Annotated in this window: 42 protein-coding genes and 1 pseudogene (1 of these 43 running past the window's edge); 17 read left to right on the top strand and 26 right to left on the bottom strand. The window is 35.9% G+C overall.

The annotated features are described in order from the left end of the window. The 4 genes from rrtA to xthA form a co-directional block, all read right to left on the bottom strand. Positions 1-369 carry the 5' portion of a rhombosortase gene (rrtA, locus tag CF67_RS02960; RefSeq protein WP_242633202.1) on the bottom strand. It extends 111 nt beyond the left edge of the window, so only the first 369 of its 480 coding nucleotides appear in the window; it begins with the start codon at positions 367-369; its stop codon lies beyond the left edge, outside the window. A 150-nt stretch (positions 370-519) separates the two neighbouring features. Continuing rightward, complete coding sequence (locus CF67_RS02955; RefSeq protein ID WP_034414208.1) at positions 520-999, bottom strand: outer membrane beta-barrel protein; 480 nt, start codon at positions 997-999, stop codon at positions 520-522. Between the two features lie 48 nt (positions 1,000-1,047). Further along, entirely contained in the window at positions 1,048-4,824 is a 3,777-nt protein-coding gene (gene hrpA, locus CF67_RS02950; RefSeq protein WP_278184771.1) for an ATP-dependent RNA helicase HrpA, read from the bottom strand. 540 nt (positions 4,825-5,364) lie between these two features. Continuing rightward, positions 5,365-6,171, bottom strand: a complete 807-nt coding sequence (gene xthA, locus CF67_RS02945) for an exodeoxyribonuclease III (RefSeq protein ID WP_034414202.1) — start codon at positions 6,169-6,171, stop codon at positions 5,365-5,367. A 302-nt stretch (positions 6,172-6,473) separates the two neighbouring features. Between xthA and alaS the strand changes: the two genes are divergently transcribed. From alaS to CF67_RS02930, 3 genes are all read left to right on the top strand, one after another. After that, positions 6,474-9,053 (top strand): alanine--tRNA ligase, encoded by a 2,580-nt coding sequence (gene alaS, locus CF67_RS02940; protein WP_034414261.1) that lies wholly within the window; start codon positions 6,474-6,476, stop codon positions 9,051-9,053. 847 nt (positions 9,054-9,900) lie between these two features. Next, complete coding sequence (locus tag CF67_RS02935) at positions 9,901-10,851, top strand: porin (protein WP_034414201.1); 951 nt, start codon at positions 9,901-9,903, stop codon at positions 10,849-10,851. 254 nt (positions 10,852-11,105) lie between these two features. Further along, the gene (locus CF67_RS02930) at positions 11,106-12,320 is read left to right on the top strand and encodes a pyridoxal phosphate-dependent aminotransferase (RefSeq protein WP_034414200.1); all 1,215 of its coding nucleotides are present in this window, start codon (positions 11,106-11,108) and stop codon (positions 12,318-12,320) included. 77 nt (positions 12,321-12,397) lie between these two features. Here CF67_RS02930 and pfkA read toward each other — a convergent pair whose 3' ends face one another. From pfkA to priA, 4 genes are all read right to left on the bottom strand, one after another. Continuing rightward, the gene (gene pfkA, locus CF67_RS02925; protein WP_034414260.1) at positions 12,398-13,360 is read right to left on the bottom strand and encodes a 6-phosphofructokinase; all 963 of its coding nucleotides are present in this window, start codon (positions 13,358-13,360) and stop codon (positions 12,398-12,400) included. Positions 13,361-14,387: 1,027 nt separating this feature from the next. After that, the gene (locus CF67_RS02920; RefSeq protein WP_034414198.1) at positions 14,388-15,326 is read right to left on the bottom strand and encodes an endonuclease/exonuclease/phosphatase family protein; all 939 of its coding nucleotides are present in this window, start codon (positions 15,324-15,326) and stop codon (positions 14,388-14,390) included. A gap of 140 nt (positions 15,327-15,466) precedes the next feature. Beyond that, positions 15,467-17,638: a DNA helicase II gene (gene uvrD / locus CF67_RS02915; protein ID WP_034414196.1), complete on the bottom strand. Its 2,172-nt coding sequence runs from the start codon at positions 17,636-17,638 to the stop codon at positions 15,467-15,469. Between the two features lie 450 nt (positions 17,639-18,088). Continuing rightward, the gene (priA, locus tag CF67_RS02910) at positions 18,089-20,296 is read right to left on the bottom strand and encodes a primosomal protein N' (protein ID WP_034414194.1); all 2,208 of its coding nucleotides are present in this window, start codon (positions 20,294-20,296) and stop codon (positions 18,089-18,091) included. Between the two features lie 227 nt (positions 20,297-20,523). Between priA and rpmE the strand changes: the two genes are divergently transcribed. The 3 genes and pseudogenes from rpmE to CF67_RS02895 all read left to right on the top strand — a co-directional run. After that, the gene (rpmE, locus tag CF67_RS02905) at positions 20,524-20,739 is read left to right on the top strand and encodes a 50S ribosomal protein L31 (RefSeq protein ID WP_081847426.1); all 216 of its coding nucleotides are present in this window, start codon (positions 20,524-20,526) and stop codon (positions 20,737-20,739) included. A 234-nt stretch (positions 20,740-20,973) separates the two neighbouring features. Next, on the top strand, positions 20,974-21,135 hold the full coding sequence (locus tag CF67_RS02900) for a hypothetical protein (RefSeq protein WP_155994550.1): 162 nt from the start codon (positions 20,974-20,976) through the stop codon (positions 21,133-21,135). 21 nt (positions 21,136-21,156) lie between these two features. Beyond that, positions 21,157-22,521 (top strand): annotated as a pseudogene (locus CF67_RS02895) (aspartate kinase); the annotation flags it as partial. A gap of 162 nt (positions 22,522-22,683) precedes the next feature. Here the strand turns inward: CF67_RS02895 and tdh are convergent. Further along, entirely contained in the window at positions 22,684-23,715 is a 1,032-nt protein-coding gene (tdh, locus tag CF67_RS02890) for an L-threonine 3-dehydrogenase (protein WP_034414189.1), read from the bottom strand. Then, complete coding sequence (locus CF67_RS02885) at positions 23,705-24,910, bottom strand: glycine C-acetyltransferase (protein ID WP_155994548.1); 1,206 nt, start codon at positions 24,908-24,910, stop codon at positions 23,705-23,707. The genes tdh and CF67_RS02885 overlap by 11 nt, the downstream gene beginning before the upstream one ends. 465 nt (positions 24,911-25,375) lie before the next feature. Between CF67_RS02885 and ileS the strand changes: the two genes are divergently transcribed. Next, positions 25,376-28,516: an isoleucine--tRNA ligase gene (ileS, locus tag CF67_RS02880; RefSeq protein ID WP_207232752.1), complete on the top strand. Its 3,141-nt coding sequence runs from the start codon at positions 25,376-25,378 to the stop codon at positions 28,514-28,516. A gap of 108 nt (positions 28,517-28,624) precedes the next feature. On the opposite strand, the gene pyrE is transcribed toward ileS, so the two are convergent. The 12 genes from pyrE to luxC all read right to left on the bottom strand — a co-directional run bounded on the left by pyrE (position 28,625) and on the right by luxC (position 41,254). After that, positions 28,625-29,266, bottom strand: a complete 642-nt coding sequence (pyrE, locus tag CF67_RS02875) for an orotate phosphoribosyltransferase (RefSeq protein WP_034414185.1) — start codon at positions 29,264-29,266, stop codon at positions 28,625-28,627. 451 nt (positions 29,267-29,717) lie between these two features. Continuing rightward, a complete protein-coding gene (locus CF67_RS02870; protein WP_052538076.1) occupies positions 29,718-30,233 on the bottom strand; it encodes a glutathione peroxidase in 516 nt (171 codons plus the stop codon). An 85-nt stretch (positions 30,234-30,318) separates the two neighbouring features. Beyond that, complete coding sequence (locus CF67_RS02865) at positions 30,319-30,819, bottom strand: hypothetical protein (protein WP_034414183.1); 501 nt, start codon at positions 30,817-30,819, stop codon at positions 30,319-30,321. A 186-nt stretch (positions 30,820-31,005) separates the two neighbouring features. Beyond that, positions 31,006-32,034 (bottom strand): ABC transporter ATP-binding protein, encoded by a 1,029-nt coding sequence (locus CF67_RS02860; RefSeq protein ID WP_034414181.1) that lies wholly within the window; start codon positions 32,032-32,034, stop codon positions 31,006-31,008. Further along, positions 31,997-33,667, bottom strand: a complete 1,671-nt coding sequence (locus tag CF67_RS02855) for an ABC transporter permease (protein WP_052538074.1) — start codon at positions 33,665-33,667, stop codon at positions 31,997-31,999. The genes CF67_RS02860 and CF67_RS02855 overlap by 38 nt, the downstream gene beginning before the upstream one ends. A 27-nt stretch (positions 33,668-33,694) precedes the next feature. Further along, complete coding sequence (locus CF67_RS02850; RefSeq protein WP_242633203.1) at positions 33,695-34,693, bottom strand: Fe(3+) ABC transporter substrate-binding protein; 999 nt, start codon at positions 34,691-34,693, stop codon at positions 33,695-33,697. 132 nt (positions 34,694-34,825) lie between these two features. Continuing rightward, positions 34,826-35,527, bottom strand: a complete 702-nt coding sequence (gene fre, locus CF67_RS02845) for an NAD(P)H-flavin reductase (protein WP_034414176.1) — start codon at positions 35,525-35,527, stop codon at positions 34,826-34,828. Positions 35,528-35,543: 16 nt separating this feature from the next. Continuing rightward, positions 35,544-36,665 carry a long-chain-fatty-acid--protein ligase LuxE gene (luxE, locus tag CF67_RS02840; RefSeq protein WP_034414174.1) on the bottom strand — a complete coding sequence of 374 codons (1,122 nt, stop codon included), beginning with the start codon at positions 36,663-36,665 and terminating at the stop codon, positions 35,544-35,546. A gap of 92 nt (positions 36,666-36,757) precedes the next feature. Next, on the bottom strand, positions 36,758-37,732 hold the full coding sequence (luxB, locus tag CF67_RS02835; RefSeq protein ID WP_034414172.1) for a luciferase subunit beta: 975 nt from the start codon (positions 37,730-37,732) through the stop codon (positions 36,758-36,760). Positions 37,733-37,757: 25 nt separating this feature from the next. Beyond that, positions 37,758-38,831: a luciferase subunit alpha gene (gene luxA / locus CF67_RS02830; RefSeq protein WP_034414168.1), complete on the bottom strand. Its 1,074-nt coding sequence runs from the start codon at positions 38,829-38,831 to the stop codon at positions 37,758-37,760. Positions 38,832-38,877: 46 nt separating this feature from the next. Next, positions 38,878-39,795 (bottom strand): fatty acid reductase transferase subunit LuxD, encoded by a 918-nt coding sequence (gene luxD, locus CF67_RS02825; protein ID WP_034414244.1) that lies wholly within the window; start codon positions 39,793-39,795, stop codon positions 38,878-38,880. Between the two features lie 16 nt (positions 39,796-39,811). Next, positions 39,812-41,254 carry a long-chain-fatty-acyl-CoA reductase LuxC gene (gene luxC / locus CF67_RS02820; protein WP_034414166.1) on the bottom strand — a complete coding sequence of 481 codons (1,443 nt, stop codon included), beginning with the start codon at positions 41,252-41,254 and terminating at the stop codon, positions 39,812-39,814. A 587-nt stretch (positions 41,255-41,841) separates the two neighbouring features. On the opposite strand from luxC, the gene pyrB reads away from it, so the two are divergent. The 3 genes from pyrB to CF67_RS02805 all read left to right on the top strand — a co-directional run bounded on the left by pyrB (position 41,842) and on the right by CF67_RS02805 (position 45,131). Beyond that, complete coding sequence (gene pyrB / locus CF67_RS02815) at positions 41,842-42,771, top strand: aspartate carbamoyltransferase (protein ID WP_034414164.1); 930 nt, start codon at positions 41,842-41,844, stop codon at positions 42,769-42,771. Positions 42,772-42,787: 16 nt separating this feature from the next. After that, positions 42,788-43,252, top strand: coding sequence for an aspartate carbamoyltransferase regulatory subunit (gene pyrI / locus CF67_RS02810; RefSeq protein ID WP_034414163.1), 465 nt, complete (start codon positions 42,788-42,790; stop codon positions 43,250-43,252). 112 nt (positions 43,253-43,364) lie between these two features. Then, entirely contained in the window at positions 43,365-45,131 is a 1,767-nt protein-coding gene (locus CF67_RS02805) for a protein-disulfide reductase DsbD (RefSeq protein ID WP_034414161.1), read from the top strand. Between the two features lie 71 nt (positions 45,132-45,202). Here the strand turns inward: CF67_RS02805 and accC are convergent, their stop codons facing one another. Genes accC through aroQ form a run of 3 tightly spaced genes read right to left on the bottom strand, consistent with a single transcriptional unit; the run spans position 45,203 to position 47,475 of the window. Further along, a complete protein-coding gene (gene accC / locus CF67_RS02800; protein WP_034414159.1) occupies positions 45,203-46,543 on the bottom strand; it encodes an acetyl-CoA carboxylase biotin carboxylase subunit in 1,341 nt (446 codons plus the stop codon). An 18-nt stretch (positions 46,544-46,561) separates the two neighbouring features. Continuing rightward, the gene (gene accB, locus CF67_RS02795; protein WP_034414157.1) at positions 46,562-46,975 is read right to left on the bottom strand and encodes an acetyl-CoA carboxylase biotin carboxyl carrier protein; all 414 of its coding nucleotides are present in this window, start codon (positions 46,973-46,975) and stop codon (positions 46,562-46,564) included. A gap of 50 nt (positions 46,976-47,025) precedes the next feature. Beyond that, positions 47,026-47,475 carry a type II 3-dehydroquinate dehydratase gene (gene aroQ / locus CF67_RS02790; protein WP_034414156.1) on the bottom strand — a complete coding sequence of 150 codons (450 nt, stop codon included), beginning with the start codon at positions 47,473-47,475 and terminating at the stop codon, positions 47,026-47,028. A gap of 467 nt (positions 47,476-47,942) precedes the next feature. On the opposite strand from aroQ, the gene purH reads away from it, so the two are divergent. Then, on the top strand, positions 47,943-49,532 hold the full coding sequence (purH, locus tag CF67_RS02785) for a bifunctional phosphoribosylaminoimidazolecarboxamide formyltransferase/IMP cyclohydrolase (RefSeq protein WP_034414154.1): 1,590 nt from the start codon (positions 47,943-47,945) through the stop codon (positions 49,530-49,532). Between the two features lie 202 nt (positions 49,533-49,734). Here the strand turns inward: purH and CF67_RS02780 are convergent, their stop codons facing one another. Continuing rightward, a complete protein-coding gene (locus CF67_RS02780) occupies positions 49,735-50,208 on the bottom strand; it encodes a DUF494 family protein (RefSeq protein ID WP_034414144.1) in 474 nt (157 codons plus the stop codon). A gap of 511 nt (positions 50,209-50,719) precedes the next feature. Here CF67_RS02780 and def point away from each other — a divergent pair. The 6 genes from def (at position 50,720) to CF67_RS02750 (ending at position 57,606) form a co-directional block, all read left to right on the top strand. Then, positions 50,720-51,235 (top strand): peptide deformylase, encoded by a 516-nt coding sequence (gene def / locus CF67_RS02775; protein WP_034414138.1) that lies wholly within the window; start codon positions 50,720-50,722, stop codon positions 51,233-51,235. A gap of 65 nt (positions 51,236-51,300) precedes the next feature. After that, positions 51,301-52,248 carry a methionyl-tRNA formyltransferase gene (gene fmt / locus CF67_RS02770; protein WP_034414135.1) on the top strand — a complete coding sequence of 316 codons (948 nt, stop codon included), beginning with the start codon at positions 51,301-51,303 and terminating at the stop codon, positions 52,246-52,248. A gap of 44 nt (positions 52,249-52,292) precedes the next feature. Next, on the top strand, positions 52,293-53,576 hold the full coding sequence (gene rsmB / locus CF67_RS02765) for a 16S rRNA (cytosine(967)-C(5))-methyltransferase RsmB (RefSeq protein WP_034414132.1): 1,284 nt from the start codon (positions 52,293-52,295) through the stop codon (positions 53,574-53,576). A gap of 12 nt (positions 53,577-53,588) precedes the next feature. Next, entirely contained in the window at positions 53,589-54,971 is a 1,383-nt protein-coding gene (trkA, locus tag CF67_RS02760) for a Trk system potassium transporter TrkA (protein WP_034414130.1), read from the top strand. A gap of 6 nt (positions 54,972-54,977) precedes the next feature. Beyond that, positions 54,978-56,423 (top strand): TrkH family potassium uptake protein, encoded by a 1,446-nt coding sequence (locus CF67_RS02755; protein ID WP_034414127.1) that lies wholly within the window; start codon positions 54,978-54,980, stop codon positions 56,421-56,423. A 124-nt stretch (positions 56,424-56,547) separates the two neighbouring features. Next, positions 56,548-57,606 carry a DUF2066 domain-containing protein gene (locus CF67_RS02750; RefSeq protein WP_052538073.1) on the top strand — a complete coding sequence of 353 codons (1,059 nt, stop codon included), beginning with the start codon at positions 56,548-56,550 and terminating at the stop codon, positions 57,604-57,606. The last annotated feature ends 65 nt before the right edge of the window (positions 57,607-57,671 follow it).

The raw sequence follows: 57,671 nt of genomic DNA, 5'->3' as shown, positions 1-57,671 counted from the left end.
ATCACCTAAAGTATGCTCCCAAACAATTTTGCAAAACAATCCAAGAACCAAGAATGCACTGATCTTAAAAGGTAAAAAGGATTTTTGAAAAAGCAGATACCCAAACACACCATATAAAACACCAGAAAGACCAGAATAATTCGTTATATCAGTAAAAAAAAGTCCAACACCAATAAGCGTCGCTAAGAAAATTATCAGCAGAATTAGTAATCTAGGAGAAGGTCTAAAGATATTTGCGATGAACCACAACCCAACTAAGTTCATACATAGATGAATAAAATTAGCATGAGTGAAACTTCCTGTTAAAATCCGCCACCATTCTCCTGAGATGATACTATGGCGATTCCAAACAAAAAAAGGCCTCAACAATTCAAATTGCAAACTCAAACATAGCAAGCTAACAGCTGATAATAAAAAGATTAACTTCACTGCACAAGCATTAAGTCAAGGAGAAACACTTTATTACTCATCAAAAAACTTTTAGTTAATTCTACTCAATACTAACAATACATTAAATAATTATAGAAAATGGAATGAAGCAGTAAACGAAAACGTACTTACATCCTCTTTTCCTTTATCTAGTTGGTAACTCATGTAATTAGCGCCTAGAGAAAAAAGACCATATACCGCATATTCCGCACCAAAACCATACATTATGTTGTAGCCATTTACTAAATTTATTGAAGATAAACTCCAAGAGTGGATACCACCTTTAGCATATATCTCTAACGGACCAATATTAAGACTTGGTTTAAGTGCAAAATAAACGGAAGAAATTTCCATATCACTATCTATTAATTTAAATTTTCCATGATTTGCATAGCCTGCTTCTACACCAATTAAAGGCAAAATACCAGTACCAGCATGAACACTATAAGATAACGTGCTTACACCTCCATAATCTGATTGACCAGTCGCAACACCTCCATAAATCCAGGAATCCGCAAAAACTGAAGCAGGCACAAGACTAAAAATTAGTGCTAGCAAAATATTTTTCACGATAAACCTCCTTTTAAATGACGAAAACTTATACACAATACAAAAAAGTTATTTCAGCAACCCACATGCTTCAATCGCACTCCTCACTTTTTTATCTGATACAGTGTAAGATGTACCTAATTGTTGCGCGAAATAACTAACACGTAATTCCTCAATCATCCAACGTATTACCTTCACATTCTCGGGAACAATTACACCTTTAGGTATGTTATGTAACAACTTTTTGTAGTCATTGTTTAAGGACTCTATCTTTAGCATATGTAAACGATCTTTATGTGAATCAATTGATAATTTTTCTATTCTTTTTTGAATCGCTCTCATATAACGTAAAATATCCGGTAAACGTCTCCATCCGTATTCAGATACAAACCCGCTGAAAACTAGGCTGCCAACCTGAGTTTTTATATCTAAAAAAGCAGATTTTGTAGTGAAATCAATTTCATCTTTCAATGTTTTATTAATGGCAGAAGCTATCATGAGAATTTTTTCCACTTGTTGAGTAACATCAACAACCGTATGACTAAGTTCAATTGCAACGTGCTCTCTTAGTAATTCAAAATTATCTAAGTCCCAACTCTCTCCACCTTTTTCTTCGATCAACTTTCCTACGCTACAAAAAACACAATCATCAATGAGATCTAAAACTTTACCATAAGGATTAAAATACAAACTTAATTTAGATTTATTTGATAAAATTTTATGTAAATATCTAACTGGAGACGGGACATTTAGTAAAATCAAACGGCAATGACCAGAATGCATCGCTGAAATCTGCTCTTCCTCTGTCGCAAACAGTTTTATTGCAACACTATCTCCATCATCCACCAGCGCTGGATAAGCTTTTAACTCAAAATCGCCGCGTTTTCTCCAATACACTTTAGGCAACTTACCAAAACTCCAAGTCTTCAATCCCTGTTGTTCAATACCATCATCATCTACTTTAGATAAAGTTCTTTTAATCTGATCCTTTAAATCTCTCTTCAAATAATTTAAGTCTTTGCTCTCTCTTAATTTACATCCCTGATGATCAATCACACAAAATTTCATCTTCAAGTGCTCTGGTACCCGATTGGAATTCCAATCTCTACGCAACACTTTAACACCAGTCATGCGTTGCAATTCTTTTTCTAAAACATCTAATAACGGTCGGTTTGTTGAAGTTACAGACGATAGAAAAGTATCAGCATAATTCTGTGCTGAAATAAAATTTTTACGTAAAGTTTTAGGTAAAGCCTTAATTAAGCTTACCACTAGCTCACGTCGCAATCCTGGAACGTGCCAATCAAAACCTACTGGTTCAATCTGATTTAAAACCGATATAGGTATGTGCACTGTAACACCGTCGCCCTGACTTCCAGGTTCGAAGCGATAACTTAACTTGAGTTTGAAATCGTTCTGATACCAAAAGTTCGGATAATTGGAAATAGTAATGTAATCTGCATCACTCTTAAACAACATTTCTTTTTCAAAATTCAGTAATTTGCTATCATGTTTTGATACTCGTCCCCACCACTCATCAAAATGACGACCAGACACCACTTCCTTAGCCAGTCGCCGATCATAAAAATCGAACAGTTGATCATCGTCAACCAAAATATTTCGGCAACGCGATTTATGCTCAAGCTCCTCGACTTCTCGTAAAAGTTTGCGGTTTTTATCGAGGAACGCATGCTCACTTTTCCAATCACCGTCTAGAAGTGCACTGCGGATAAAAACTTTACGACTTAATGCCGCATTTATGCTACCATAGTTGACTAAACTTTTAGGACAAATAATCAATCCATAGAGCATCACTCTTTCGTAAGCAAAAACCGCAGCATACTTCTTCAACCAATGAGGTTCGCTGTAACTGCGTTTGAGCAAATGCTCCGCCACTACCTTAATCCAGTCAGGTTGAATTTGGGCAACAATATGTCCCCAAAGTTTTGAGGTTTCTAGCAATTCAGCAGATACAATCCACTTGGGCTGTTTTTTAAATAAACCAGATGTAGGAAAAATACAAAACTTTATATTGCGAACACCTTTATATTCATTTTTTCTTTGATCTTTTATACCAACATAAGATAATGCACCAGATAAAATAGAAATATGCACGCTTGAGTAGCTACCCTCTTGCTCATTTAGTCTAAAATTCATTAGATTCATAGCTTGAGAAATCTGTAAATAAACATCCTGCCACTCACATACACGCGAGCAATTGAGAAAATCTCGTTTGCATTGTTTACGAAACTGATTGCCCGTCAAAATTTTTTTTTGTTTATGGATATACCTCCATAAATTCACAAAAGTCAAAAAATCTGACTGTGCATGAAAAAAGCGACGATGTCTCTCATCAGATAATTTTTTCTTATCTGACGGCCACTCACGTGGGTCTTGGATTGACAACGCAGAAACAATGATCATCAACTCTTTTAAACAACTATGTTTGGAGGCTTCTAGCACCATGCGTGCGAAACGAAGATCGATTGGCAAACAAGCTAGCTGACGACCAATTAAAGTAAGATTTGCATCTACGTTATAGCCATGAAGATTATTGCTTCCGGATACGAATTTAATTGCACCTAATTCTTCGAGCAATCGAACACCATCTTGGATATTGCGTTTATTTGGAGCTTCAATAAATGGAAACTTCTGAATATCGCCTAACCCTAAAGTTGCCATTTTCAAGATAACTTCTGCTAAATTAGTGCGCAAAATTTCAGGAATAGTAAACTCTGGACGTGAATCAAAATCCTTTTCAGAGTACAAACGAATACAAACCCCCTTCGCAGTACGACCACAACGACCCCTACGTTGATTTGCACTTGCTTGAGATATTGGTTCGATCGGCAAACGCTGTATTTTAGCACGATAACTATAATAGCTGATACGCGCTGTACCCGGATCAATCACATATTTAATACCTGGTACAGTTAAAGAAGTTTCAGCAATATTAGTAGCTAAGACAATACGACGAACTGAGTGCAATTGAAAAATCTTATTTTGTTCATCTGAAGATAAACGTGCATACAAGGAAACAATTTCAACATCAAGCAAATTACGTTTTCGGAGTGCATCTGCAGTATCATGAATCTCACGTTCACCATTCATAAAAATAAGAATGTCGCCCTCTCCTTCATGGCAAAGCTCATCTATTGATTCAAAAAGCCCTTCAAGCTGATTTTTAGTGGAAGAATGCTCATCACAAATCGGGCGATAACGTGTTTCTACTGGATAAGTAGAACTGGATACTTTAATTATCGGTGCACCGTCAAAGTATTGAGAAAAACGTTCAAGGTCAATTGTCGCTGAGGTGATAATGACTTTTAGATCTGGACGACGTGGTATTATAGTCTTCAGGTAACCTAAAATAAAATCAATATTAAGGCTACGCTCATGTGCTTCATCAATGATTATTGTATCATAGCGCTTTAAAAAACGATCATGCTGTATTTCAGCTAACAGAACACCATCTGTCATCAATTTTATTTTTGTTTTTCCAGAAACTTGCTCATCAAATCGAACTTTATAGCCAACATATTCACCCAATTGACTTCCCATCTCTTTTGCAATACGACTCGCCACAGAACGCGCAGCAAGGCGACGTGGTTGAGTATGACCAATTAAACCAAATTTTCCACAACTAGACTCCAAGCAAATTTTAGGCAACTGAGTCGTTTTACCAGAACCAGTATCACCCGCAACAATAACGACCTGATGCTCTTTAATTGCTGTGCTAATATTACTTTTTATCTTACTAATTGGTAAAATTTCAGGGTAATTAATTTGTAGCATCAAGGAAACCTTGGCTTCGATTGCAACCTTTTTTACTGAAGGCGATTTGATCGGATTCTACGTCATACAGTATTTTCTTTTTCTTACCTTCTTCATCTAACACTCTAACTGAAACGAAACTGATCACACAACATATACTCAATGCTTTACATAATGAAGCTGCGCTATTCATCCTTTCAACTCACTTAATGCTTTCTTGTTTTTATGCTTTCCGAATTGTATTTAAATTAACCAAACCCACCTTAACTTAACACTATCAAGTTGCAGCTAGCCAAAATACTAATAAAACCTCTTTCCCTTGGCTAAAATCAAATCAACAGTCATTAATGCAATCATCTGTACACGTTCTCATATATGACTACACGACTGTTCCTTAAAACTGATCAGAAATTTATTTCTAAATACTACTAAGTCATTGAAAACGTAAGTTGCCATATAATTATAGACACCTGCATTCAAAACTCGTTCCAAAATATAGTATTATTACGCATAGGGTAATACACCTCTAGGTTAAGAGATATCATCAACTATATCATAACAAAAAAATCAAACGCGTTGTTACCACATCATTAGGATTCAACAATTTAAATATTACTCGAATACAGACCAAATAGGCGCATGGTCAGATGACTTCTCCATACCTCTAAGCTCATAATCAATACCCACTTCAATACATTTCTTTGCAAGTGACGGAGTCGCCAGAATAAGATCTATACGTAACCCTCGATTATCCTCAAAACCACGAGAACGGTAATCAAACCACGAGTATTGATTCTCTACTTTAGGATATAGATTACGAAACGTATCTTGAAAACCCCAATCAAACAATCTCTTTAACCAATTCCGTTCTTCTGGCTGAAATGAACACTTACCAATTTTTAACCAGCGCTTACGATTTGATTCACCAATACCAATATCAATATCAATCGGACTAATATTAACATCACCCATGATAATTAATTGTTGCTTGTTGCTGTGATAAGTATTTAAATAATTCATTAGATCAATGAAAAATTGACGTTTATAAGCATATTTTCTCTCATGAGCGATATTATCACCTTGAGGGAAATAGCCGTTAAGTACCGTAACTTGTTCACCTTGGTTATTTTCAAACGTTGCTATAAGCACGCGTTTTTGATGCTTTTCACTATCAGTGGGAAAACCCTTCTGAATTGATAATGCTTTGTTTTTACATAACAGTGCAACACCATAGTGAGCTTTTTGTCCATAGCAATAAGCCGTATAACCCATGGCTTCAACATCCGCTACTGGAAACATCTCATCCCGTACCTTAGTTTCTTGTAATCCGATTACATCAGGTTCATGCCTATCTATGATTGCCTTTAGTTGATGCAATCTGGCCCGCAATCCGTTAATATTAAAACTTATGATTTTCATTATTAAGTTCCTCATTGCATCTTAAAAGTAATTTTGCATTAAATACACAACAATCTATTTTATCGCGGACTCTTAATTTAGCATCAAAAGTGTCATTGTAGATAAATTAATTACATGACTTCGTTCTACGTATTATTTTTAAAAAACTGAATTCTTCAGAAAAAATTCCTAACTAAATATATCCAATGTTCTAAAAGAAACTTGCTGTTATAAACAATAACTCTGGTAGCTCTTAAATCGGTTTAAGTGTATAATGAAAGCTGAATTTTAACTATAATATTTCCTCCAGGAAGAACTACATGTTGTATATGAGCACAAATGAGATTCGTGATACATTCCTTAATTTTTTTGAAGATAAAGGACACACAATCGTAGATAGTTCATCATTAATTCCGCATAATGATTCAACTTTGCTCTTTACTAATTCAGGTATGAATCAATTCAAAAACTATTTTTTAGGCCTGGAAAAACCTCCTTATGTTCGGGCTGCTACAGCTCAACGTTGTTTACGCGCAGGTGGTAAGCATAATGATCTTGAAAATGTAGGATTCACTGCTCGCCATCATACTTTTTTTGAAATGTTAGGCAACTTTAGTTTTGGGGACTATTTCAAAGAAGATGCAATTTCTTATGCATGGGAATTTTTAACAGAAATTTTGAAACTTTCTAAAGATCGCTTGCTTATCACTACTTATCAAACAGACAAAGAAACATTCAAGATTTGGAATAAAAAAATAGGTATACCTAAAGATCGTATCATTTGTATTGGTAATAAAAACAATATCTCGTATGAATCAGACAATTTCTGGCAAATGGGCGATACTGGCCCTTGTGGTCCCTGTACTGAAATTTTTTATGATCATGGTAAACATATTTCAGGAAATCGCCCTGGTGCTCCTGAAGAGAACGGCGATCGGTTTATTGAAATTTGGAATAACGTATTTATGCAGTTCAATCGTTGTGAAAACGGTAACATAGAACTACTACCTAAACCCTCAGTTGATACAGGCATGGGAATTGAACGGGTTTCTGCAATAATGCAAGGGGTTCATTCAAACTACGAAATTGATATTTTTCAAAAATTGATTAAAGCTATTGCAGAAACAATAGACTTTAACAATTTTCCAAACCAATCATTGCATGTCATTGCGGATCATATTCGTTCTTGTTCGTTTCTAATTATTGATGGCGTCATACCTTCAAACGAAGGTCGTGGCTACTTATTACGTCGTATTATCCGCCGCGCAGCTCGTCACGGTAATAAATTAGGAGCAAAAAGTCCATTTTTCTACAAATTAGTGCAAATTCTTTCTGAAGTGATGGGAAGGGCTGGGGAAGAGCTTAAGAAACAACAGCAAATTATTGAAAATATACTGCGTACTGAAGAAGAAAATTTTAGCTATACTTTAGAACGCGGTACAATAATGCTTAATAACACTATCGACAATCTTAATAGTAACGTTCTGGAAGGTAAAACAATATTTAAGCTTTATGACACCTATGGTTTCCCTGTAGATTTAATCAATGACATCGCTAAAGAGCGTAAATTATCTATTGACGAGAAAGGCTTTAAAAAAGCTATGGAAGAACAGCAAAAACGTGCTCGTGCGGCAAATCAATTTAGCGTTGACTATAGTTCAATTATAAAAATTGGTGAAAATACCACTTTTTGTGGTTACACAACGACAAAAAGCAATACTTTCATAACCGCGATTTTTCTAGAAGGCGAAAAAGTTGAGTTATTATCTGCCAATGACAAAGCAATTGTTATTTTAGAAAAGAGTCCTTTTTATGCTGAGTCAGGTGGTCAGTGTGGCGATTCAGGCATAATACAATCAGATTCTGCTTTATTTAAAGTAGAAGATACTCAAAAACTAGGCAATGTCGTCGCTCATTATGGTATGACAATTAGGGGTGAGCTAACTCAAGGCAATACAGTCCTTGCCAAAGTGGACGTTAAGCGTAGAGATTCGGTTTGTTTAAATCATTCAGCAACACATCTATTGCACTCTGCACTACGCATAGTATTAGGTGGGCACGTTGTTCAAAAAGGTTCACTGGTCAAACCAAGCGGCCTCCGCTTCGATTTTTCTCATTTCTCTTCAATTACTCAAAGCGAATTGAAAAAAGTTGAACGAATAGTCAATACACAAATACGCCATAGTCATGATATTCAAACCGATATTATGGATATTGAATTAGCAAAAAAGAAAGGTGCTATAGCCTTATTCGGAGAAAAATATGATAAAGAAGTTCGAGTAGTATCAATGGGTGACTTTTCAAAAGAACTATGTGGCGGTACACATGCATCAAATACTGGCAATATCGGACTATTCAAGATCACTTCGGAACGCAGTATCGCCTCGGGCATTCGTCGTATTGAGGCCTCAACAGGGGAAGTCGCTCTTGATATAATTGATGATAAGAATTGTGCGTTTGAAAAAAGAATTCTCAAATCTATAAACGAAGCAAAAGTCCTTAAAAAAGAAATTCAACAAATGAAGGAAAAAATTGCTTTGAAAGAAAGTTCGAATATAGTAAATAAGGTGAAACAAATTTCTGGAGCTAACGTACTCGTTGCTACACTTGAGGAAATAGATAAAAAAAGCTTACACCTCATAGTCAACAAAATTCAAAACCAAATTGGAAACGGAATAATTCTGCTAGCGAGTGTAACAGACAAAAAAATTTGCTTGATTTCTAGCGTAACTAAAGATCTATTTTACAAAGTAAAAGCTAATGAATTAGTCGATATAGTTGCGCCTAAGATAGGAGGGAAAGGAGGTGGTCGCTCTAATGTAGCGCAAGCGGAAGGCATCGACGTAAAGGCACTACCAGAAGCTATGCGATTTGTACAAATCTGGTTAAAGGAGCACTTATGACGATTTATTTTGCAAAAATCTACTAAATGTAAATAAATTCTAGGAGATCAAGTGCAAATTTTAAATGTCAATATAGCTTTTGGATTCATTCTTAGAAAAAAATAATGTAACAAACTAACCTGTCTTTTCAGCACCTATCCTTCCAGGTATAACTGTAAAAATTACTATTTAAATGCGTACTAACTACTAAATTAAGAATCACTATCAAGTGAGCTAAGAAATTCCAACATCCGTACCAATTATTTCAGCCATAAATAAAGAAAATACGATTCGGTTTACAGTAATTGCCAAAAAAAATTTCCTATTTTTGATATAGATTATCAATTGCTTTTCATTGATATAACTGAGTTTTTCATTCAAAAGCAATGCAATAATAAATATTTTTAGACCACACTCACTATATGAAATTAATTTTTTCAGACAAATATAGATCTAGTTCACAAAAAAATTAATCATCGTAAATTTATATTCTATTTGCTAGAAAAAAATAGATATATCTCCATATAACGAATATTTAAAGTGTTTAAATCTTAAAATAAACATTTATAGATTTGTTTTTGAAATAAAAATCTATTTTTTTATTCTCTCTTCATTTTCAGTAAATTCTTTATAGCCTTAAAAGTGATAGTAAAAAAAATATAATATTATGATATTTAAAGTTTTTTATTTTTTTTACACGATTTTCTAGATTATTTGACAGTCGAAAGGATCTTTTGCAAGCTAAGCACCGGGATTTTAGAGATGGCGGCATCGACAAAAGATTGAACTGCTACTATCATTATCATCGAAAAAACATATCAGGGAGCCAAATAAGGGATTCCCATACGAAAAAAGGCAGTGGATTATTATGAAAAAAACTCTAGTAGCTCTAGGCGTTATGGCAGCAAGTTCTGCTCAGGCTGGTCTCGAAGTTTACAACCATGATGGGATCAAAGTGAACCTCCAAGGTAAACTAGAAGTTGTTCATGAAAGAGCAATTTCAGATAACTCTCCATTCAAAAGGAGAGTTGATGATGCAGACTTTGGTTTTGATGTTAACTACACTATCAATGATGATCTTCAGCTCAGTGGTCACTGGGAGTTTGAGGGCTCCAGCGACAATACTGGCAGCATTGGTGATGTCTACCTTACACTTCACTCTCAATCCTTAGGCTCTCTACGGATTGGCCGTACTTGCGGTGCCTTAGACGATGTGGGGATCAGTTCAGATTACCAATTAGGCGAAAATAGTTTTTTACATGCTGATGAGAGCTTGTTCTGCGGTGATGAAATGGTTCGTTATGATATGGACACTGGTATGTTCTACGGCACTCTTTCCTACGCTCAAGACAAGAATGGAAATTTTGAAAAAATAGGGGAGCATGGCTCATACGCTGATGCGAGAGTTGGCTTTCGAGCAGGCAGCTTAGACTTTTCTGTTGCGTATGGTGATATCGATGCAGACAATTTTGCAGCTAAAGAGTCTTTACTTGCTCTGGAAGCTCGCTTTTCCGGGATAGAAAATACAAATTTAGCAATAGCTTACTATACTGTTGACGGGGATATCTCTCAACCTGGCACAGATATAAAGCGTGATAACATTTATCTGGCTGCAGATTATATGATGAATAAGTGGTTGTTTGCTGCAGGCTACAATATTGCTGATATTGATCATTCCGATATAGAAGATGTAGATTCTTGGTATGTAAATGCTGGTTATAGCTTAGCACCGAAGACCACTGCTTATTTTGAGGTTGCTGGTAATAGTGAAGATCAAAGCCAGACTGGCGTCGTTCTAGGTATCAAAGCCACTTTCTAGATTATATCAACTCGATTTTTTCATATGCGAAGAGCCACCTTATTTGGTGGCTTTCCAATCAAGCAGTCACACCTGTAGTCACGAGTATCCTACGATTTTCTTTCTTGGAATTCCAATACTGGAGCTTTATCAAGTTATTAGTGCGATGACAAAATCATCTATACAGGCGTTAATGTTATTTCCCCATTATTTAACTTTTACTTAATTTTATCCGATTATCCAAAGCCGGAATTGCAGTCTTCAGGAACCGTACAATGCAAAACGTTGAGATGTCATTAAAACTAGACAATGTCTGTTACGACATTAGAGGATCTATACTAAAACATGCTAAACGCATGGAAGAGGAAGGGGAAAAAATCCTTAAATTAAATATTGGTAATCCTGCTTCATTTGGTTTTAACGCTCCTGATAAAATTCTTTTGGATGTCATCCAGAACTTACCGGCATCACAAGGCTACTGCAACTCAAAAGGTATCTACTCAGCACGTAAAGCTATAGTTCAGTATTATAAAAAAAAAGGCGTCCATACTTTAAATGTAGATGATATTTACATTGGTAATGGAGCCTCTGAACTAATTGTGATATCAATGCAAGCGCTCCTAAACAATGGAGATGAGATGCTTGTCCCTGCACCTGACTATCCACTGTGGACAGCATCAATCGCGTTATCAGGCGGTAAGGCCGTACATTATATCTGTGATGAAGCAGCCGATTGGTATCCTGATCTCATAGATATAAAAAAAAAGATTACATCAAAAACACGCGGTATTATATTGATTAATCCGAATAATCCAACAGGATCTGTATATAGCTATGATTTTTTGCTGAAAATTTCTGAAATCGCACGCCAACATAAATTAATCATCTTTTCCGATGAAATCTATGAAAAAATTCTATATGATGGCATGGTACATACTCCCATCGCAGCAATTGCCGAAGATGTGTTGGTAGTAACGTTCAATGGTTTATCTAAAGCCTACCGCGTATGCGGATTCCGAAGTGGCTGGATGCTAGTAACTGGTCCTAAGCATATGGCCCAAGGTTATATTAGCGGCTTAGAAATGCTTACCTCTATGCGTCTATGCGCTAACGTACCGACACAACACGCAATTCAAACGGCGCTGAGTGAATGTCAAAGTTCCAATGAACTAATCCTTCCTGGTGGTCGCCTACTAGAGCAACGCAACTATGCTTGGAAACTAGTAAATCAAATCCCCGGTATATCTTGCGTTAAGCCTAAGGGTGCAATGTATTTATTTCCAAAAATTGATACCCGAATGTATAACATCAAAGATGATCAAAAAATGATCCTGGATTTTTTGATTCAAGAAAAAGTGCTATTAGTTCAAGGAACTGGATTCAACTGGCCAAAGCCTGATCATTTCCGAATGGTTACTTTACCACATATTACAGATCTTGAGACTGTGATCTACCGACTTGAACAATTCTTATCAACCTATAGCCAATAGCATTTGTCATTAATTAAACCGTAAACTGCTAACTATTCATCTTTATCTACAACACGCGGTTGGCTATTTTATCTTATCTAAAGCAACTCTTCTGCTACTTTAAATAAATCGTTACGAACTGGACGTTTCATATTCTCAACCGCATTTACAATATCATGATGAACAAGCTCTTCTTTCTGAATGCCTATACAACGACCACCATAGCCCTTCATCAATAAGTGAACAGCATAGTTCCCCATACGAGAGGCTAGTACACGGTCAAACGCTGCAGGGCGACCACCGCGTTGTATATGACCCAGAACCGTTGCACGAGTTTCACGACCCGTTGCCGCTTCAATCTCTCTTGCCAACTCATTGACATCCATCATAAGTTCAGTTAGAGCAATAATTGCGTGCTTCTTACCTCCTGAAATACCATCCTGAATATTACTAATTAGTTGTCTTTTATTTAATCCCGTTTCTGGAGTAATAATATACTCACAACCACCAGCAATTGCAGACATAAGAGTCAAATCACCACAATGACGTCCCATTATCTCAACAATAAAAATACGCTGATGAGAAGAAGACGTATCACGTAAACGATCAATTGCATCAATTACTGTATTTAACGCACTCAAATAACCAATAGTGTAATCAGTACCCGCAATATCATTGTCAATAGTACCAGGAAGACCAATACATGGATAACCCATTTCAGTTAATTTTTTAGCTCCCATATAAGAACCATCACCACCCACAACAACGAGCGCATCAATACAATATTTCTTTAAATTTTCTATTGCTTTTTTACGAACTTCAGCGTTTCTAAACTCCGGGAAACGAGCAGAACCCAAGAAAGTACCACCTTTGTTGATAACATCAGATACGCTGGAACGATAAAGCTGTTTGATACAGTCTTCGTAAAGCCCAAGATAACCGTCGAAAATACCATAAACTTCTAAACCTTTACCTAATGCAGTACGAACAACACCACGAACAGCAGCATTCATACCAGGTGCATCACCACCACTTGTTAAAACACCAATCTTTTTAATCATGTTCCCCTCAAAATTTTTTGGAAACATACTTCCATTCTAGATAGTAAAACTACACAGCTTTATATTTTTTTATAAATTTAATGCGATTCTCCAATGCATGCAGAATAACTTCACGTTATTATAGACTATCTTCTTTTTTGTCCTTAGTACAGACTGGCTAAGAAATGCTTTATAAATAAAACGGAAGTAGTTAAAATACACTAAAGATTTTGTTACACGGATGTAATCAGCATTGAAAAATCTTAACCATCATGGTTTTAAACACCTAACAGAAATTCAAAAAAAACTATTCCTATCACTATCAAAGGATTTGTTGTCGTCATAAAAAATTGGTTCAGGAAAAACGCTGATCTTTGTGTTTTCGACGCCACATAAATCTCTTTTTTTAAAAGCACTTGTACGACATTCAATTCTGCGAAGTTTAAAGCAATTTGTATTCAGGAGGAAAAGTTTGGAATAAAATTAGAGATATTCATAATTAAATAAAGCGGATTGTATGTTAAATTTTCTGCTGGAAATTTATCATAATTTACAAATGAGCGACAAATCTTAATCGCAAAGCTTTAATATCTCAGCAGCATTGCAAAACCCTCTTAATCTTCTAAAATACTAAATTTACCCAAGGTATTGAAAATTTGAAACAGAGCATCAAAGATATTATGCAAAAATTTTATCGTTTGATGACTCAAGAAATTAATCCTTAACTCTATAATCAACAACAAAAATACTTTTAAATTATTTCTTACAGTAAGGACATACGTTCTCTAAAAAAAGCTAAACTAAAGAAAGTTTTGAAGCTGCGTAACCTCGGTATCATAATGTTATAAACATGAAAAACATACAACAGGTCGTGCTAGCTTTCTGGAAACACAAAGAAAAAGTGATTTTTCTGGTAAATCCTAAAGATCTGGAGCAGTTTTAAGTGTATTTAAACCTTACTAGATTACATTTAGGATAAAACATCCGATAACGCATAAAAAGAGAACATGTATAAAAAATAGAAAAGACTAAAAAAAATTCTACTATATCAATAAGATATCTTTGTTAATACCATACGATGATCAGAACCTAACACCGATTCTTTCGCTGTTCGAATACAAATTTTCCAACCAGACTTAATAGATTTAAGCCATAAGTGATCAATGCTAATCATGGCAAAAGATGGCGTAGAAAACCACGGTATCCAATTAGGCCAGCTAGCAACTGGAATACTTTGAAAGTTTGGAAATAGCGATAAAAAACGCACACTGTTAGCTGATAGATTGAAATCTCCTATCACCAGTATTTCATCCGATAGCGATTGATCAACCATATACTCAATAGTGCTCAAAAGCATATTCCGTCGATACCAAAGTTCTTTTGTTCTTGGTGATGGTAGATGTGCAGTAAAAAGCTTGATTTTTTTCCCTGAAGCTAAATTCCATGATCCACTAATTATATTATGTCCATGAGAAGTATGAAAAACTGACATATCCATTAAAGGAGCTTTACTTAAAATCATTTGGCTAAAAGAGTATCCAACATTTTGTTCTTCTCCATATTGGAATGGATATATATCATCTAGAAGCTTAAACTTCTCCCTTTCTTTCGGAGAAACCTCTTGCAATACGACTAAATCAGCCGGTTTATATATTAAGTAGTTAATAAAAGCGTTAACATCTTGATTCCCATAAAAAACATTAAATTGAACGATAGTTATTGGCATAATACAGTTTTCTACAACAGTCCGATGCATCGGCGGAATAAAAAAAAATACTCCAAAAAACAATGTTATACAAAATAATGTACATAACCACAGTTTCGAACTAATAAAAAATAAAATTAGCACTAAGTAATAGACGAGCAACAAATTAGGCACAGCAATGAAATTTTCCAACCACCAATGCTCAACAATGAAGGCTAATTTCAACCAAACAATGACTGGGGAAAATATAAGCATCCATAAAAAACATCGAAATAACTGCATTCAATTCTCTCGATTTAAACGATACAAACTGATAATTCCTCTCTCAAGTATCGTCTAAAATAACGAAATTTACCTAGAACAATTTTAACTCTTATAAATTTAAGAGAGAAATAAATTTACCCAAAATCTTATAAGTAATCTTAGCGCGCTCTCTTTAATTTTGCATAAGCAGTAACCAGCCACTTTACACCTTCGCTATTAAAGTCTACCTGAACACGACTTCTTTGCCCATGTCCTTCAGAATTAATGATAGTGCCTTGACCAAAATTAGGATGTATTACTTGAGTACCTAAACAAAAACCTATCTCATTAGATCTTTCCTGAACAAAATTTTGGTTACATATTGAGAAATTGTTTGCTTGAATCTGAATACTGACCTCCTCTAAACAGATTTGAGGTAATTCATGAATAAAACGAGAGCGATTGCGATACTTATCCTGTCCATAAAGACGACGAGTTGTAGCATAAGTCATGTAAAGCTTTTCCATAGCACGAGTCATACCTACATAGCAGAGACGACGTTCTTCTTCTAAAGATGATTCTTTTTTAGCCGACATCGGACTTGGGAAAATACCTTCCTCAACCCCTACCATAAATACCAATGAAAATTCCAAACCCTTTGCGCTATGTAATGTCATTAACTGAACAACCTCTTTAGAACCAACAACTTGATTTCCGCTAGATTCGAAAGCTGAATGGGTTAAAAATGCTGTCATTGATTCCATTCCTTCAACCTCTTTCGGTTTCTTAAACTGACGAGTTGCGGTAACAAGCTCCTCCAAGTTATCAATACGAACTTGAGATTTTTCGCTCCTCTCTTTCTCATACATTGCAAATAAACCAGAATGTTTAATTACATAGTCGGTTCTCTCATGTAAGGGCATCCCTATGGTATCCTTTTCCATTGTATTGATCAGTTCAATAAAACAACTTAAACATTCAGCTGCTCTTTTCGATAAGATTTTTTCATCTAGTAAAGCAATGCTGGTTTGCCACATTGTAGCGTTACGATCCTGAGCAGCAAAACGAATGACTTCCAATGTTTTATTACCAAGACCACGCATTGGAATATTAACTATACGCTCAAAAGCTGCATCATCATTACGATTGAGAATTAAACGCAAATAACTTAAAACATCTTTAATTTCTTTACGCTCAAAAAATCGCGTACCACCATAAATACGATAGGGAATACCAGCCCGAACCAGTGCTTCTTCCAAGACACGAGACTGCGAATTGTTACGATATAGCACAGCAATATCATTTAATAAGCTACTTCTAACTTTATTCCACTCTTTTATTTTCCTTATTATAAAATTTGCTTCATCAAGTTCGTTGTAAGCTGAATAAATTGAAATACGCTCACCCTTTTCGCTATTAGTCCATAGTTCTTTATTCATACGTCCAACGTTGTTGGAAATTAAAGTGTTTGCAGCTTCTAAAATAATTTTAGTGGAACGATAATTTTGTTCCAAACAAATAGTGCTTGCATTTGGAAAATCAAAAATGAATTTTTCAATATTTTCTACTTTCGCTCCACGCCAGCCATAAATAGATTGATCATCATCACCAACAACCATTACATGACATTTAAGTCCAGAAATCATACGTAACCAAGCATATTGAATATTGTTTGTGTCCTGAAACTCATCGACTAAAATATACTTAAAAAGCGATTGATAATGTTCTCGAATATCTTTTCTATTGCGTAATAATTCATGAGCACGCAACAAAATTTCCGCGAAATCAACAAGATTCGCACGATCGCACGCTTCTTGATAGATCTTATAAATCTGCAAATGAATTCTGATCATGGGATTATAATATGCATCAATATGTTGTGGACGCAATCCTTCATCTTTCTTACAATTGATCCAATACGCTGATTGTTCGGCCGATATTTTTTTTTCATCAAGGTTTTGGATTTTAATTAAACGACGCAACAATCGAATTTGATCATCAGTATCAATGACTTGAAAATCTTCTGACAAATTAGCCTCTAAGCAATGTGCACGTAAAAGACGGTGACAAATTCCATGAAAAGTACCACTCCACATCCCAGAATCACTACCCATCATTAATTTTTCAACACGATTACGTATTTCTATTGCTGCTTTATTAGTAAAAGTTACAGACATGATTGAAAATGGTGACACTTGTTCTACGGAAATCAGCCATGCAATACGATAAACTAAAACTCGAGTTTTACCACTACCTGCACCAGCAAGTACAAGTAAATTTTTTAACGGTGCCATTACAGCTTCACGTTGCCTATTGTTGAGGGCATTGAACAACAAATTTTCATCTATCATAATTTAAATACTACTTTCTAGTATGTTATACTGTTCGATTATACCAAACAAAAAAATAAGAAAAATCCTGGAAATCTAAATAAAAAAATCAATCAATTCAAAGGACGTACCCGTGATAGCACAAAAAATTATAAGTTAAAATAAATTCTATTTATTCAAGTACATAAATTCACCATGATTTAACTAAATTACTCTTTGATTTTACAAAAACTTAAGTTAGCATGCAGATTTGCTTCCAACGACTCCGCTAGTTTAAATAAGATACTTAACAACATTATCTGATGTCAGAAACTTTTCTGGGAAACATAGCAGCATGTAGTACCCAAGGCTAGTGATAAATTGATCCAAACTATCAAAAATGCTCATTTAAACTAAAGCAATTAAACTTTAATTTTTGCACTGGAAAATGAGAACATCCATTAGAAGACGATCAATAATAATTCATTAGCATTAACTTAAATCCTGTGGTTCCACATCCAATGACCAACGAACTTTTCTTGCTGTTGGTAACGAGCTAATCATAAGTCTCGAACTTATTAATATTTTTTTCATTAGAGAACGTGTTTGAGTTCGGAGTAGTAGCTGCCAACGTAATTTACCAGCTCTCCTTGCTAATGGCGCAGGATTCGGACCCAAAATCATGCAAGAAGTATCATCAAACAACAAATGGCTTTCGAGAATACATTTGACCTCATGCATAAAATTTTCCACTAGTTCAGCACTATTGGACTCTGCTCTAAATAAGCTTAAAAATGTGTACGGTGGTAGCATAGCCAGTTTACGTTCTCGTAGTGCAGAATCTGCAAAGTGCCGATAACTTTTGTTTAATAACACTTGAAGTAAATTATGTTCTGGATGATGAGTCTGAAGAATAACCTCTCCAAGTTTGCTGGATCTTCCTGCTCTACCCGCAACCTGAATAAATAATTGAGCTAGACGTTCAGAGGCTCTAAAGTCACTACTATACAATGAGCTGTCAATGTCTAATAAAGCCACTAAAGTTACATTGGGAAAATGGTGTCCTTTAGCCAGCATTTGCGTGCCAATCAAAATTTTATATTCACCATTTTGGATCAATTCAAGAGCATGCCTAAAGCTACCCTTTCTTCGCATGCTATCACGGTCAATACGAATAACTTTATATTCAGGAAACAGCTGTGCTAACTGCTCTTCTAACCGTTCAGTTCCTACTCCTACTCTCATTAAGCCTTCTGTACCACAATCTTCACATTGATGAACAACTGAACGCTGCGATCCGCAATGATGGCAACGCATTTCATTGCTATGTTGATGGAAAGTGCAGTAAGCATCACAACGTTGACACTCGGCAACCCAGCCACATTCACGACACATTAATACAGGCGAAAAACCTCTTCGGTTGAGAAAAAGCATTACTTGATTTTTTGCTGTTAAATGTTTACGCATTTCAATGATTAACGGCTCTGACAACCCACCTTTCAAATACAGCCCTTTTACATCGACTATCTTGTTTTTAGTCGATACTGCGTTTCCAGCTCTCTGGCTTAAAGTGAGATGATGATATTTTCCGCTTAGAGCATTATATAGTGTCTCCAAGGCAGGGGTAGCTGAACCCAATATCACTGGGATTTTTTCTTTACTAGCACGCATTACTGCCACATCGCGTGCGTGATAACGCAGACTATCTTTTTGTTTATAGGACATATCATGCTCTTCATCAACGATAATGATACCTAAATTTAAAAATGGCGTCATCAGCGCAGAACGTGTACCAATAACGATACGAGAAATGTTATCCCGTGCAGATAACCAAGCATTCAAACGCTCGCTGTCGGTTAAGCCTGAGTGAATCACTTCTACATGAACGTTAAAACGCTTTTTAAAGCGATAAATTGTTTGTAACGTTAAACTAATTTCTGGAACTAAAATTAATGCTTGACGACCTTTTTCTAGTACTGTCTTGATTAAATTCAAATAAACTTCAGTTTTGCCTGAACCTGTAACTCCTTCAAGTAAGTAGCATCCAAATTCAGAATTACAGTTAACAGTTGCAATCGCTAACTTTTGCTCTTGATTTAAAGACGGCTTATCAACATCAGTTTCTATGCTATTTGAGAAAGAAGAAAAAGTTGGCTTACTAAAACAAGATTTTTTAATCCATCCCTTATTTTCTAAAGTTCTAAGTACTATCATATTCACCTGCTCGTCTAAAAAATCTTGATGTGTTACAGTGCCAGATTCGAGCATTTTCATTACCTTAGCTTGTTTAACAGCACGACCGAAACCCTTTGTTAGCTGTCTTCTACCCATATGAGTCAATTTCCATTCAATAAATTTAGAAAATTTAGCTGGTTTACCTTTTCGTAACATGCTTGGAAGTGCACTATGCAATGTCTCACCAAGAGAACAGTGATAAAATTCACTGCACCAGCTAAGTAATGAGTAAAGTTTTTCTGGCCATAGGGAATTAGCATCCAATACTTGACTAATAGGTTTTAATTGTTTACGAGAACACGTAGACTCATTCAATAATTGGACAACAATACCTACCAATACTTGCTTACCAAATGGCACAGAAACACGCCCACCCAAAATAGGAGATAGATGAGCAGGTATCAAATAATCAAACTGCTTATCTAAAGGAATAGGTAATACAATACGAGCAATGGATGCAGGCATAAAAAATAGATAACCTCAGAAGAAATTGGTAAAGCTTAATAAATAAAATGACTAAATTAAAGTAGTCAAATAATGAACAAACCTATTGATTCATAGGCCATGATTAATTATCATGCTGATGTTTGATACTCAACCTAACTAATTAGTCAATTCTTTAATCTTTAAACTGTGTCATACTCAGCTGAGTATCAGAAGATAGCAAAACAAAATAATTTTGAGGTTATCTCATGAAAAGTGGAATCCATCCAGAATACAAAGTGGTAAATGCTGCTTGTTCTTGCGGCAATTCTTTTAAATTCAATTCAACTTCAAAAAAAAGAGCTATACATCTAGACGTGTGTGATAAATGCCATCCATTCTACACAGGCAGACAGCGTATGGTAGACACAGGCGGTCGTATCGATCGTTTCAATAAGCGTTTCGGTACCCTGTCTAGCAAGTAGCATATCGTTCAATTGGCTAATACCAAATTTGATTGGTTTCAGTGCTACCCTTTTATTTACATAACATAACTGTTTGGGTTTAAAGTTATCATTACAAATAAAGAAATAGAAATCTAGTAGCATTGATATCGAAACTTTGATGCATAGAGTACTAGAGATGTTTTGGATAGAATCTCTAGCTTGTTCTGAGTTGTTTGAAATCTTCGCAAGATTGTACTACAGAAGGAAGTGTCTATGAATACTGAAAAACCGATTATTGCGCTGTCTCGTTTGTCAATTGACAACGTTTTTTCTGTGTTAAACCACCTAATAAAGCATTTTAGTCCGGAGTATAAATTCCAGCAGTATTCCATGAAAACTCATATTCCTCTCTTCATCAACAAAGAAAAAATATAAAGCTTGTAGTGGGACTAGTAAATGACTATTTCTCGTCAACTACATAAATTTGGTGGCAACAGCTTAGCTACTCCGGAATGCTACCAACACGTCGTTCAGATTATTAAAGAACACTCAAATAACGGAGATATAATCGTAGTATCCGCATCTGGAAAAACAACCGACTTTTTGATTAAGTTTGTTAGCTATCTACGTAAAGACAAGTGTGTAGCAGACGAAATTCTACAAGAGTTATATAAATTTCACACTAAGTTAGTCAAAAAACTCCTTAAGGAAGAACGTCGATTCCAAGTTCTAGTTCAACTTGGAAGTGAGTTCAACACACTTAGAGAACTAGTCGCACCTTTAAATGCAGAAATAGAAGCTAGAGTACTTGGTTATGGTGAAATTTGGTCAGCACGGCTTCTAGCTGCTGTCCTTTGTCAAGAAAATTTGCCGGCTATCAATCAGGACTCTCGTGATTTTTTGAGAGCAAATTTGGGAATACAGCCTGAAATTGATCTTAATAGCTCTTATCCGTTAGTTAAAAAAATGCTAGTTAAACACCCTCATCGGCGATTAGTAATCACTGGTTTTATGGCGCGAGACAAACAAAGAAATACTGTCCTCCTTGGTCGTAACGGTTCAGATTACTCAGCAACAGCTATAGGTATCCTGACAGGAGTTTACCAAGTAACCATTTGGAGCGATGTAGCAGGTGTATACAGCGCAGATCCCTATATCGTCAACGATGCGCATCTATTACCCTGTCTTGGATTAGATGAAGCAGACGAATTAGCACGTTTAGCAACTCCAGTACTTCACAGTCGTACACTACAACCCGTCGCTCAAAGCAAAATGCACTTACATTTGCGTTCTAGTTACCAACCGAAACTAGGTTCAACGCGTATTGAACGCACTCTTTCTTCACACAGCGGAGCTAAAGTTATCACCTCACTTGATGAGGTATTGCTAATTCAACTTACTTTCAATCATCAAAAGCACAACCTTCAAGATACTATATCAAGTTTGCTACAAAATCTCAAAAGTGCTCAATTAGAACCGCTCACCTATGAAACTAAGATTGAGCTATATACGTTTCGCTTAGCTTACACAACTGAAAAAGTCAATGCTGCACTGAGCTACCTACAAAATTTAGCCATTGATACTACAACAGTCAAGATCCAAGAAGGCTATTCTTTAATAGCAGCTGTTGGTTCAGGTATAGTCAAAAACCTGAATCATTGCCATGATTTTTATCAACAATTAAAGGCACACCCAATCGAGTTTATCTCAGAATCCCAATCCGCATTAAGTTTAGTTGCAATATTACGTAATACTTCTGTTTCTCCTCTGGTCATAGCTATTCATAACCAGCTATTCCAAATAAAAAAACAAGCGTCCGTCCCCCCTCTTCCGTTTACAAAAACGTTATCTACCCCCCCTGCACAGTGCTTATATGATTCCATCGAATGCAAGTTATCATAATTGCTTCACCATACATAAATATTAATACACGCAACATTAAAGCTCATAAACTTAAATGTAATATCTCATCAAGAAAATACACTAATCCCAATCGAAAACTACTTTACCTGAGGTACCAAAACGCATGACATCAAAGCCTTTTTGAAAATCATCGATTTTGAAACGATGAGTAATAATTGGTGTCAAATCTAAACCAGATTGAATCAAACTTACCATCTTATACCAAGTTTCAAACATCTCGCGTCCATAAACTCCCTTAATCGTTAAACCTTTTAAAATCACTTGATTCCAATCAATACACATATCTGATGGTGGAATACCTAGTAAAGCAAGACACCCACCATGATTTATAATTTTTAGCATTGAATTCAATGCAGATGGATTACCAGACATTTCAAAACCTACGTCAAAACCCTCCATTATCTCTAATTGCATCATTATGTTCTCTAGCTTTTCCTCTAAAATATTTACAACATGAGCTATACCCATTTTTCGCGCCAAATCCAAACGATATCCGTTTACATCAGTAATAACAACATGACGTGCGCCTACGTACTTCGCAACAACTGCAGCCATAATACCAATCGGTCCCGCACCAGTAATAAGTACATCTTCACCTACAAGATTAAAAGATAAGGCTGTATGTACTGCGTTCCCAAAAGGGTCAAAGATAGCAGCTAAATCATCCGAAATACCTTTAGGGATTCTGAAGACATTAAAACTAGGAATGACAAAATATTCAGAAAATGCGCCAGCACGATTAACACCAACACTAGTAGTATTGCGACATAAGTGAGTGCGACCACCACGGCAATTACGACAGCTTCCACAGGTGATATGACCCTCGCCAGATACACGATCACCAATCTCAAAACCGTGTACTCCTTTTCCCATACCTACCACTTCACCCATATATTCATGGCCTACAACCATAGGTATGGGAATAGTATTTTGTGACCATTTATCCCAATTATAAATATGTACATCAGTGCCACAAATAGCGGTTTTTCTAATTTTAATTAAAACATGGTTATAAGCAGGCTCTAACTGATCTACTTCAGTCATCCAAATTCCTTCCTGAGGCTTTAATTTTGATAAAGCTTTAATTTTCATTTACAATCCCCATGTTTTTCCCTACCTGGATAAAAGCATCAACAGCACGATCTAATTGCTGTAAATTATGAGCTGCAGACATTTGAACACGAACACGAGCTTCACCCTTTGGCACAACTGGAAAAGAAAAACTCACAACATAGATGCCCTGATTTAATGCACGATTTGCAAATTCAGTAGCCAATTTCGCATCACCAAGCATGATTGGAACAATAGCGTGATCGAGACCACCTAAAGTGAATCCAACTTTTTTCATACGAGTACGAAAATGCGAAGTGTTCTTCCATAGACGATCACGCAACCTATTAGATTCCTTCAATAAATCAAGAGCACATATAGAAGCAGATAAAATCGCAGGTGCAAGAGAATTAGAAAACAAGTATGGACGCGAATGCTGACGCAACCAATCAATTACTTCTTTTTTTCCCGAAACGTACCCGCCTGAAGCTCCCCCCATTGCTTTACCTAAAGTTCCCGTAACTATATCGATACGATCAACAACATTATGATATTCCGGTGTACCCGAACCTTTTTTACCCATAAAACCAACGGCATGAGAATCATCAACCATAACCAGCGCATCGTATTTTTCTGCTAAATTACAGATAGCTGGCAAATTAGCCACTACTCCGTCCATAGAAAATACACCATCAGTCACAATAAGAATATTAAGCACCTTTTTTTTTCTTGCTATTATTAGCTTCTGTTCTAATTCCTGCATATTATTATTTGCATAACGAAAACGCATTGCTTTACATAAGCGCACTCCATCAATAATTGAAGCATGATTTAAAGCATCGGAAATAACCGCATCTTCTTCAGTAAGTAGTGCTTCAAATAAACCAGTATTTGCATCGAAACAGGAAGTGTATAAGATTGTATCTTCCTTACCAAGAAACTCAGATAGCTTCTTTTCTAGTTCCTTGTGTAAGTCTTGAGTACCGCAAATAAAGCGTACTGAAGCCATACCAAAACCGTATTTATCCATACCAAGTTTTGCTGACTCAACTAACTTAGGGTGATTAGCTAAACCTAAATAATTATTTGCGCAAAGATTTAAAACGTCCTCTGAAAAAGAAGAAATAGAAATTTTTGATTTTTGAGCTGAAGTTATAATACGTTCATCTTTATATAACCCTTCTGCTTTAATTTGTTTGATTTTATTACGGATCTGTTGATAAAATGCAGGTCTCACCACCGAATTCCTCTTGACCATTTAGTTGTATGCATGCGCTACATCTAATATTTGACTTAATTTCTGAAAAACCACGGAAAAGCGAAGTATGAGTATATTTTAAAAAGAAATGAAGCAATTTTATTTACCATTAAGAATTTTCTAGTTCAAATACACAAATGACTAAAGATATAGGTGAGAAGCACCTACATAACTTCAAATCCCTCTGTAATCAAAATATGAAATCTGATATCTTTCTCCCTAATATCGGATTTTGAATCCACTTGTAATTTTCACTTCCTCTTATGATTAACGAGAAGTAAGTATGCCATGATTAGACAATTAGCTTTCCTCTTCAAGTATTGCTCCACTATAAGTCTTGTACTTAAGTTTAGAATCACGGTTGAAGAAGCTACTACGTTCTAGAAAACTAGTTAAGAAACATCGCCAATAATTCAGTTAACAATTTATTTTGAGACAATATCTGTGATAAATACTAAACAAGAAGCCAAATCGGATTTCTCATTTGTAGAAACAGAACATCGCATTCTTAATTTTTGGAAAGAAAACAAAATCTTTCAAGAATCTTTAGAACAAACAAAAAATAGCGACGCTTATGTTTTCTATGATGGCCCTCCGTTTGCTACAGGCTTGCCTCATCACGGACACTTACTCGCTTCAACGATTAAAGACATCATACCTCGTTATTTTACAATGAAAAACTATTACGTACAACGTCGTTTCGGATGGGATTGTCATGGTCTACCTATCGAGCATGAAATCGATAAAGAACTCGGAATGTCAGCCCAAGAAATAGTTAAAAAACTCGGAATCACCGCATATAACAACAAGTGCCGTTCAATAGTACAGCTCTATACAAAAGAATGGGAAAAAACAATCACTCGTATTGGTCGCTGGGTTGATTTCAAGAACGATTATCGTACTATGGAACCATGGTATATGGAATCAGTCTGGTGGGTATTCAAGCAACTGTGGAATAAAGGATTAGTCTATCAAGGTGAAAAAGTAGTGCCTTATTCGACTGAACTAATGACAGTATTATCTAACTTTGAGGCTACATCTAATTACAAGGACATTCAGGATCCTGCTATTACGGTCTTATTTGAGCTAGAAAACTCTGATGAGTATATTGCTACCTGGACTACTACTCCATGGACTTTGCCATCTAACCTAGCATTGTGTATCAATAAAAACGCTCACTATACATTAATTTTTGATAAGGATACCCAACAAAAGTTATGGATTGCCGATGCACGTCTCAAGGCCATGTCAAAAAATAAAAATATCAGAACTTTAAAAACATGCAAAGGACACGATTTGGAAGGAGCAGCTTATCGGCCTCTTTTCCCATACTTCAGGCATCTCAAGGAAAGGGGAGCATTCGTCATCATCTCAGACGATTACGTAAGCACTGATACCGGTACTGGAATAGTTCATGCTGCCCCTGCTTTTGGAGAAGATGACTACCGTGTTTTGAAATCTCATAATATTGATGTAACAGTCTGTCCAATCGACATGAAAGCGAAATTTACAGATGAAGTTACTGATTTCAAAGGTATGTTTGTTAAAGACGCCAATAAAGCAATCATTCAAGCACTGAAAAAACGTGGTCTATTGTATAGATACGATACTATCGTACACAGTTATCCCTTTTGTCCGCGTTCAGATTCGCCGATCATTTATCGAACCATTCCATCCTGGTATGTTAAAGTAAAACAAATGCGGGATGAACTAGTTGAAAATAATAAACAAATCAATTGGATACCTAAATATCTGAAAGATGGTCGCATGAAAAACTGGTTGATAAATTCTATTGACTGGGCAATTTCCCGTAATCGTTATTGGGGAACACCAATTCCAATCTGGCGTAATGACAAAACTGGAAACTACGTTTGTATTGGTTCTCGTGAAGAACTTAAAAGATATACTGGCCATAAAGTTGAAGATTTACACAGAGATCATGTTGATCACTTAATGTTTACTCTGAAAAATGAACCAGGTACATACAAACGTATTGAGGAAGTTCTAGACTGTTGGTTCGAATCCGGATCAATGCCTTACGCTCAAATTCACTACCCATTTAAAAATAAACGATCACTTGAAAAAAGGTTCCCTGCACAATTTATTGCTGAAGGTCTTGATCAAACTCGTGGCTGGTTTTATACACTCCAAATAATAAGCAACTGCTTGTTTAAAAAACCAGCGTTTCAAAATGTCATTGTCAATGGTATTGTAGTGGCTGAAAATGGGAAAAAGATGTCGAAGCGACTGCGTAACTATACATCACCAAATCAATTGATGGAAACACATGGTGCTGACGCATTAAGGCTATATCTGATAAACTCAGGATTAGTAAAAGGAGAAGAGCAAAGATTCAGTAACTCGGGATCTCAAGAAATGGTTCGTCGTGTTTTGCTACCTTGGTTAAATTCATTTAAATTTCTACAAAGCTATACTCAAATCGATAACTGGAAAATGCCAAGAAATGATTTTCAACCGGAAAATATCCTAGATCAATGGATAATTTCTAGACTGCAAAGTCTGAAATATAAAGTTAATAAAAAAATGGCAGCATACCAATTATATAATGTTGTACCTTCCTTGTTCGAATTTTTAGAACAGTTAAGCAATTGGTACATTCGCCTAAATCGAACAAGATTTTGGCAAGCGCATATTAATCAAGATAAAGTATTAGCATATCAAACTCTATTCACCTGCATTAAAGAATTTTCTACTCTTATGGCACCATTTACCCCGTTCTTATCCGAATACATTTATCTGGAAATGAAGAAAATGTCGAATCAAGAAACTCAACCTAAATCTGTGCATTTATGTCGTTTTCCTGAAAAAGATATAAATAAAACAAATTTCCAACTAGAAGATTCCGTTCATGAATTAATAAATATAATTCTGCTTGGAAGACAGAAACGTGAACAACACAAGATTAAGCTTAAAATTCCACTCTACAAACTCACTGTGTTACATCAAGAACAGGAAGTACTTTACCGCATTTCTATGCTGGAAGAGTATCTAAAATCCGAGCTTAATGTAAAAACGATTCAATATAGTCGCAACGAATCTGATTATATTGAATATTGTGCTAAACCTAATTTCCCAGTGCTAGGAAAAAAACTGGGGAAAGAATTTAAAAAATATAAGTCAAAAATCGAATCTTTGAATGAATCTAAACTATTTGAACTTCTAAAAAAAGGTGCTATTAAAATTGATGATAAAGAATTTACTGATAAAGAAATATGCGTGGTCCGCAAAGCTAAAAAAGGTAATGATGCATTATCAAATCAGTATATCTCAATTGTGCTTAATTGTGAGCTTAACGATGAATTAATTAAAGAAGGAATAGTAAGAGAAGTGGTAAGTCTCATTCAAAAAACTCGGAAAAATAAAAATTTGAAGATTGAAGATCGCATTCATGTAAAATATATGGCTTCTAACCCATTGAATAAATGGATCGAGGAGCAAGAAGATTATATTCGAAGTGAAGTATTAGCTCTCTCCTTTAGAAAAGCGGAACTCGATGATCAAGCGTTATTATTCAATATTGATGAGCATCACTTAAAACTATTTATTGAAAAAGTACAGCTCTAGATAAAGATATAAATACATAGGGAAATTGAAGTGGTTAAAGTACATGAATGAAATTTCACTAGACTTACGGAGTCATTTTAAAATTAAACAGATTGATAATTTAAAATATTAAATACCGTATGAATTAAGATATGTTTTTAATGCAGTTAAATGATGGCTGTATATTTTTTTGCTTTCAAGGTAAGTTGCCAATTCTGTTAGACTAACAATTTTGAAAACTGAACAACTAAAATCTTCCTCTACTTCTTGAACAGCAGATAATATACCCTGGCCTCTTTCTTGACGATCAATAGCAACAAAAATACTGGTCAAATACGCACCATTCTCTTGAATGATTTTGGCTGATTCACGTACCGCTTTACCAGAAGTAATCACATCATCAACCAATACAACACGGCCTTTTAATGGAGAGCCTACCAGGCTGCCGCCTTCACCATGATTTTTTACCTCTTTTCTATTAAAACAATAAGGTGTATTCATGTTATGATAATTAGATAAAGCAATTGCTGTAGTAGTCACAATTGGAATCCCCTTATAAGCTGGCCCGAACAGAACGTCAAATTCAACACTTGAATCAAACAAAGCTGCAGCATAGAAATATCCTAAACGCTCAAGATCACAACCTGTATTTAGCAATCCAGAATTAAAAAAATAAGGACTTTTACGACCAGATTTTAAGGTAAATTTACCAAATTTTAAAATTCTCTTTTCCAGTACAAATTCGATAAACTCACGCTGATAAGTTTTCATTGCTATTTCCTCACTAAATTTATAAGACCATATCCCGCTTCTAAAACCTCAAAACACTTCAAAATTATATGAAAGAATCTCAGTAAGAATGTCTTAAGATTTTACCCAATCCGCTCTAAAACTGTACAACAAACTCAAATAAAGCAATCACGATAACAATAAGATATTTGATACCACTATATAGCCGAGGCGTACCGTACAGGACCATGAAATAATTTGATATAATCAGGTTTAATTAATGCTAAACAGACACCAATGTGAACTGTATATGCATTAATTTAATTTTTAAAAGTAAAATGCTTTTCTATATTTAGCAGTTGATACAAGATTAACCAAAGAGTTAATAACACTCTAATCTAACGACACTACCCCATACATGACTAAAAATTCCTTTCTTCGATATCTAAATAATTACTTTTCATAAGAAAATTAAGCTGAACACAAAATACATTTATGTTACTAACGCTTTTCGAATATACATCTCTAATGACTTTGGTTGAGTAACTGGCGAAAATCGTTTAATTGGAATACCATCCCTACCAATCAAAAACTTAGTGAAATTCCATTTAATGAAATTACCCAATAAACCTGGTAATGCTTGCTTTAAATATGAAAAAACTGGATGACTATTATGACCATTTACTTTGATTTTCTCAGTAATGAAAAAACCAACTCCATATTTCGCCAAACACTGCTTTTTGATTTCATCAACGCTTTTTTTCTCCTGATTAGCAAACTGGTTACATGGACAACCCAAAACTACTAAATTTCTTTCAGTATACTTTTCGTATAGCTGCTGTAAACCAACATACTGTGATGTAAAGCTACACTGACTAGCAGTGTTTACAATAAGTACAACCTTTCCTCGGAAATCGCTAAAACTCAATTTCTTACCTTGTAGAGTATTTATTGAAAGTTTATAAAATTGATCATAATCATACTTTTTAGTTTTTTGAAAAAGTGACATTATCCACTCCTCGCTCATATTTCAACCCACAAGCACCATCGCTAAGTCAGCATGAATCAAACAATTTTCATTCAATACCAACTCACTAAAAGTGAAAGCGCACAGACATAGTCGCCTGCGGACCATAAAGACCATTATTCCGTACCTCAGCAGAAATAGAAAGCTGCTGTGTTGAATGGAATCTAATACCTGAATGAAAAACAGAACGGTCATCATTACGACCAATACGACCAGTAACTTCAATTTTCTCTGTTATCCACATACGTCCACCAATATTAATTTCTGTTTGGATCGTTCTCCCTATACTATTTAAATAATGAATTAGAAACTGACCATAAACATCAACTAATTGATCTACGGGACCATTAAACCCAATACCAACTGCTACATCCCACTCACTATTAAAGCAAGTATCAACACGGCTAACAATGTGTGAATTTTCGGTTAAAAAAGTACTAAATTGTAAACCTGTCATTTTTGGTCTAGTTGCAGTACTCACTTCAAAATAGTTGTAACTAAAATTGTTTGCGTTTACGGAAAGGGACAGGAAACTGATAAAAACTAAAATTAATACTTTATAGAACATGCGCACCCCAAAATGGATGTTCTCTCGATAGACACAAAGCAAAAAATCCAAATTAGATCTGGTTTAATTTTAGAATTAAGCGAAACTCTATTTCAACTGATCCATAACTCAAATTTACACTGCTCCGTTTGTTGGCATAATATGAAAGTCTATTCAAAAAAAATTCCATAACATAAAACCACAGTACTAGAATACTAAAATGTCTTGCGTATCCAATTTTACAGAAACCATCTGCCCTATTTTGAAATCTTCATATGAATTCGACAAAAGTTTCTTACCATTTAACTCAATCATATAACGAGAATAACCACCCATGAATTGCTGCTCCAAAACTTTTGCATTACTTCCTGAATCAGATTTAATCTGTACTTGCTCAGGACGTAGAAGCAATTCGCAATCAGAATTAATATAGACATGCTGATAAGCTTGCGTTTCAATAACACCAAATTCAGTTTGATATTTATATTTTGATATTTTTCTCGCAGATAAATAACTCCCTACTCCTAAAAAATCAGCAACAAATCTACTCACAGGATGGTAATAAAGTTCTGATGCCAAACCGCATTGCTCAATCATACCGTGGTTCATTATGGCCATCTTATCCGCAAAAGCAAATGCTTCTTCCCGACTATGAGTAACAAAAATAGCAGTAACCCCCTGTACTTTAAAAACTTTACGAATCTCTGAAATTAGTTCATATCGCACTTGAGGATCAATATTAGAAAACGGCTCGTCCAACAAAAGTAAATCTGGTTTATATGCTAATGAACGAGCAATGGCGATACGTTGTTGCTGACCACCAGACAACTGATGTGGGAAACGGCTAGCATAATTAGACAAACGTACCATCATTAGCATCTCATTGACTCTGTTGACCTTACTGTTTGCACTCATATTATGCAAACCAAAAGCTATATTTTCAGCAACTGTCAAATGTGGAAACAAAGCATAATCTTGAAAAATCATGCCGATATTACGTCGTTCTGGAGGTAGCCAACACTTACCATCATCCAGAATCCTAGAATTTAAACTCAGCACTCCAGAAGTTAAAGGTAACAAACCTGCTATTACTTTGAGCAGTGTTGTCTTACCGCAACCACTAACACCTAATAAACAGAGAATTTCACCATGCTTGACGTCTAAAGAAAGAAATTTCAGTATAATTTGAGAATCATATTTATACGTTAGGTTCTGAACAGATAACGCAAAACTCATCGGTTTGGTTACTCCTTAATGAACTATTAACAATAATTAGTGGAATTAAACCAATTAATACAATTAATACAGCGGGAAGAGCAGCCAACTCCAAACGTTCATCTGAAGCATAGTTAAATACATAGGTAGCTAACGTCTCAAAATTAAAAGGACGTAATAATAATCCAGCGTTTAGTTCTTTCATTGATTCAATAAATACCAACAATGCAGCGACCAATAATCCCCTACGTATCAAAGGAAAATGAACCCGATATAACATCTGACTTAAATTGCATCCTATGGTTTGAGATACCATGTCTAAAGATAGCGATATCTTACTTAAACTACTTTCAATACTACCAATCGCAACTGCAGAAAAACGCACTACTAAAGCAAAAATTAAGGCGAACACAGAACCAGAAAGTATCAATCCTGGCTTTCCCCATTCCATAATTTCGCTCAAATTATTAATAAAGTAATCAATAAACAACAAAGGCACCATCACGCCAAGAGCCAATATCGTTCCAGGAACAGCATACCCCATGGATGAAATACGCATATACAGGATACTCTTTCTACTTGGGTCAACTCGATGACAAAAATTTACAACAAGAGCAATAAAAACACTGAAAAAAGCTACCGTTATAGAGATCTGAAAACTATTCAACGCATACTCAAAAAACTCTATAATCCAGATATCCTTAAAATATCTATAAGAATAGATACATAATTGTAATAATGGAAAAACGAACGCAATGAAAACAATCCCCCAACACCATGCCAATGCTACCCATTTTTTCCAACCAACTAGCTCATAACGAAAATTATTACAATTTTTAAATGGGGTTTGAAGCAATTCTCGTTTACATCGACCATATCTTTCTATACTTAGCGCAATGAAAACAAAGAGTAACATCATAGCTGAAATTTTAGAGGCAGCAGCTAAACTAGAGTATCCAAACCAAGTATCATAAACAGCAGTGGTAAGAGTATTAACAGAAAAATAACTGACAGTACCAAAGTCAGCAATAGTTTCCATTGCTAACAAAGATAAGCTAACAGCAATAGCAGGACGAATTAAAGGTAATGAAACACGAAAAAAAATCTTCCAAGGAGAGCACCTGAGTAACTTTGCTGATTCGAGAAGGGTAATATCTTGTTCCATGAATGCAGCGCGACAAAGCAGGTACACATAGGGATAAAATACCAAGGCTAAAATCAAAGTTGCACCAGCTAACGTGCGGATGTCCGGAAACCAATACTCTCCTACTTCCCAACCCGTCAGCTGACGCAAAAAGACCTGAACTGGACCAGCAAAATCGAACCAATCAGTAAAAACATATGCAACAATATAACCTGGCATTACTAACGGTAAAACTAACGCCCACTGAAGAACTCTCTCAGAGGGCAACTTACACATAGCGACAAACCAAGCACTCGGTACACCCAGAATAAGAGAAACCAACATAACTCCCATTACAAGAACGAGAGTGTTAAACACGTAAGTCGGTAACACCGTTGAAAGAAGATGCAAAAAAACATCGTTGTTATCACCAACAGCAGTATAAAATATTGCCAACGTTGGTGAAACTAACAAGAGCGCTAGAGCTGCACTACTGGCTTTCCATACAAAAATACCCTCCTTTCTAGTCATATAATAACAAAAGTCTGTATAAAAATATTAAAGGTCAAATTTTACCTCATCTAAAAGTCTTACAGCTATTGTATGGTTGGCAGCAATTTTACTCAAAGGAACAGTATCCGCTTTAAAATCGCCCCAAGATCTAACTAAATCTGATATCTTAACACCCTCTTTTACTGGATATTCATAATTTATCTCAGCATACATTTCTTGAGCTTTTTTGCTTGTTAAAAACTCCATTAATTTAACTGCGTTATCTCTATTTGGCGCATATTTAGCCATCGCCATACCACTTATATTAACATGTGTACCCGCTTCTTTTTGGCTGGGAAAATTAATATGAACAGATTTAGCCCAAACGCTTTGTTCTTCATCATTAAACATTTTACCCAAATAGTAACTATTGCCTAATGAGAGATCGCACAAGCCCTCCTTAATCGCCTTAATCTGTCCACGATCATTGCTCTGAGGTTTACGAGCTAGATTTTTCTTCATTCCTATTAGCCACTCTTTCGTTTTTTCTTCACCTTTATGAGCGATCATAGCGGAAACCAACGATAAATTATAAGGATGCTTACCTGAACGTGTACATATTTTACCTTTGAATTTAGGCGCAGCTAAGTCATCATAAGTAAAATCTTTGCTAAGCTTACCTATACGATCTTTCGAAGAATAAACAGAACGAGCACGTACTGTAAGTCCAAACCACTCATTCTCTTTATCCCTATATTGAGGAGGAACATTTTTTTCAATAACTTTATTCGCAACTTTTTGTACTAAGCCCTTATTAGTCAAATCTGCAAGGCGACTAATATCTACAGTTAAAATAACATCAGCAGGACTATGTTCACCTTCCCGAATCAATTTTTCTGCCAATCCTTTCTTTGCAAACCTCACGTTTACTTTTATACCAGTTTCCTTAGTAAATTCGTCAAACATTGGCTTAATAAGGAAAGGTTGACGGTAAGAATACACATTTACCTCTTGTGTGGCTGCTGTGACAATAGCTGAAAGCACTAAATGAAAAACTAAAAACATCAATTTTATTCTTTTCATCAACTTAATACCTTATTTTGAAGTAAAAAAACAGCTGGTACTATGTTATAAATACAATAACCACCAGCCTGTAAAAGAACCGTTCAAATCTGACCGACCTAGACAGTGTTAAGATTAAACATAGGCTAACGCGTCAGAAAACATTCGTTCTAAATTCGCATTTCTATAATTTCCTAATAATACCTTAGCAGCCTTAATCATTGGCACTGGACCACACATGTAAATATCAAACTGAGAGAGATTATTGAAATCATTAAGAATAACATCAAGCACGGTACCTTTTTTGACCAAATGATGGACATCATCCATATATTCCGCTGCAGAGACGTAATAAACATTATCATGTGTTGCTACTAAATCGATAAGTTCCTTATGCACATAAAGCAGTTCAATATTTTTCACTCCCCAATATAAGTAAATAGGTTGAACCATTTTTGAACTAATACATTTCTTCAAAATTCCAGAAACATAAGATACACCAGTACCACCAGCCATAAGCAGTATCGGCCTATCGCTATCCTCTCGTAACCAAGCATCACCATGCGGAACATCTACTAGAATGTTCTCATTTAAAGCTTGTTGAAAACAACCAACGATACAGCTATCGCCAATCCCTTCGTTCTTTCTGATATGTAATTCAATCAAATCCTGATCTAATGGAGAACTAGCAATCGAGAAAGCATAACTCTTAGAGTTAAAATGCACTTTCAAGTATTGTCCAGCCTTAAAGACAATATTGACTTCCGGCTTTAAAAGAACTCTATAAACACTACTCGACATCTGAATAACGTCGGTTACAGCGCAACGAACAATCATACTTCATTCCTCGCAATCATCTATCAGCGAAAGCCTTCGACATGCTTAATGCACACCCTTTTTGCGTTCTCGTTTTCACTCTACGCAATACCTCGACACTTGTTCCAACCACCCCATCAGCGTGTTCTAAAATAATACCAACATCATCAGTAAGCAAAAAAGCGGGATAGCTGGTGGCTGAAGCATCCATGAAACTCAGAAGCCCTAACTCACCATTCGGAAGAGATTTAAGAGTTACGGGATCTAACGCTCGAGCATACACCCAAGGCGGCACCCTTTTACGTTGCTGTTCATCTTCAAAAAAACAAGTGTTTAATTCAACTTGATTAAAGGTATCACGAATTTGACTTTTATCAGATAACTGAAAGACATCCATCAACAAGTGATTGAAGCGAACACGATTAAGAGATTTATTTTCGTGATTTTTCCATCCGCCCCCAGTGATAATATAGAACGACTCTCCGCCATTAAATTTAAGACCTTCTTTCTTCATATGTTCACAAAGTAGAAATACAAAATAAGGAGGACCAACCAAGCAGATCGCTTTATTAGAACTCTTAATTCTATCTAAAGCTTGCAATGTGAGTTTAAAATCTATTTTCTCGTTATGCACAGTAAAAGTTGTTGGATAAAGCAGCTCAACCAAACTCATGACATACTTAAACCAGATATCATTAACATCAGATCGATCAGGACCTAGATTGACCAGCTCCATTTGATGATCGAACCAATTACCCACATATTTCATTCCGTAAATAACAGAACCCAACAAACGTTCAATACTTACTCTATCACGCGGAACAAAACTCTTAATACCTTGAGTTCCACTACTTGTGAACCAATTTTCTATATCATCCTTATTCGCTGTGACTAGCTTAGAATACTTAAATACTGAATTAGGAAAAACAGGAATATCATCAACATCAGAAAGACTTGCATCAACACCTGACACCCCGCAATACTTACGGTAATCAGAATTATTCGCATAATGGTAACGAAATGCGTTCAATACTAGCTCTCTTTGGATTTTTTTTTGAGCTTGATAAGAAAACTCAAACGGAGAACTCATAAAAATCAAATTATCAATTTCTGAGCTCACATCAATATCTTCTAGCTTCATATGAGGAACAACACTCATAAGTTTCATCCTAAAGTGAAAAATAACAACGCGCGGGCAGTGATAAAACTAAGCTACCACCGCCCTTTGGAGTACAGAGTTTCTTGGCAAAATCACATATGATACTTGCCAATATTTTCATTAATTAAATTGATAACCGACTTTTGATGTGCAAGATTCTTAATAGACTCAAACGACATCAGTAACCGTGAGGCTCCTGATTTCTCTAACGCCAATTTACTTGCCTCAAGACATTCATCGCAATTACCAATCGCATTTTCAGCAATAAGCTCTTCCAATTTTTCTTCATGTTCAACAGAAGGATACATCTCCTTAACGAAAGCAGAAAAGTACTCTCTAGATTCCTGCTTAGCAACTGCACTATCAGAATTTTCATTAACCATCAACGTCAGTTGATGTCCCACATTAGTGACATCTACTCCAAATCTCAGCGCTGCAGCCTTATATTGCTCAACATACTGAGATCTAGTTTGATTGCTATCATCCCATTTAAATATCAATGGAAGAGCTTTCTTAGCTGCCCATTCAACAACCTTTGAGCTACTAGCTGTTACATACTGTAAGGGTCCACCTGGGGTAAAAGCGTGCGGGTTGACAGATATTTTAGGAAAATTAAAAAAGTCATTATCAGGATGACAATAACCAGTGCTAAAGGATTCACTGATAATATCATAACAAGCATTAAAGATCTGCTCTTGAGAATCTAATTGACGATTGAAAAACGCCATTTCACTCTCTTTTTCACAATCGGAAAAACCAAAGATAAAACGTCCTTCACTCATCTGATCAAGCAAACAAGCCTCCTCTGCTGATCGGACAGGATGATGAGTAGTTAAAATATGATTCAGCGAACCAATTTTTATCTTTTTGGTTAAACCCAATAGGAAACCAGACACAGTCAATGGAGCCCCTACAATTCCATTAGGCGAAAAATGGTTTTCATAGACAGAAATTTGCTCAAAATTCAATTCGTCGACATAAGTGGCAATTTCTATCATACGATCTAAAACTACCTCCGACGACTGATTCTCAGTAAGAAAGTTTTGAAAAAATAATCCGAATTTCATACGTAACCCCTTTTATCCTAGATGGTTAATGCTTGCTTCTTTCTTTTAGATGCGGCATAACATCAGACTGGAAAAGCTGCATTGAAGCAATGATATCCTCTTCGCCACCATTAGCTTCGAACCCACAACAAATATTACTAATACCAGTTTCATCTATATCAGACTGAATAATATTAATGCACTCCTCTGGTGTTCCAACAGGATTAATGTCATAGCTGTAATCAATACGACGGTTGGTATCCTTATGCCCTTTTAAGACAAAATCTCGCCACTGACCTTTATTAAAATCGTAACCCTTAGTTTGGTCTGAATCGTCAAATATTGTGGTAGCGTTAAGATAAGAATCATACCAATGCCCTAAAAAATCACGACACGTATCTTTGGCTTGATTGCTATCATGCTGGACTGATGTAATATAAGATAAACAATGATCAATCTTCGAAATATCATGACCATGTTCAAGCGCAACTTCATTGTAAAGATCAAGTTGAGCTTTCTTTTCATTGAGATTGATAATCCAGCTTAGAATCATAGGCAACCCTCTTTCTGCAGCCCATTCAGTAGTTGAAGCAGACTCTGCCACTACATACACTGGAGCACCCCGTTCAATATAGGAATTCGGACCAACAGTAACTTCAGGAAATTTAATATGTTCGCTCTCTGAAGAAACAGAACCTTTTTCCATGCCCTCAACCATGATATCGTACCAACAGTTCATAAGTTCGCGACTATTATCCATGTCAGTTCCGAAAACGCGGAAATCCTTGTTATATAAACCTCGACAAATCCCGAACTTAAAACGACCTTTCGACATTTGATCAAGAAGATTCACATCTTCAAGTTGACGCACTGGATGGGCAGTCGGTAACACAACAGCAGCAGTACCAACATTCAACGTTTTGGTTGCACCAAGCAAATTAGCTGCTGCAACATAAGGATTACCGAGTAAACCAAACTCAGTGAAGTGATGCTCTAGCAACCATACCGTGTCAAAGCCACATGATTCCGAAGCCCTACCCAAATTGACCATGCGTTTAATGACCTCAGTTTGATCGAGTTGAGGAGGCTGATAAGTAAGTAAAAAGTTTCCAAATTTCATTTTTTCATTCCTTGTTTTGATAAACGCTGTCCCTATAGAAACTATATTAGGAGACGGCTAGAGATTGATTCTCTATTTGAGCTCTCATCCTACGCTCATTAACTGTTGTAACAGTAATCTGTTCAAATTTAGGCTCATATATGTCAGCATCGAGATTTAGACTTCCTTTTTCTAAGGCAATTGCAGCTTTTGTTATGGATTGATAAAAACTCCTTAACACAACAAAATTCCCTCCCAAATTGTGAGAAGCACCAAAGAAAGAATAAACCTTATAATCGCTGGAAATATTCGATAACATTTCAAAAACCTCTTCTTGCTTTACCCAAGAATCATTGCTGGCAATAAAAGTAATAAACGGAGCACAAAGGCCTCTTACGTTCTGCACAGTAGAGGAAAAATCCTGCCAACGATGCGCATAACAATCATGAACAAAAGCCTTAGCTCCTAAACGATGCCCTTCAAATTCTAAATCATCAGGCAATTCTCCAATAGGGAAGTTTAAATAATCAAGACCTAGTGCTCTTTTCAAAGTATCCCGCAAATTTACTACACCAACAGCTGTAATTAAAAAAGAAAGACGAACCTCAGAAATGATCTCATAAGCAATCCTTGCAGCAAGACTAGCGGCGATCAAACCAATGTCATAAATGTTCTTATCATTCAGCCACCTAACCACAGCCAACAAACTTTGCTTACCAACCGTCATAGTAAATTCATCAATATCGCCAGTGCTTAAACCAACATGATCGAGAGAGTCATAACGCACAACTCGAAAACCATTACTTGACAGATACTCAGCTAAACCTGAAAAATGATCCATACGCCTAGTAAACCCAGATGAAATCAGTATTATCTTGTTCCTCTTGGGTGATCCTTCTTTAGATAAAGTTTCCCAAACCCGGATTTCTTTGTCGTTCATCTTAATCACATGATCAATTGTAGAATTGACAAACCCATTACTCATATAATGTTCTTCCATGCTACGGTACGAAAACGAGGAATTTATCCTCTTCTAAGAACCTCGTTTGTTCAATCTCAACAGCAACGTCTTTCGTTGTAAAATTAAATGGCCTTTCCTGCGAGACAAACCGGACTAAACGTTGCAGGGGGCGCATCGTGTCATGAGCACCACCCACCCTAAATATATTATTCATTCCTGATTCAACAATTCTTTCTGCACCACAACTGGCTAATTCATCCCTATATTTGAAAGATGATTCCCAAGGGTATATGGACACTGTCTGAGTCATATATTTCCTGACATAACTATAAGCGTCCCTAACATCCGAAACATGATGGACATAAACACAGCGGCCTAAGGGTTGATTTTTTAACAAACCAGCCGGTGACTCAACCATCATCCAACTTTGATTTTCTCCGACATCTACGACATATCCAGCAAACAAACATTCTTTTTCCATCAAAGAGAATGCCACTTTACTATCAAAATTCTGCTCTGCTTTAGGTAAAATATTGGCATATAAACTTAGTTTAGATTGTAATTTCTTCTTAAATTCACAAAAATTTTCACCAACAAAGTAAACATTTTGTGTCGAAAAACACGCTTGTTGATCATAAAAACAAACATCATGTGCTACACCGCTCGCTGCAGCTTCTAGATCTCTAGGATCATCTATAATACTAAGACTTTGCTTTGGTCCAAATTTAATCAAATCGATATGGGGTGGAGTATGCTTAACTGCCCACTCAATGGCATCCTCTCCTCCCCAAGCTATAACAACATCAGCTTCACCCAATATTTGTACAGCTAAACTCAGATCTCCCCTGTGTGCGTGCGACCAATGAACTATAGATAAAGAACGAGTAACTGGGTGATCTGGATCGACATCAATGAAACTCATGGCTAATGCAGTTGGAGTAAATGGATCGGAGGAAGAGACCTTGACAATACACTGATTCTTAGTGATAATCGCGCGCACAATGGAAGTGATCCCAGACAAGGGAACGTTTCCAGCTAGCAAGTGAACAGACTTTCCTTTCGGAAAGGCTTTTACATAGCACTCCCCCTGGGGTATCCACTCATCGACAATGTGCCGCGATCCCAGATCACTGCTAACAATATCGTACAAAGCACTTTTTGAACATAGTATCATGGATATCCAATTGGCCTCTAACTTAGCCATTTGCTTTGAATAACCCATGAACTTCACTAAATCTCTTATGTAACTTCTTCGTCTCGAATACTCTTCGCTTTTCCAACGCTGACCAACAGTATACAAGAAATTTATAATGGAATGCAGCTCCAATTCCTCAATTTTTTTAGAGCTTTTAATCGCATCAACAACCTCCTTGCTAAACAGAGGAACCTTTACGAAGTGACCATTGACAACTAGCTCTCTGTCGTTTGCGCTAGAAGGTTGATACATGATCCCATTTAATACGAAGGGTACTTTCTTTTCCATTTGTGAATCCAAACCGAAAACCTAGTTTTTATTGTGGTTTGATTTAAATTTAGATCAACACATTATTCATGAATAATTATTAAATTCGATCTTACTCTGCATATTTTGCTATTTTAAATATGATATTAATCATTAATTTTTTAATTCAATTACTACACAACACGCGCATTATCTCCTAGTTAAACTAAGGAGGATCGCTCTTTAACCGATGCACAAATTAAATTTCAACTCCGGAAACATATCTCGTATTTAACAAAATAGGCAGATAGATAAAATTTATATCAATCTTTAATTTTTGAATTATAGATATTCTCTAATTATAAGTATGCGTATGGTAGAAATTACTGATTTACTTAGTTAACAACTATCATGATCGAACACCTCTTCTCAAATATCCATAGACTAAATAGAAAATCCAAATAAAAACTCGCAAAAATAAAATACGCTAGAGAAATTGTTGAAAATTAAATTTTTATTAGTAGAATCCATTGAGCTTGTTTACTTCTGAATTTTAAAAAGCGAAATAACAAGTTATATTTTTCGATAATCCCAGCTAGCTCTTTAAATGTAGATAAGGCGGAACTGTTGTGGCTCATTCGTTGTTTAACAAGCATATAATCTCCATTCCAGAACTAGCTCGTAGTGAGCTAGAGATGGTGATCAACACCACTAAAAAATTCAAAGCAAAATCAAGTCCAGAGTTATTAAAAAACAAGGTGATAGCGAGCTGTTTCTTTGAACCTTCAACACGCACTCGTCTATCTTTTGAAACAGCGGTACAACGTTTAGGTGGAACTATCGTCGGATTTGATAATGGCTCTAATATCTCGTTGACAAACAAAGGGGAAACCTTAGCTGACTCTATTCGAGTAATATCTTCGTATGTCGATGCATTTGTGATTCGTCATCCACAAGAAGGCGCCGCACGTCTAGCATCTGAATTTTCCCAAAACGTGCCTGTTATTAACGCCGGTGATGGCGCTAACCAACATCCAAGCCAAACCTTATCAGATCTCTTCTCAGTTTACGAAACACAAAGCACACTTGATAACCTAAATATTGCATTTGTTGGAGATTTAAAATACGGCCGTACTGTGCACTCGCTGGCTCAGGCACTATCCAAATTCAACGGTTCACGATTTTTCTTTATCTCTCCAGAAGTGTTGGCAATGCCCGATTATATTTGTCAAGAACTTAGCGAAACTGATATAACTTACAGCAAGCATAGCAGCATTGAAGAAGTAATCCCGGAACTTGACGTACTGTATATGACACGTATACAAAAAGAACGTTTTGATGAGTCTGAATATGCACATATTAGATCAGATTATATTTTAACCAAAGAGTCACTAAAAAATGCACGTCATAACATGAAGGTATTACATCCATTACCTCGCATAGACGAAATCGCCACTAATGTCGATCAAACTTCGCACGCTTACTATTTTGAGCAAGCAGAGAATGGCGTTTATGCACGCAAAGCTCTATTGGCTCTAGTTCTGAACAACAATCTCTGAGAGTTAGGAGAGAATTATGATTAAGCAAACTCAACTGCAAGTTGAAGCAATTTGTAACGGTACTGTAATCGATCATATTCCTGCTCATGTCGGAATTAAAATCCTTAAACTATTTAAAATGCACAAAACGGATGAGCGTATCACTATTGGACTAAATTTACCATCTTCAGAATTAAGTTACAAAGATCTAATTAAAATTGAAAATATTTTTTTAACTAAAGAGCAAGCTAATCAACTAGCATTATACGCACCAAAAGCAACAGTCAATCAAATAAAAGAATACAAAGTGGTTGATAAGCTTATGTTAACGTTGCCAAAACGAATAAATAGTGTATTTGAATGTCCAAATAGCAACTGTATTTCTCATGGAGAACCTGTGGAAAGTCGTTTTTCAGTCTGGATGAAAAACGAAAATGTACAACTGAAATGCCACTATTGCGAAAAAGTATTTTCTCGTGAAATTATGACAGAAACTCGATAAAAGCGGATTATTTCCCTTATTATTGCGTAAAATTTGTATCGCATGTAGATTTGCCTATAAAATAATCTAACTTGGCTAGTACGTCCATATTTTTACCTCAATCATTATTTGTATGCAATTAATTATCTCGTTACTCATTTTTCTTTTATCTTTTTCTGCACAATCTACGTTTTCAACGCATAATAGCGAAGACAGTGCCTTGAACCCTATACTCAAAAACAATAAATTCCTCCCTATTAAATTAGCTGTTCCCTTTAACTTCTATCAAAAAAACAATCAAATTTTCTTAAATTGGAAAGTAAAAAAAAATTACTATCTCTATCAATCAAGTATTTCCATTACTGGTAACAAAATTGCGATTAGGAATATCGAAATGCCTCAAGGTCAACTTTACACAAACGAGTTCCTTGAGGAAATCCACATCTATTCTGAACCACTAATGATCAAAGTACCATTATATAATTATCAAAAAGGAGCACATTTGGTTGTCCAGTACCAAAGTTGCGCTAAAACTGGTTTTTGCTATCCTCCTGAAACTCATATAGTACCCATCAAAAGTTTTCGGAATAACACTCTAAAACCTAAAGAAAAAAATACGACAACGCAAATTATTTCAAATACTCAACAAAACCATTTAGCAAATAAATTAGCTAAATACTGGTGGACACCTCTATTATTTTTCGTTCTAGGTTTTGGTCTCGCTTTTACTCCTTGTGTACTACCAATGTATCCAATTTTAACAACTATCATATTAGGCAATAACATTAGTCACACTCGAGCGCTAGCCTTATCATTTACTTACGTACAAGGCATGGCATTGACCTATTCTTTGCTTGGTTTAACCACTGCTTCTTTAGGCATACAATTTCAAGCAACAATGCAACATCCGTATGCATTAATTACTCTAAGTACCATATTTGTTGCTCTTGCTGCATCAATGTTCGGTTTGTATAATCTCCAATTACCAAATAATATGCAAGTTTGGGTGAGAAATATCAGCAATAATCAGAAAAGTAGCAGTGCGTTCAGGGTATTTAATATGGGTGTGATATCGGGTTTAGTTTGCTCACCATGTACCACACCTCCACTTTCTGGAGCATTGCTTTATCTTACACAAAGCGGTGATATATTCACTGGAGGAATTTCACTGTATGCACTAGGAACAGGTATGGGTACTCCACTTATGCTTACTGCAGTGTTAGGCAATAAGTTGCTTCCGAAAACAAGTGCTTGGAATAGTGCAATCAAAGTGCTATTGGGCTTTCTTCTACTTGCTATGTGCATCTTTCTACTAGAACGAATTTTACAAGACATGTGGATTACTGTGCTATGGTCATTGCTCGGTTTAACAACTTCTATTTGGCTTTATTACATTAAAAACAAACTGCTAATTAGCACTTGGAAACAAAACATAATCGTCATTATCGCCATATCGGGCTTGTTTATATCAGCACAGCCTACAATGAATTTTTTCTTTCAGCAAAAAAAAGATGCCTTGATAAACAACGAACAGAAGATCGAATTTACACAAATAAACAATATTCAAGAGTTGGAAGAACAGGTATTTTTTGCTAAAAAAGAAAAAAAATCAATCATGCTTGATTTTTATTCGGACTGGTGTGTAGCGTGCAAAGCATTAAAACAAAATACTTTCGATCATTTTGACGTTAAAGCTAGGTTAAAAACCTTTGTTCTACTTCAAGCAAATATAACTAAGAATTCATCTCAAAGTATCGGATTAACGCAACATATGAACGTGCTAGGCTTACCAACTATCGAATTTTGGAATTCGAAAGGCGAACATATCCCAAACGCGCGTATCACCGGTTTTATTGAAGCGGAAGCATTTCTAAAACACCTAAGGAACCATAAACTTTAATTATTTAGGTTTCATTTGTTTAAAGGCTAAAAATATAAAACTAAATAACAGAACAAGTAACCGACTTTCATTTAAAATCCGAGTTTCTTTTCTAAATAGTGTATATTTGTCCCACCACGTTGAAAACCTTTGTCATTCATAATGGACTCTTGCAATGCAACATTCGTTTCAATACCCTCAATGATTATTTCGGCCAATGCATTCTTCATACGAGCAATCGCAACATCACGATGTTCGCCCAATACAATCAACTTACCAATCATTGAATCATAGTAGGGTGGTACTGCGTATCCTGTATAAATATGCGATTCCCAACGTACTCCCATACCGCCAGGCGCATGAAAACATTTTATCGTACCTGGTGACGGAAAAAAATGGACTGAATCTTCAGCATTGATACGACATTCGATAGCATGACCACGAACTTTAATTTCGTTTTGACTAAACGATAAAGGCTTACCTGAAGCAATCCGCAGCTGTTCTTTAACAAGATCAATACCAGTCACCATTTCAGTTACTGGATGCTCTACCTGAATACGAGTGTTCATTTCAATGAAGTAAAATTCACCATCTTCATACAAGAACTCAAGAGTACCTACACCGCGATATCCAATTTTAATACAAGCATTTACACAACACTTTCCAATATACTCACGCATTTCGTCAGTGATACCTGGAGCTGGCGCTTCTTCAACTACTTTTTGATGACGACGCTGTATTGAGCAATCACGTTCACCAAGATGGATCACACTACCTTGACCATCAGCAATAATCTGTACTTCAACATGACGAGGATTTTCTAGAAATTTCTCCATGTAAACATCATGATTGTTAAAGGTAACCTTAGCTTCTGAACGAGTCATAGCGATAGTCTGAATTAATTCAGTTTCAGAGTAAACCACACGCATACCACGACCACCACCACCACCAGATGCTTTAATAATTACTGGGTAACCAATACGTCTAGCATGTGCAATATTCTCTGTTACATTATCATTTAAACAACCATCCGAACCAGGAACACAAGGAACACCAGCTTTTCTCATTACATTTATAGCTGAAACTTTATCTCCCATCATACGGATAGTTTCAGCCTTAGGTCCGACAAAAATAAAACCACTGTGCTCTACCTGTTCTGCAAAATCGGCATTTTCTGATAAAAATCCATAACCAGGATGAATAGCGGCAGCACCTGTCACTTCTGCGGCTGAAATAATACGAGGAATATTCAAGTAACTATCCACACTACTTGCAGGACCGATGCACACAGTTTCGTCTGCGAGGAGTACGTGTTTTAGATCACGGTCAGCTACTGAATGAGTAGCAACGGTTTTGATACCCAATTCTTTACATGCCCGAAGAATACGAAGCGCAATTTCACCCCGATTTGCAATAAGTAATTTGTCTAGCATTTTAAAAGGAAACTCCTATTATTCAATAATAACCAACGGTTGTTCAAATTCAACCAGTTGACCATCGTTAACCAAAATAGCAGTCACAATACCTGATTTATCAGCCGTAATTTGATTCATCATCTTCATGGCTTCAACAATACACAATGTTTCACCAACAATAACTTGTTGTCCTAGTTTAATAAATGGCTCTGAATTTGGACTCGGAGAACTGTAGAAAGTACCCACTATTGGAGAAAGAACTTGATGACCAGATGGTGCCGAGGATGAAGGAGACACTGAAGAAGATGAAGATTGAACTGGATCTATAGAAGACACAGACGAAACACCACGACTGATGCGTATTGACTCTTCACCATCAGAAATTTCTAATTCAGCGATACCAGATTCTTCAATTAATTTGACAAGCTTCTTAATTTTACGAATATCCATTTTTTTCTCTTTCTATTTTATAGTGTAGTTCTGCAGGTTAAGCATAATGATTATTTTGATCGCAAATACGTAATAGCAGCAGAAAGAGCAAATTGATAACCTTGTGAACCAAAACCACAGATCACTCCTTGAGCCTTATCAGATAAATAAGAGCGATGTCGAAATGGCTCACGTGCATAAATATTAGATAAATGTACTTCAATAAATGGAATCTCTACACCGAGTAGAGCGTCACGCAACACCACACTAGTGTGAGTGAAGGCTGCTGGATTTATAATAATAAAGCTTATTTTCCCTAAAGCATTATGAACAGCTTCTACCAATTCATATTCACGATTTAGCTGTAAACATTCTAACTCAACCTGTTCCTCTTTAGCCTGCTTTTGCAATCCATCAATAATTTGCGCTAGTGGTTGAAAACCATAATAGATCGATTCCCGTAAACCTAAAAGATTAAGATTAGGTCCATTAATTATTAAAACGCGCAACTTTGAAAACATAACACAGGCATCTCTCTATATTAAATTTCGGATTTCAGAAATAAATTATGAGTGTTTTTATTGCATGGCAATCAATTTAACTCATTATTATTCCTTATCCAGTTCTTTTGCGCAGCATACCATAATTCATATCCATAATAACTGCTACACAAATTTGATTTCTCTGAACTCACCACGCAACAACATCTAAAAATTAAAGAGGCTATTCAATTTCAGATTCATATTTGTTAAATCATGACATATTATTAAACAATCGCATGTCTTTAATAATACGGATATTACACTTTATTAAAACCTTAGGTTAAAATTAGTGTGTGGAAAATTAAATTAATGATGATCGCATAAGACTTTTATTTTAAAATAAATTATAATGCGCTAATAAGAAATACCTAGTTTAAATAGGTTGGTTTAGTGCAGATATTTTTGCTGAGTCTAGCACTGCGTTTTAAAGGAGAGCGAAAAGCAACATGAGTGATATTCATCCCATTCAACACGCTTTAATTAGCGTATCAGACAAAACTGGTATCGTTGAGTTCGCACAAAATCTCATTGAACGTGGCATAAGGATATTATCCACAAGTGGTACTGCGCAATTACTCGCTAATAATGGAATTTCTATAACTGAAGTTTCAGATTATACCAATTTCCCAGAAATGATGGATGGATGTGTTAAAACACTTCACCCTAAAATCCATGGCGGTATATTAGGTCGTCCTGGCCAAGATGATGATATAATGGAAATGTACAATATAGAACCTATTGATATGGTTGTTGTTAACCTCTATCCATTTGCAAATACTATAGCTAAAAATGACTGTACGCTAATTGATGCAATAAAAAATATTGATATTGGTGGCCAAGCTATGATTCGTTCCGCGGCTAAAAATTATAAAAAAGTAGCCATCATTATTAATACTCAGGATTATGATCGTATTATATCTGAAATGGATGAAAACAACGCTTCTCTAACCTCTGAAACACGTTTCGCTCTTGCCGTTACAGCGTTTGAGTATATAGCTGTTTATGATAGGATAATTTCTGACTATCTCAACCTCAAAATTGAGTCTAGAGATAAATGTGAAATGAGTAAAAAATCTAAATTTCCTCGTATTCTTAAACAACAGTTCGAAAAAAAGCAGGATATGCGTTACGGTGAAAATAGCCACCAAGCGGCTGCTTTTTATGTTAACAGAAACTCTGAAGACGGATCTGTATCCACTGCACTTCAAATCCAAGGAAAATCACTTTCTTATAATAACATTACTGATATTAACGCAGCACTTGAATGTGTCCAAGAATTCAGCGAACCGGCATGTGTAATCGTAAAACATACTAATCCATGTGGTGTAGCGTTAGGCAAAAATATACTCATAGCCTACAAACGCGCCTATCAAACAGATCCAATATCTGCGTTTGGTGCTGTCATTGCCTTCAACCGAAAATTAGACGCAATAACTGTAGCAACTATTATTAAGAATCAATTTGTTGAAGTCATTATCGCCCCCTCTGTTTCGTCCGGAGCAGTTGAGGTTGCTTCAGAAAAGAAAAACATTCGTCTACTTCAGTGTGGTGAACAATCAAGTAAAACTACTGGTTTTGATATGAAATGCGTCAAAGGTGGTTTATTAATCCAAGATCATGATCAAAGTACGATCTCAATTAATGATCTTAAAGTAGTTTCTAAACGTCAGGCAACAGAGAGAGAGTTAGAAAGTGCTCTGTTCTGCTGGAAAGTCGTAAAATACGTCAAATCCAACGCGATTGTATACTCAAGAGGTTGCATGACTATTGGAATAGGAGCCGGACAAATGAGTCGTATTGATGCAGCTAAAATTGCCGGCATGAAAGCTTCCGAAGCAAATTTAAAACTAGAAGGTTCCACAATGGCATCAGACGCCTTTTTTCCATTTCGCGATGGCATCGATATAGCTGCACGCTTTGGTGTCAAATGCATTGTTCAACCAGGCGGATCAATACGCGATAATGAAGTTATTGCAGCAGCTAATGAACATAAAATGACTATGATTTTTACTGGTGTACGTCATTTCCTCCATTAAAATATTTAACAAAAAATTCAATCATTGAGATGTAGCCCCTCCACAACGAAGATGAATACAGATAAAGCTTCTTTAATTATAAATGTGAGGGAAAATACGATCTTTTAAAGTCTAATACCCCAAATTTTTTAAAAATACCACACTGCATAAATATTGATCTGTTTTTCATGTGCAATTATCTAGATCAATAAGCTAAAGGCTCCTAATGAAGAATACCCTTCTCTTTCGAGTACAACAATTCTTCCATCAATGTATAGGCACGCTCGTTTCCTGGCACATTAAACAGTACCATAAGGATAATCCATTTTAAATCATCTAACTCAAATTCATTGGTTTCTAATCCCATTACTCGATCAATAACCATTTCACGAGTCTCAGTAGTCAGAACTTTTACTTGCTCAAGAAATAAAAGAAAACCACGGCCCTCTAAATCAATCCTTTTCATCTCTTCACGAGTATAAACTCGGATTGAAGTCGCTGCACTAGTTGAAATAGTAGAATATGCATCATTTTGTCGTAATGCTGCTAACTCTTCCAACCAATTTAGAACTTTAAAGATGTCTTTTTTATGGAAGCCAGCCCGAAGCAACTCATCTTCTAACTCATCCTGCTCCACTCGCAACTCAACATCGCTATGTATATAAGTTTCGAATAAATACATCAGTATGTCCATCATAGCTTAGCTCCTCCCCTTGCAAATATAGCCGCCGTAAATAATAACATACTCTGAAAATTTCATTTTTCAGAACTATAATGAGTCCATACATGAGTATATTCTGTTTTTATTTATGAAATCATCAACTGGTATAACCTCTACATTCTAAGTTAACTAAGAGTTAAGAAACTAGCAATAACTCACTATTTTTACATATCTCCAATTGCTTTTTTAAAAGCTGTTCTGCTAACGTAAAAAAAATCAGAAAAACCAATTTTTCATTTGATATGAACAAATCTACCAAAATATAGATTTCATCTAAAAAATATCCTTCTCTTATTACGTGGAAAAACAAAACCTTATAGATAGAATTAATCAAACTTAAGCACCAAAAATTTCCTTCCAATATATTTAATAGTAAGAGATACGGATAGAAATAATACGAGGATACTGTCATTTAGACCATAAACTGTCTAGAATCTAGACAATAAAGCTAACTGAACTTCAAATTAATTCAAAATTCTAAGTGCATATGTCTATACTAAAAATATTAACATTTCCAGATGATCGTCTTCGTATCATCGCAAAAAAAATTGAAAAAATCACTCCAGAGGTCCAAACACTCATTGATGATATGATCGAAACCATGCATAGCCAAAGAGGTGTGGGCCTTGCAGCAACACAAGTAAACTATCACAAACGTGTCATCGTTATTGATATTTCAGAAAAATATAATAATCCAATCACACTCATAAACCCTAAAATCCTAGAAAAACGTGGAAAAAGCAATATCGAAGAGGGATGCCTGTCAATTCCTAACGTATATTCTTCAGTATCACGTGCAACTGAAATTATAGTTGAAGCTCTTGATCGTGATAGCAAAAAGCTAACCTTCGAAGCTCACGGTTTATTAGCGATTTGTGTTCAACACGAACTAGATCATTTAGAAGGAAAATTATTTATAGATTATCTTTCTCCTCTAAAACGTAAACGCATCCGAGATAAATTAACTAAAATTAAGCGATACAATGAGAGACAATTAAAATAAAAAAAGATTTACAGCCATTTTTCATCAACATAAATAAGCCAACACATTATAGAAGGAAGCTCTCTTTGAATCAGTCATTAAGAATTATTTTTGCAGGAACCCCAAATTTTGCCGTATACCATTTAATGACACTGTTGTCTTCAGAACATAAAGTTGTTGCGATATATACTCGACCAGATCGCCTAGCAGGCCGTGGTAAAAAACTTACTTCGAGTCCAATTAAAAATATGGCATTAAAACATGACATTCCTATCTATCAACCAGAAAATTTCAATTCAGACTGTTCAAAACAGCAATTGATGGATCTAAATGCCGATTTAATGGTCGTGGTAGCGTATGGTCTATTGCTTCCTAAAGCAATAATAAATATACCAAAGTTCGGTTGCATTAATGTTCATGGATCTATTTTACCTTTATGGCGTGGTGCTGCACCAATTCAACGTTCAATTCTAGCAGGTGATAATAAAACTGGTATAACAATAATACGAATGAGTGTTAAATTAGATGCTGGTGATATTCTGAAGGTTGCAAGTTTACCTATTAAATCAAATGATACTACTGCATCCATGTGTGAAAAATTAGCAAAACTAGGTTCAAAGATTTTAATTAGCTGTTTAAAAAACATTGCCAATAATACTGTGATCACTCAAAAACAAAATCATGAATTTGCTAGCTATGCTAAAAAGCTAAAAAAAGAAGAGGCCAGAATTAATTGGAAACACAGTGCAAAATATATTGAACGGTCTATTCGCGCTTTTAACCCTTGGCCAATAAGCTACTTTCGAACTGGCAATAATAATATTAAAGTGTGGAAAAGTAGCGTTTCTGAAGTAAATTCAAAAGAATCGGCCGGTACGATCATTCAAATGGATAAAACTGGAATTTATGTTGCAACGGGCGATGGCATCTTAATACTTGAATCATTGCAAGTACCTGGAAAAAAAATCGCGCTAGTACAAGATATTCTCAATACCCAAGCAAATTGGTTAAAAATTGGAACTAAATTAGATTAAATAATTTTACTAAAACTTGACTCATATTTTTGAAGGTTTCTACCATGAATATCCGCGCTTTATCTGCAGAGCTACTTTTGCAAGTAATTGATAAAAAAAACTTACTGTCTCAAACTATGCGTGTAGCTAAAAGAAAAATCCCTCTAAAAGAGCATCCCCTCTTACAAGAAATTTGCTATGGTGTACTACGTCATTTGTCTCGACTAGAATCAATCTCTAGCAAATTAATAAATGTTCCTTTAAAAGGTAAAAAACGGATATTTCATTATCTTATTTTAGTTGGTATTTATCAGTTACGCTTTATGCGAATTCCATTATATGCCTCTGTTTCTGAAACAGTGGAAAGCGCTAAAACCTTCGGAAAAGTAGATTTAAGCGGACTAATCAATGCAGTACTACGTAATTATTTACGTAATCAAAAAAAACTTAATGAGATCTCTCCAAGCAGCAATGTAGAGAAACATAATCATCCGAGTTGGATATTAAAAATGCTGCAAACAAACTACCCAGAAAGATGGTTAAGCGTTATTAACGCAAACAACAGCAGAGCACCAATGTGGTTACGTGTAAATAAGAAGCACCACACACGTAATGAATACTCACGGCTACTACGTAATAATAACATTGCACATACTTTACATACTCAAGCGCCCGACGCAATAAAATTAACATCTCCATGTAACGTGACATTAATTCCAGGTTTCAAAGAAGGTTGGGTATCAATCCAAGATGCAGCAGCCCAATTGTCAATTAATTACCTGAAACCGCAAGATGGAGAGTTAATCTTAGACTGTTGCGCTGCGCCCGGTGGAAAAACTACACACATTTTGGAACATACGAAAAATACTAAAGTAGTGGCAATCGACAGTAATCCCACACGTTTGAAGCGTTTGCACGAAAATCTTAATCGATTAAAACTCAAAGCAAATGTAATTTGTAATGACGCCCGTTATCCGAACAAATGGTGGAAAGGTAACAAATTTGATCGAATTCTGCTTGATCTACCATGTTCATCGACTGGCATCATTCGCCGTCATCCAGATATCAAATGGTTACGTCAAGTAAGCGATATCAGTGCTTTTGCTAAACTGCAAAGAGAAATTATGGATGTAATGTGGAAACAGCTCAAGCCAGGCGGTACCATGGTATACGCAACTTGTTCTATCGTCCCACAAGAAAATGAACTACAAGTAGAGGCTTTTTTAGATCGCGTTGAAGATGTGATCCTAACAAATTATGAATCCAATGGCTATGGTCGTCAAATCCTTCCAGGTGAAGAGGACATGGACGGTTTTTACTACGCAGTACTAAAAAAACAAGCATCCTAAAAGAGTTATGGTATGAAAATTATCATTCTTGGCGCAGGTCAAGTCGGCGGTACATTAGCGGAAAATTTAGTTGGTGAAAACAACGACATTACCATTGTCGACAAAAATGGAAACCGCTTGCATGAGCTGCAAGACAAATATGATCTACGTGTTGTAAACGGTTGCGCAAGTCACCCATACGTACTTCGCGAAGCTGGTGCACAAGATGCAGACATGTTAGTTGCGGTAACAAATATGGATGAAACTAATATGATGGCATGTCAAATAGCTTTCTCTCTATTTAAGACACCAAACCGAATTGCACGTATCCGTTCTCCAGCGTATCTCTCTGAAAAAGAATCCTTATTTAAACTGGGTACAATTCCAATTGATCACCTAATTTCTCCTGAAGAACTGGTCACCAGCTACATTGAGCGTTTAATTCAATATCCAGGATCACTACAAGTTGCTAGTTTTGCAGAACAAAAAGTCAGCCTCGTAGCTGTAAAAGCATACTATGGTGGTCCTCTAGTAGGGCATGCACTTTCTGAATTGCGTAAACACATGCCACATATTGACACTCGAGTCGCTGCTATTTTTCGTCAAGGCCGTCCGATTAGGCCACAAGGTACTACTATTATTGAAGCTGACGATGAGGTATTTTTTATCGCAGCCAGCAACCATATCCGATCGGTTATGAGTGAACTTCAACGACTCGAACAACCATACCATCGCATTATGATTGTAGGAGGTGGAAACATCGGAGCCGGCTTAGCAAAGCGTCTTGAACAAAATTACAGCGTAAAATTGATTGAACGCAGATACCAACGAGCTGAAAAATTATCTGAAGAATTAGAAAACACTATTATATTTTGTGGTGACGCTGCTGATCAGACACTGCTAACTGAAGAAAACATTGACCAAGTAGATGTTTTTGTTGCTGTAACCAACGAAGATGAAACTAACATTATGTCAGCGATGCTGGCAAAACGTATGGGAGCAAAAAAAGTAATGGTACTAATCCAACGCAACGCTTATATAGACTTAGTACAAGGTGGCGTTATTGATATCGCAATCTCTCCCCAGCAAGCCACTATTTCCGCATTACTAACTCATGTTCGTCGCGCTGATATTGTTAATGTTTCTTCTCTACGTCGTGGTGCAGCAGAAGCAATAGAAGCAATTGCACACGGTGATAAAAGCACATCAAAAGTTGTGAATCGCGCAGTTCATAATATCAAGTTACCACCAGGAACTACTATTGGTGCAATTGTTCGCGGTGAAGAAGTCCTAATTGCTCATGATAGAACAGTCATCGAACAAGATGATCATGTGGTTATGTTCCTTGTAAACAAAAAGTATATACCTGATGTTGAAGCATTGTTCCAACCAAAATCCCTTTTTTCTATAGAATAGAGATATATGCTTAATTTACGCCCCATACTATTCATAATTGGATTAGTATTATCAAAACTAGCTCTATTTATGTACATTCCTATAACTGTTGCTTTTATAACAGGTAAAGATGGTTTTCTCGAATTTTTTCAATCTTTGTTAATAACACATTTAGCAGCTTTTGCTTGCTTAACGTTAGGACGTACTCCAGCATTTAAGTTAAGCGTTCGAGACATGTTCATTATTACTAGCTTAGTTTGGACTATCACTAGCGCCTTTGCAGCACTACCTTTCGTATTCATTAATCATATTAGCTTTACTGATGCTTATTTTGAAACTATGTCAGGTATCACCACCACAGGCTCTACAGTATTAAGTGGTCTTGATGATATGGCACCAAGCATTTTAATCTGGCGATCTATTTTACAATGGCTTGGTGGTATTGGTTTTATTGTTATGGCTGTAGCAATATTGCCAATGCTTAATGTTGGCGGTATGAAATTATTCCAAACAGAATCCTCAGATTGGTCGGATAAAAGCAGTCCACGAGCGAAAACTGTAGCAAAGAATATTGTTGCAGTGTACTTAGTACTAACTACATTATGTTTAATTTGTTATCTAATGACTGGTATGAGTCTATTTGATGCTATTAACCATTCATTTACTACTCTCTCTACTGGTGGATACTCAACCTCAGACGAATCAATGAACCATTTCTCTAAAGGTACCCATTGGGTTGGAACTACGTTTATGTTTCTAGGTGGACTACCCTTCTTGTTATTTGTTACTGCAATTCGTAAACGAAAGCCTTCAACACTATATAAGGATGCGCAAGTACTTGGTTTCATATATCTGTTTCTAATTTCAAGTTTAGTAGTAACAATATGGTTAAACCTTCACGATAATTACCCATTACTCGAAGCACTCCGCGTCTCCATGTTCAACATTATTTCAGTGATTACAACAACAGGATTTGGACTAGAAAATTTTACTGCATGGGGAGCTCTACCAAGCACCTTATTTGCTTTTTTAATGATCACTGGTGCTTGTTCTGGTTCTACATCAGGAGGTATTAAAATATTCCGTTTTCAAATCGCAATGACATTGCTAAATAAACAAATAATGAGACTAATTCATCCAACAGGAGTATTTGTTCAACGTTACAATCAGCGTCCAGTCAATGATGACATTGCCCGTTCAGTTGTTGCGTTCGGTTTAATGTTCTTCATAACAATTATTTTTATTGCTTGCTGCTTAAGTGCCATGGAACTTGATCCTATCACAAGCATATCGGGTTCAATTACAGCTGTCGCTAACGTAGGCCCAGGAATGGGAAAAATAATTGGTTCAACAGGTAATTTTGCTCCTTTACCAGACGCTGCCAAATGGCTTCTCAGTCTGGGTATGCTAATGGGAAGATTAGAAATCTTAACTTTGCTAGTCCTATTCTTTCCTGCTTTTTGGCGTTATTAACAAGTACATTAAGTACACTAGCAAACTATCTTAACTAAGATATATTTATTTTTAATTGCTTAGCGCTTAATAGTTACTTATACTCACCGCCTGATAATTTGTAAAAAATTATCTAGGAGGATGAATGCTCAACTTCGCTTTGTTATTGCTAGGGAGTGTAGCTCTTCCAGCTCACGCACTAACAAAGATTGACTTGTACCATTCAGAAATTAACATCTATCCAGAACAAGAAAACGCTGATCTTAAAGCTCGAATCAGCGGTATGAAAGAGGTTATCATCCGCTCTTCTGGAGATAAAAAAGCTATTTATAACGATGTTATTAAAAAAGCACTTGATCAATCGTCTCAATATCTCACACAAATTAGCTATTCTCAAACAAATGGTAATAAAACTATCAAAATGGACTTCAGCCCTCCAAATATTCGTTCGATACTAAGCGAAGCAGAACTGCCATTCTGGAAAGAAAATCGTACAAACTTATTAATTTGGTTGATTGAAAAATCAAAGCATAATCATGCTATCTCCTGGGATCATTCGGATACGGTAATATTAAATACCATTAAATACAATGCTAAAAAACGTGGCTTGCCAATAACTTTTCCTATTGGGGATTTTGAAGATGTAAATAATATTACAGTTGCCGATTTATGGAGTGGCTCTACTAAACTATTAAATAAGGCTAGCAAACGTTACTTAACAGATGCAGTTCTTGTTATTTATGCACAAAATGATAACTTTCGTTGGATTTTATATGATCAAAAACCACCGTTTATATCAAAATATAAAGTGCCAATAAGCGGCAATAGTTCTGGTAACAAGGGTCCTGAGGAGATAATTGACCAATTAAGCAACTACTACGCAAAAAAAAACTCAGTGATTGCTAAAGTCAAGTCATCAAAAACATTAAAAGCACAATTCACCATGGTTGATAATATGTCAACTTTTTTTCAACTTGAAAATAGATTAAAAAATCTCATCTCAGTCGAATCGGTAGATATTCTCAAAATTCATGGATCATCAGTAATTTTCAATATTCATCTACTTGCTACAAAAAAAAATTTTGAAGAAGAAGTGCTGCGTATGGAAAGTATAAAAGGAAAAAAAACGAAACAAAAGACAAGCACAAACAGCTCAGTGAAAACAGATGAAGAAATCGATTTCTACTTCACAATATCTCATTAGAGGAATAAGAATAAGAGAAGCCCGTTCACAAGTAAAGTGGCGGAGTGGACGGGATTCGAACCCGC

The sequence above is a fragment of the Candidatus Photodesmus blepharonis genome (assembly GCF_000731795.2).
GTDB classification, from domain to species: domain Bacteria; phylum Pseudomonadota; class Gammaproteobacteria; order Enterobacterales; family Vibrionaceae; genus Vibrio; species Vibrio blepharonis.
This window is presented reverse-complemented; position numbering and strand designations above follow the sequence as displayed.

Bases quoted from the DNA above. Each gene is read 5' to 3' on its own strand.
- CF67_RS02780 (WP_034414144.1), bottom strand. From the start codon at position 50,208: ATGATGGACATACTGATGTATTTATTCGAAACTTATATACATAGCGAT.
- luxB (WP_034414172.1), bottom strand. From the start codon at position 37,732: ATGAAATTCGGATTATTTTTTCAAAACTTTCTTACTGAGAATCAGTCG.
- def (WP_034414138.1), top strand. From the start codon at position 50,720: ATGTCTATACTAAAAATATTAACATTTCCAGATGATCGTCTTCGTATC.
- luxC (WP_034414166.1), bottom strand. From the start codon at position 41,254: ATGGAAAAGAAAGTACCCTTCGTATTAAATGGGATCATGTATCAACCT.
- CF67_RS02860 (WP_034414181.1), bottom strand. From the start codon at position 32,034: ATGAGTTTTGCGTTATCTGTTCAGAACCTAACGTATAAATATGATTCT.
- tdh (WP_034414189.1), bottom strand. From the start codon at position 23,715: ATGAAAATTAAAGCTTTATCAAAATTAAAGCCTCAGGAAGGAATTTGG.
- xthA (WP_034414202.1), bottom strand. From the start codon at position 6,171: ATGAAAATCATAAGTTTTAATATTAACGGATTGCGGGCCAGATTGCAT.
- CF67_RS02755 (WP_034414127.1), top strand. From the start codon at position 54,978: ATGCTTAATTTACGCCCCATACTATTCATAATTGGATTAGTATTATCA.
- CF67_RS02935 (WP_034414201.1), top strand. From the start codon at position 9,901: ATGAAAAAAACTCTAGTAGCTCTAGGCGTTATGGCAGCAAGTTCTGCT.
- aroQ (WP_034414156.1), bottom strand. From the start codon at position 47,475: ATGTTTTCAAAGTTGCGCGTTTTAATAATTAATGGACCTAATCTTAAT.
- rsmB (WP_034414132.1), top strand. From the start codon at position 52,293: ATGAATATCCGCGCTTTATCTGCAGAGCTACTTTTGCAAGTAATTGAT.
- CF67_RS02855 (WP_052538074.1), bottom strand. From the start codon at position 33,667: ATGACTAGAAAGGAGGGTATTTTTGTATGGAAAGCCAGTAGTGCAGCT.
- fre (WP_034414176.1), bottom strand. From the start codon at position 35,527: ATGATTGTTCGTTGCGCTGTAACCGACGTTATTCAGATGTCGAGTAGT.
- CF67_RS02850 (WP_242633203.1), bottom strand. From the start codon at position 34,693: ATGTTTTTAGTTTTTCATTTAGTGCTTTCAGCTATTGTCACAGCAGCC.
- CF67_RS02805 (WP_034414161.1), top strand. From the start codon at position 43,365: ATGCAATTAATTATCTCGTTACTCATTTTTCTTTTATCTTTTTCTGCA.
- accB (WP_034414157.1), bottom strand. From the start codon at position 46,975: ATGGATATTCGTAAAATTAAGAAGCTTGTCAAATTAATTGAAGAATCT.
- pyrI (WP_034414163.1), top strand. From the start codon at position 42,788: ATGATTAAGCAAACTCAACTGCAAGTTGAAGCAATTTGTAACGGTACT.
- CF67_RS02930 (WP_034414200.1), top strand. From the start codon at position 11,106: ATGCAAAACGTTGAGATGTCATTAAAACTAGACAATGTCTGTTACGAC.
- pfkA (WP_034414260.1), bottom strand. From the start codon at position 13,360: ATGATTAAAAAGATTGGTGTTTTAACAAGTGGTGGTGATGCACCTGGT.
- trkA (WP_034414130.1), top strand. From the start codon at position 53,589: ATGAAAATTATCATTCTTGGCGCAGGTCAAGTCGGCGGTACATTAGCG.
- uvrD (WP_034414196.1), bottom strand. From the start codon at position 17,638: ATGATAGATGAAAATTTGTTGTTCAATGCCCTCAACAATAGGCAACGT.
- CF67_RS02750 (WP_052538073.1), top strand. From the start codon at position 56,548: ATGCTCAACTTCGCTTTGTTATTGCTAGGGAGTGTAGCTCTTCCAGCT.
- luxD (WP_034414244.1), bottom strand. From the start codon at position 39,795: ATGAGTAATGGGTTTGTCAATTCTACAATTGATCATGTGATTAAGATG.
- CF67_RS02900 (WP_155994550.1), top strand. From the start codon at position 20,974: ATGAATACTGAAAAACCGATTATTGCGCTGTCTCGTTTGTCAATTGAC.
- CF67_RS02870 (WP_052538076.1), bottom strand. From the start codon at position 30,233: ATGTCACTTTTTCAAAAAACTAAAAAGTATGATTATGATCAATTTTAT.
- priA (WP_034414194.1), bottom strand. From the start codon at position 20,296: ATGCCTGCATCCATTGCTCGTATTGTATTACCTATTCCTTTAGATAAG.
- accC (WP_034414159.1), bottom strand. From the start codon at position 46,543: ATGCTAGACAAATTACTTATTGCAAATCGGGGTGAAATTGCGCTTCGT.
- pyrE (WP_034414185.1), bottom strand. From the start codon at position 29,266: ATGAAAACTTATCAGCGTGAGTTTATCGAATTTGTACTGGAAAAGAGA.
- luxA (WP_034414168.1), bottom strand. From the start codon at position 38,831: ATGAAATTTGGAAACTTTTTACTTACTTATCAGCCTCCTCAACTCGAT.
- CF67_RS02920 (WP_034414198.1), bottom strand. From the start codon at position 15,326: ATGCAGTTATTTCGATGTTTTTTATGGATGCTTATATTTTCCCCAGTC.
- rpmE (WP_081847426.1), top strand. From the start codon at position 20,524: ATGAAAAGTGGAATCCATCCAGAATACAAAGTGGTAAATGCTGCTTGT.
- CF67_RS02865 (WP_034414183.1), bottom strand. From the start codon at position 30,819: ATGTTCTATAAAGTATTAATTTTAGTTTTTATCAGTTTCCTGTCCCTT.
- purH (WP_034414154.1), top strand. From the start codon at position 47,943: ATGAGTGATATTCATCCCATTCAACACGCTTTAATTAGCGTATCAGAC.
- luxE (WP_034414174.1), bottom strand. From the start codon at position 36,665: ATGAGTGTTGTTCCTCATATGAAGCTAGAAGATATTGATGTGAGCTCA.